We start from the raw sequence: 53507 nt of genomic DNA, 5'->3' as shown, positions 1-53507 counted from the left end.
CCGGGCCATCACCTCGTTCGTACTCATGTTCGAAAGCCTATAACAACCCCATCGACGACACGCCGTAAACACGCAGTTCAGGCGCAAACTTGCCGTTATCACTCCGCCGCAGCGGCCACCTTGCCCAACAGCAGCGCCTCGGCGAGGCAGACCTTGGCGAACTCGCCGAGGTGCAGGCTCTCGTTCGGACCGTGCGCGCGGGCGTGCGGGTCCTCCACGCCGGTCACCAGGATCGCCGCCTGCGGGAACATCTCCTGGAAGGTGGCGATGAACGGGATCGAGCCGCCGACGCCGATGTCCACCGGCTCGGTGCCGTCCCAGGCGGCCTGGAACGCCGAGCGGGCGGCGTCGAACATCGGACCGGACGCGTCGATCACGCACGGGTTGCCGTCGTGCTCGAAGGTGACCGTGACCTGAGCGCCCCACGGCGCGTGCTTCTCCAGGTGGGCGCGCACCGCCGCGTACGCCCGCTTGGGGTCGTCGCCTGGGGCGAGACGGACGCTGAGCTTCGCCTTCGCGGCCGGCACCAGGGCGTTCGGGGCCTCGCCGGTGGCCGGGGCGTCGATGCCGAGCACCGCCAGCGCCGGCTTGGTCCAGAGCCGGTCGGTGAGCCGGCCGGTACCGATGAACTGCACACCCTCGACCAGCCCGGCCTCGGCGCGTACCCGGTCCTCCGGGTAGTCGACGGCGGCGCCCACCCGGCCGACGAGCCCGTCCACCGCCACGTCACCGGCGTCGTCGTGCAGGGTCGCCAGCAGCCGGACCAGCGCGGTCAACGCGTCCGGGATGGCGCCGCCGAACATGCCGCTGTGCACGGCGTGGTCCAGCGTGCGCACCTCGACGAAGCAGTTGACGATGCCGCGCAGCGAGGTGGTCAGCGCCGGTACGCCGATGTCCCAGTTGCCCGAGTCAGCGATCACGATGACGTCCGAGGCGATCTCGTCGCGGTGCTCGACGAGCAGCCGCTCCAACGAGTCGGAGCCGAACTCCTCCTCGCCCTCGATGAACAGCACCACACCGACCGGCAGCGCGTCCCCGTACGCCCGCAGGGCCGCGACGTGCGCCATGATGCCGGCCTTGTCGTCGGCCGCGCCCCGGCCGTACAGGCGGCCGTCGCGCTCCACCGGCTCGAACGGGTCGGACTCCCACAGCGACCGGTCGCCGACCGGCTGCACGTCGTGGTGGGCGTAGAGCAGCACGGTGGGCGCGCCGGGCGGTGCCGCGCGACGGCCGATCACGGCCGGCTGCCCGCCGGAACGCACGATGTCGACGTCCAGGCCGCAGCCGCGCAGCAACTCGGCGACCGCCTCGGCGGAACGCTCGACGTGCGAGTGGTCGAAGCCGTCGAAGGCGATGCCGGGGATACGGACGAGGCGTTCGAGGTCGGCCCGGACGCCGGGCATCTCCCGCTCGACGGCGGCCCGCACCTCGGACTCGGACATGATCGGTGAGGTCATGACCGGCATCGTATGCCGGCCTTACCCAGGCCGGCCGGCCGAGCCCGCACCCGCAGCGGGGACCCGCACGAAGTAGCGCGACGCGTCGAGCGGCAGCGTCGACGCTCCGTCGACCACCAGGTCGGCGTGCGCGGCGGTGTCGTCGGCGCTGAAGTGCGCCCGCTCACCGACATGCCAGCGGCGCAGCTCCGGCAGGATCTCCGCCCCGTCCCGTTCGACCGCGCGGGCCAGCCGCAGCGGCGCGGGCGCGGTCACGAAGACGGCGAGAGTCAGCTCCGGCCGGACGACGGCACGCGCGGCGCTGACCCCCTCCACGATCAGCACCGGCGTCACCGGCACCGGCACCGGGCGGGGCAGGAAGGACCGCCGTACCCAGCTGTACCGCCGGTACGCGCCCGGCTTCCCCTGGCGCAGCCGGGCCAGCACCTCGCCGTCGAGCCGGGGCCAGAAGGTCAACTGGTCGCCCCAGCCGTCGAGCAGGTCGTCGGTGTGCACCACGGGCGGCCGCCCGCCGGGCAGCGCCGCCAGGGCGTCCGCGAGGTGCGCCGCGAACCGGCTCTTGCCCGCGCCGCTCGGCCCGTCGACGGCGACCAGCCGGGTCCGTCCCAACCGCGCCGGGCCCGCGAGCACCCGGCGCGCCACCTCGGCGTACGCCTCGACGACTGCCACCGGTGCCACCTGCGCGGCGGAACCCTCGGTCGGCCCATCGGCGTCGTTTCGGTGTCGAAGGGTGCCGGGCTCACGCAGCGGCGGCCCCGTGCGTCCGAGCGGTCCCCTGGCGAAGAGTCCGTGCACGAGCGCAGTATGCCCCTCCCCTGGTCCGCGCTCGCCAGGCTCGGCGGTCTGGCCGTGATCGACTCGGTTTCACGGATGTCGCTCTCTCCCGCCCGCCACGACACCCCGACCTCACGGAAATCGAGTCGATCATGCCGATCCCGGCCGGGTGACACGTCTGGCTGAGCCTGTTGGGGCGGCCATTCTCACGTCCGGGGGAATTGGGGTGGCGAGGGGTGACGGGCGATCGGTTCGCCGCGCGGGCCGGTAGCCGAGTCGGCATGATTCGGTGGTGCTCCGAGACGTGATGAGCCCCGGCATCGACGCCCTGCTCGAACAGGCCCGCGCCGGGCTGCACCGACTGACTCCACAGCAGACCGTCGAGGCGGTCCGCGGTGGCGCTCTGCTTGTCGACACCCGTACCGACACGCAGCGCCGCGAACAGGGTGACCTCCCGGGGGCGGTCGTCATCGACCGTACGGTGCTGGAGTGGCGGCTCGACCCGGCCAGCGCCTGGCGCATCCCGGAGGCCACCGCGTACGACCGGGAGATCATCGTGGTGTGCCGCCAGGGCTACAGCTCCAGCCTGGCCGCCGCGAGCCTCCAGACCCTCGGGCTGCGCCGGGCCACCGACATGATCGGCGGCGTCGACGCGTGGCTGGCCGCCGGTCTGCCCACCACCGACCGCCCCGCCGACATCCGCCTCTGACCAGCCCGCTATCCCACCTCGCCGATCATGACGTTGTGGTGGCGGACGCAGAGGGCCATCAGCGACATATCAGGCACCACGACTCCATGATCGACGCCGGAGGCGGTGGTCTGTCGCGGGGTGGCGCTGTCGGCGCTGGAGGCGGTGGTCCGTCGTGGGGGTGGTGCTCAGGTGGGCGGGGCGCCGGGCGGGATGAAGGGAAGAGCCTCGGGTGCGCCGGTCTCGATGAGACGCCAGAGGGCGTCGGTGTCGAGGTGCTCCTCGACGAGGTCGCCGAGCAGGTCGAGCGAGCGTTCCCGGGCGGCGGCGAAGCTGGTGGCCGGCGCGACCCGGAAGCCGGTACGCCCGGCCAGCCGCGCCGCCTCGGTGAGGAACCAGCGGCGGAACCCGTCGGACTCGAACGCGCCGTGCCAGTGCGTGCCGTGCACCGCGCCGAGCACCGCTCCCTCGCCCGCGCCGTCGGCCCCGGTCAGCAGCGGGGGCAGGTCCGGGTCGGACTGCGAGACGTACCCGTGGTGGATCTCGTAGCCGCGGACCGTCACGTCGCCGGGGCCGGCGCCCACCGACTGCCGGACGGTCTTGCGGGGATCGAAGGTGATCTCGATGGGCAGCAGACCGAGCCCGGCTACGCTGCCCTGCCGACTCTCGACCGGGTCGTGGATGGCTCGACCGAGCATCTGGAACCCGCCGCAGAGGCCGAGCAGCGGCTTGCCGGCTGCCGCGTGGGCGGCGACCGCGTCGGCGAGGCCGGTCTCGCGTAGCCAGGCCAGGTCCGCGACGGTCGACTTCGAGCCGGGCAGGACGATCACATCGGCGGAGGCCAGTTCGGCCGGCTCGACGGTGAGACGCACGCGGACACCCGGCTCGGTGGCGAGCGCCTCCACGTCGGTGGCGTTGCTGATGCGAGGCAGCCGGACGACGGCCACGTCCAGCCATTCGGTGCCGTGTGGGGCGGCGGGACGGCCGAGTATCCGGCCGTAGGCGAGGGAGTCCTCCGCGTCCAGCCACAGGTCGAGCGACCACGGCAGCACCCCGTACGTGGGACGGCCGGTCACGCGACGCAGCATGTCCAGCCCCGGCTGGAGCAGGCCGAGGTCCCCCCGGAACTTGTTGATCACGAAGCCGGCGACGAGAGCCTGGTCGGCCGGGTCGAGCAGGGCCACCGTGCCGAACATCGACGCGAAGACGCCGCCCCGGTCGATGTCGCCGACCACGATGGCGGGCAGGTTGGCGTGCCGGGCGAGCCCTATGTTGACGTAGTCCCCGGCCCGCAGGTTGATCTCCGCCGGACTGCCCGCGCCCTCGCAGATCACCACGTCGTACGCGGCGCGCAGCTCGGCCAACGCCGCGTACGCGGTCTCGGCGAGGCGGGGTCGCAGCTGCCGGAAGGTGCCGGCGGTGATCGTGTCGACCGCTTCGCCGAGGAGCACCACCTGACTGGCGAGGTCACTGCCCGGCTTGAGCAGCACCGGGTTGAAGCGCAGGTCCGGTGCGAGCCCGCACGCCGCGGCCTGCATGGCCTGGGCGCGGCCGATCTCCCCACCCCGCCCGTCCGGCCCGACCACGACGGCCGAGTTGTTCGACATGTTCTGCGCCTTGAACGGCGCCACTTTCACGCCCCGCCGGTGCAGCCAGCGGCAGATGCCGGCGGTGAGCACGCTCTTGCCGGCGTCCGAGGTGGTGCCGGCGACCAGCAGCCCGCCGCTCATCGCCCGCTCCCCCACCCCGGGACGCCGCCGACCCGACTCGGCTCCGACCGGACGGGCGGCGGGCCGCCTGCCCAGCGGCCCCGCGCTGCCCAGCGGCCCCGCGAAAACGCCTCCCGGCCCAGCACCGGGCCGGTGCCCCGACCCGTCGCGACGCGCAGGCCCCGCCGCGCGACCGCGCCGGCGAGGCGACCGACGGTCAGCGGGTAGGCGGCGGCCAGCCCGAGGGCTGCCAGGCCGACAGCGCCGGAGATGCGCGCGGCCCGCTTGAGGTGCCGCGCCTCGGGACGGGGGCCGTCGCCCAGGAACGGGCGGACCTCGGAGCGTCCGAAGTACCTGTTGCGGCCACCGAGGCGGACGCCGAGCGCGCCGGCCATCGCCGCCTCGCACTGGCCGGCGTTGGGGCTCGGGTGGTCGTTGCGGTCCCGCCGCCACACCCGCCAGGCGCGCTCCCGGTCGCCGTGCGCCACCGGAGCGACGGCGATGGTGAGGAGCCCGGTCAGCCGGGACGGCACGAGGTTGAGCAGGTCGTCCAGCCGGGCGGAGGGGGTGCCGAACCGCGCGTAGCGCTCGGACCGGTGCCCGACCATCGCGTCCAGGGTGTTCGCGGCGCGGTAACCCAGCAAACCGGGCAGGCCGGCGACCGCGCCCCAGAGCAGCGGGGCGACCACCGCGTCGGAGGTGTTCTCCGCGACCGACTCGACGGTGGCGCGGGCCAACTCCGACTCGTCCAGGGTCGACGGGTCCCGCCCGCAGAGGTTGCCGAGGCGTTCCCGCGCGGCGGGCAGGTCGCCGTCGCGCAGCGTCCGACCCATGATCGCGGCCTCGCGCCGCAGGGTACGGCCGCCCAGCACGGTCCAGGTGCCGGCGGCGACGAGGACCGCGCGGCTCACCGGCCGGTGCCGGGTGGCCAGCGCGGCGGCCACCCCGAGCGCCACGGGCCCGCCGACCGCCAATGCCGTGAACACCGCCCCGGCGGTCCGGTCCGGGCGGTGCAGGCGACGCTCCAGAGCGCCGGCCACCTGGCCGAACCCGGCGACCGGGTGCCACCGGCGGGGGTCGCCGAGCAACCGGTCCAGGGCGTAACCGGCCACCAGGCCCACCGCGTTCGCCACCGGTGCTGTCCGTCGCACGCTCACCACCCCCGGCCGGCCAGCCTAGACGAGCACCGCATCAGCCAGCCGCGCCTGCCGTACTCCACCGAAGTCTCCTCCACCCGCTCTGCTCACGCGGGGTGACGACGCGAGCCGCGCCGCCACCCCGCCCCCGTCGTGCCCCCGGCGCGTACGGCGTCGGGACCTCACACGGCCGCGCTGCCGCCCCGGGACCCGACACTCATGCCGGCTGCGGCACCCGGCCTCGGCCCCGCCGGCCCCGACCGGACGACGGGACATCCGGCTGACCCTCGTCGGGTACCGGCCCCAACTCGTCGTCGGGGTCGTCCTCCGGGTCGGCGTCGTCCGCCGCCGCCGCGAGGGTGAGGCCGTCGTCGTCCAGGGCGACGTCGAGCGGGCCGTGGCCCAGGGGGCTGGTACGCGGTGCGGCGTACTCGGGCAGCTCGAAGTCGTCGTCGAGCGGACCGTCGTCGGGCAGCGCCGGGGCCTCCTCGGCGGGTACCGGCTCGGTGGGCTCGCCGTGCACGCGGCTCTCGGTGGCGGCGTCCTCGACGATGCTGGTGGTCATGGTCGGCCGGTTACGCAGGAAGCGGGCGCGTCCCCGGGAGAGGTCGTGGCCGACGGCGACCGCCTCCAGCTCGTAGAGGGTGCGGTGGGTGCCGGCCTCGTCGATCCAGTCGCGGGTGTAGAGCCGACCGCAGACCACCACCGGGTCGCCGACCATCACCGACGCGGCGACGCCCTCGGCGAGCTTGCGCCAGCAGTTGACGCGGACACGCAGCGAATTCCCGTCGACCCAACGGCCGCTGTCGCGGTCGAGGCGGCGTGCGGTGGAGGCGACCTTGAAATTGGCCACCAGCGTGTTGCTCTCCTTGGTCCGGCGCCACTCGGGCGCCGTCAGAATATTGCCGACAATCGTGACGTACGTGTCGAACATCGTCCCTCCAGGGGATCGGGGGTGTGCCAGCGCGAGTCGACTCGGCATCGAGCCTGTGCGATGTCGACGGCCACCGCCAGCGCCGCCACCCGGACCTGTGGACAACGGGCCACCTGTGGACAACGCCCTGATCAAGCCCCTGCTGTGGTACGGCCGACCCACCCGAACGGCCAAGGGCGGTTCCGGAGCCGACCGAACTGGGTATGGATTTGATCAACGCACCACCGACAAGCTCCACGTCGACGAGAGGTCAGCACCATGACGATCACTACCTTCGGCTCCGCGACCGTTTCCGAGGTGCAGCGATGAGCGCCGTGGCGAACCCGGCGACCGTGGGCGAGTGCCTGCGGGTCGGCGCGGGGTTCTCGCAGGGCGACCGCAACTGGATCGCCGAGCAGTTCGCCACCCTCGACGCCCGGCTGGCCGGTTTCCACGCCGACGCCACCGAGCTGGAGGTGTCGGTGAAGGACCGGGAGGCGCGGGGTCAGAAGGTCACGCTGGAGTGCTGGATCGCCGGCCGGCAGAAGATCGTCACCACCTCCACCGAGGAGGACCTGCACGCCGCCCTCAACGACGTCCGCGACGACCTGCGTCGCAAGCTCAACGACGCCAAGACCAAGCAGGAGCCGCGCAACAACAAGCACCTGCGCGACATCCCGCAGCCCCAGGGCGAGATCGACCCGATCGACGAGGACCCGGCCCGCGCCGACGCGGAAACGGTCTGACCCACGACCCGCCCGCCGCGCCCGCCCCCGCCCCGCCCGCGATCTTGCACTTTCGGACGCCGATATGCGGCTTTCCGGTGGTTATGCCGCAACAGAAAGTGCAAGATCGCGGGCCGGCGCGGGCGAGGGCCGGCGCGGGCGAGGGCCGGCGCGGGCGAGGGCCGGCGCGGGCGAGTAGGCCGGGCAGGGCGAGAGCGCGAGGCGGGGCGGGGCGGGGCTACCGCTGGGTAGGCAGGGCGGCGTAGCGTCGCGGTTGTGGAACCGGACGTGTTGGGGCTGCCCTACGAGCGGCGGACGATCGACCTGGGCGCCGACGACGAAGGTCCCGTTGTCGCGACCCTGGTCCGGCGGCGGGCCGAGCGGCCCACCGGGCGGGCGGTGCTCTACGTGCACGGGTTCGTCGACTACTTCTTCCAGACCCACCTGGCCGACTTCTTCGCCGAGCGTGGTTGGGACTTCTACGCGCTCGACCTGCGCAAGTACGGTCGTAGTCTGCTCGCGCACCAGACGCCGAACTTCTGCCGCGACATCAGCGACTACTTTCCCGAGCTGGACGCCGCCGCCGACATCATCCGCGGCGAGGACGAGCACGACACCCTGCTGGTGATGGGCCACTCCACCGGCGGCCTGATCATCTCGCTCTGGGCCGACGCCCGCCGCGACGCCGGCATCGTCGACGGCCTGGTCCTGAACAGCCCTTTCTTCGACCTCAACGCTCCCTGGGTGGTCCGTCGACCCCTCGCGGCCGCCGTCGCCCGGCTGGGCCGCAGGGCGCCGCACCGCGTGCTGCCGCTGGGCCTGGGCACGGTGTACGGCGAGAGCCTGCACGCCGACCACCGCGGCGAGTGGACCTATGACCTGGCCTGGAAGCCGCTGGCCGGGTTCCCGGTGCGGGCCGGCTGGCTGAACGCGATCCGCACCGGCCAGCGTCGGCTGCGCGCCGGCCTGGACATCCCGGTGCCGGTGCTGCTGGCCTGCTCGACCCGCTCCTTCCGGGGCAAGAAGTGGCACGACAACGCCACCCTGGCCGACGCGGTGCTGGACGTCGGGCACATGGTGAAGTACGCGCCCCGCCTCGGCCAGCACGTGACCCTGGCCTGCTTCGACGGCGGGTTGCACGACCTCACGCTCTCCGGCCCGGTCGTACGGGCGAAGGTCTTCGACGAGGTCGGTCGCTGGGCCGAGGCGTTCCTGGCCGCCGGCCCCACCGCCCCGGCCGACGACGATGCCGACACCGACGCGCCCACGCTGCCGCAGAGCCGCCGCCCGTCGACCGACACCGCCGAGGCAACAGCGGTCGGCGACTGATCCGACCCAGCTCGGACGACCGCCCGCGCCCAAGCTGTGGTCAGCGACCTGTCCGCCGGCCCGAACGAGCTGACCGCCCCGGGGCGACGGCGCTCAGCGACCGAGCAGCCTCGGAAACGTCGGCGCGCTCGTGCGACTGACCGGTCCCGCTCGGCGGGCCAGCAGCGTCGAAGGAAGGTGGGCGGTGACTGAGCGGTCGAGCCGGGTTCAGGCGTCGCCGCGCGCGGCCGAGAGGACCGCGCCGATCCGGTCGAAGGTCGCCACCGGGTGCCCGCCGACGCCGGGCAGCACCAGGCCGAGGCAGTACAGCGACACGTCGCCCGTGGCGTCGGCCTGCACGACGAAGACGGGCGCACCCACGTACCCCGGTGGTAGTTCCGTGGTGATCCGCACGTCGTCCCCGTCGCGGACCACGCGCTCGATCGCCACCTCCAGGGGGCGGGAGCCGTCTTCGCGTACCCCATGGGCCAGCACGAAAGCGGAACTGGCGTCGGCGCCGAGGTCGGCGACGGCCTCGGGCCCGGCGGCGATCTCCGCCGGTACCGGCTGCACGCGCCACCGCCAGCCGCCGTCGCCGGCGTAGCGGTGCAGGCCAGCGGTCGGCAGTACCGCGACCCCGTCACCCGGAAAGCTGGACCAACCGGGCACGATCTCGCCCTGGGCGACAGCGTCCGGCGCGACGCCCGCCGGCTCGGTGACGCTCGTCCGCAGGCCCAGCTCACCGCCGGCCGCGCCGACGAGGTCGGCCGCCGTCAGCAGCGCCTCCCCCACCGGGTCGTCGCCGCCCTGAAAGAAGAAGGCGGTGCCGTAGGCGTCGGCCGCCCGGTAGGGCAGGATCGCCCGACCGACGACCTGGCACAGCTCATAGGCGACGCTGCTCTCGGCGTCGGGGTCCAGCAACACCAGCCGAGGGTACGGGGAGACGACCGGCCTCCTCGCGGGAACCCGGATGCCGACCGGAGCCGCCTCGTGAGACTCTGCACGGCAACGTGGAGGCGGCACCCATCGACCCGACACGCGGTGGGTCGGCGGTACCCTTCTGGCGCGACTTCCACGCCGCGCGCCCGTAGCTCAGCGGATAGAGCAGGGGACTTCTAATCCCAAGGCCGCAGGTTCGAATCCTGCCGGGCGCACAGGTAGTTCCGGCCATGCCGGACGCTGGCGCGGTGGTCACGTCATCCGCGTTGGCCCCAACGACCGAGGCGACCGCTCCGTCTTCTGGGTAGCACACCGCGACGCGTGACACCCGAGAAACGCATCTACACATCTCCGCGCGACGGGCAACTAGCAGGGAAAAAGGTGGCGGAGGCCAGGCCATCAGGAGCCATCGTTCTCCGCATCTTCGGAAGTCTTCACCAAGCTCACTGCCTGCCTGTGGAGATACCGAGATGGTTCAGCCCCTGCCCGATGGTTGGGTGCGTCGTCAACCGTTCGACCAATCCGAAGGGTGTTGCTCAGTAGCGCCAGGCCGACTATCGTTACTCGGCAATATTTGCCGGAGCGCCCAACGCATTCCTGAGGATACTGATGGAAGTTTTTATTAGCTGGTCGGGGTCGAGAAGCAATCAGTTGGCCCGGTCTCTTCGTGATTGGCTGCCGGAAGTTATCCAGCAGGTGACCCCGTGGATGTCCACTGAAGACATAGCCAAAGGCCAACGCTGGCTAGCCGAAGTTGGCGCGAGGTTGCAAAAGGGAAGCCAGGGAATAATCTGCGTTACCGCCGAGAACGTCAGCTCTCCATGGCTCAACTTCGAGGCGGGCGCTCTGGCCAAATCTCTCACCGAAGCTCGGGTCCGCCCAGTGCTTCTCAACGTCAAACCAGCCGATGTCACTGGGCCTATCGCCCAGTTTCAGGCCACCATGGCCACCGATAGCGAAGATATGCTAAGGCTTGTCTCGTCCATAAACGAGACATGCTCCGCACCGCTCAGCACCACTCGGCTTCAGAAGGCGTTCGATCGCAGCTGGGCCGATTTCTCGAATGCTGTAGGCGCAATATCCAAGAGCCCGGAGTCGCAGGTCGCCCCGGAGGTGCGCGACACTGGTGACGTGCTGCGAGAAGTTCTTGAAGGAGTGCGGGAACTACTGAGAGTTCGCCCGCAGGACGGCTATTCGGTCGTTCTGATGAGCTACGGAAAGAACGGGATCATTCAGGCAATCAAAGCAGTTCGCCAGACGACCGGAATCGGCCTCAAAGAGGCCAAAGACTTGGTTGAGTCAGCTCCGGCGACTGTTCTACAGAACATCAGCCGCGAAGAGGCAGGACGTGTGGCGGCCATTCTAGAAGCCGAAGGCTGCACAGTTGACATCCGGTGATTCATCCGTCGTCCAGGCGCGCCCGCCCCCACCGGAAGAGGTGTTTCCCGGCCGCCAGGCGGGACGATCGATGTCGGGGTTGCTCCAGGGGCCCGGATCCGCGCCTACGTCGATGCCGTCGCAGAACGCTGCACGATCCCCTTCAACCGGGCCGACGAGGTATCAGCGGCAGCAGCGCAACTAGCGGCCGATCATGGGCTCGTCTGCTACGACCCGCAACGGGAACACCTGCGCCCCACTGCCGCTCACCAAACCTGACCCTGCGCCTGGGTCCGCTGATAGCGTCGCCGCGTGTCGATGTTCCGAACTCCTCAGGTGATTCTCTTCAGCGAGGACGTCCCTCGCGCCGCCGAGTTCTACGGCGGTCTCGGCTTCACCGAGACCTTCCGGGTGCCGACCGAGGGCGAGCCGATCCACATCGACCTGACGCTCGACGGCTACAAGATCGGTATCGCCTCGGTCGCCTCCACGCGCGAGGACCACGGACTCGATCCCGTGCCGCAGGGTCAGCGGGCGGCGGTGATCCTCTGGACCGACGACACCGCCGGCGCGTACGCGGCCCTCACGGCGAACGGCGCCCCCGCCCTGGCCGCACCGCACCGCTGGCTCGACCGCCTGCTGATCGCGTGGACGGCCGACCCGGACGGCAACCCGATCCAGATCGTCCAGCAGCTCTGACGACTCGATTCGTCTGCGGCGCAGGCCGTAGCGGCTACTCGTAGAAGCAGCCGGCGCGCAGGGCGTCCGCGAGGAGTTGCCAGGTCGGTTGCGCCGGGAGAGGTTGACCGGCACGCCTCTGCAGGCGGCTTCGGTCCTGTAGGAACGCCGCGCACGCCTCCAGGTAGCGGTCTGTGGTCATGTTCTCGACCGCGTCTGGATCGCGAGCGACATCATCAGCTAGCCACCGCAGCCAGGTGACCAGGTCGTCCAGGCTGTCGACCCGCTTCAGCGGGCGGTTGTCGTCCTCGGTCATTGCCGCCTCACCAGATGCATCGGACGGCCTTACGTGATCGTGAAGAGCTGCTTGAGCCGGGCCTGGATCAGCGGTAGACCGGCGGTGGAGACGTCGTAGTGGCCCGCCCCTTCCAGGACGGCGAGGTTGACGTCGTTGTCGTTGATCAGCATCTTGTTGACGACGTTCCAGGTGACCGTGGCGGGGCTGGTGATGTCGTCGGTCCCGTACAGCCAAAGGATCGAGCCCGGCAGCGTCGCGTTCTCCAACCTGCCCTGGTTCTCCGCGTAGAACCGCCTGTTCTCGGGCAACGAGTTCGGTGTGTCGCCACGGATGCCGGGATAGGTGGTCAGCCGGTTCGCCGGGGACGCGGCCAGGTAGTTCTGGATGTCCTGCTTGACCAGGCGGTTGAGGTCGTCCAGGCAGGTGCGCCAGTTCTCGCGGTAGAACTTCAGCATGTTCGGGCCGTAGATGACGGTCGGGTCGATGTCGTAGCCGGCGTAGCGTTCGGTCCTGGTGAAGTAGATCGTTTCCGCGTTGGCGAAGACGAGCTGTTCGATCTGGTGTTCCGTCGGCGGGAGACCGGAGCGCGCGGCCCGCTCGATGTCGTTCCACAGGACCCGGTTCATGGCGGGCACGTCCGGTACCGGGGCGAGGGTGATGGTGCCGCGGTACTCCAGGTCGGGATCCGCCATGGCGGCCCGGTCGGAGTAGTACGCCGCGGCCAGGGCGGCGAAGCCGCCTTCCGACCATCCGGCCGGCACCCACTGACCCGACAGCCGGTCGCCGAGGAGTCGCTGCGCGGCCACCGCCGCGTAGACCATCGAATTTCCCTCGCTGGCCAGGTTGTAGTAGCCGTGCCCCTCCGGAACACCGTCGGCCACCGGGCCGAGTCCTTCGTAGTCCGGGGCGACCACGGCGATGTTCATTTTCAGGATGGCCGCCAACAGGGCGGCGTTCGGTCCGTCGGCCCACTTGCCGTGCTCCTGGAGTTGCACGCTGGGTGCGCACTCCGGGGCCCACCCGACGGTGCCGTGCCCCCAGACCACGAGTGGCCACCCGCCGGCCGGGGGTGCCTGCGTGGGCAGGAACAGCATCGCGGTGGCGTTGATCTGGTCTCCCCGAATGCCGGGCATGCGGTAGACGATGAGTTCGCCGTCGGCCACGTCGGCGATCACCGAGGGGACGTTGCGCAGGGGTGTGGGGGCACCGACCACGTCCCCGTCGGAGGCCACCTCGACGGTGCTGGTCGGACCGCCGTCGGCACCCCACGCCGGCGTGGCGGCGTTCAGCAGCCCGGCCAGCAGAAGCACCACCGCGACCCCGGGCCGGAAGCGGCCCCGGCGGGCGCGTTGTGCGATGGGGTAGCTGATCATCGTGCCCCCGTCGTGGTGAGAGAGCGGTGCCGTCGGGCGTGACGGGGACCCGGATCGGAGCGCCAGGTCGGCGTGGCAGACCGCGCGATCTCGCCAGCACGCCTTCGTACCTTTTCAGGTGTCTTTCCCACCCGTGGCAGGAAGCGAGGATCCTCCGGATCCGGTGCCTACCGAATGAGAATAAGCAGGTGCGGGCGGTGGGGCGGGGGTTTTCCTGGGCTGGCCCCGAGCGTCATGACGAATCGACCCCCGGCGTGGCCGCACCGACGAATCTCGCGCGATGTGCTGGTCTGTAGGCGATAGCGGCTTACGGAAGACTGGCACGATGCGGAAACTGACCTTCGGTATGAGCGTGAGCCTGGACGGCTACGTCGCCGCGCCCGGTGACGACCTCGGGTGGGGTGTGCCGAGCGACGAGCTGTTCCAGTTCTGGTCCGACCGGGTGGCGGCGACCGGCACGGCGCTGTACGGGCGCAGACTGTGGGAGGCGATGAGTTCCCACTGGCCGACCGCCGACCAGCAGCCGGGTGCCACACCGGCATCGATCGAGTTCTCCGGCCGCTGGCGGGACATGCCGAAAGTGGTCTTCTCCTCGACGATCGACACGGTCGACTGGAACGCCCGCCTGCACACCGGCGACGCGGTCGCTGAGATCACCCGACTCAAGGACGGGGACGGCGGTCCGCTGGACATCGCCGGCGCCACTCTCGCGGCGACGGCGATGCGAGAGGGGCTGATCGACGAGTACGTGCTGGTCACCCACCCGGTCCTGATCGGCGGCGGCAAACCGTTCTTCACCGCCATCGACAAGTGGGTGAACCTGAGCCTGGTGGAGACCCGGACGTTCCCTGGCGGCGTGCTCCTGACCAGGTACGAGGTCAAACGCTGAACACAGCTCCCGGCCCAGATTGGCGGCCGACGTCCAGGATCTACTCGTCGCGCCCTGTTGAGGACGTGTGATCCTCCTGGAATGGAGGTCTGGGATCACGATGGCAAGCTGTACGAGGTCAACTCCTACTACAGCCTGCCCGACCACGCGTGGCAGTACGAGCTGGTTGGACTGACCGGAGCACCCCGGGACCGGCCCGTACATCACCGTCACGATTCCCGACGCGACGCCGGACGGCAGGCCGTTCACACCACGTCCGGCGAGCGACGTGACGTTCATTGCCGATGGCGGCGACGTCCCCTGGCCCATCCTGCGCCGCTTCGTCGAACTGGTGGAGTCGTCTGGCGACATCGTCCGAGGCCCGGCAGACAGTCCATCGCCGATCACCGAGCCTTCGCAAGATCGCGTTCACCCACCAACCGGTCAGGAAAGTGACGCAGGCCGTGTGTACGTTTTGCCGGTCGCCCAGCAGTGGTGACATGACAGCCGATCGGGAGGTCTCTGTGGGTGTTCTGTACGACTACTTCCGCGCTCGTGACGACGAAGCTGTCGTGAAGCTGATGGCCTCCACCGACGGCGGCCCGGTGGTGCGCGACGAAGGTTCTGCCGTCGAGGATGCCGTGGACGGCAAAGGGATCGATCCGGCCGTCGTCCTCGGCCAGGTCGTCTCGTTCGCCCTCGACGTGCCCTGGAAGGCCGACCTTGTCGGAGAACGACTTGTCTGGCCGGAGGGCGCCGGTGAGGACCGTGAGTACGAAGGGCCGTGGGTCGTCGTACTGAGCGATCGCACCCGCGACGTGCTTGCTGAGATCCCCGACGACCGCCTGCCGGGCCTGGCCGAGCAGTGGTCACACATCGAGGAGTTGTCCCGCTACAGCGACGTGCGGCCGGAGGTCATGCTGTCTCGCTTGCGAGAGTTCGTTGGACTGGCCCGCCGAGCGCGCACGAACGAGGAAAGCATCTACTGCTGGATCTGCCTCTAGTCGCCTGCACCCAGGGCGGCCGGTATCCGGAGATCCGCTTCGTGGTCCGTCGCTACCACACGAGCACGAGTCGGACGATCAGCTGTTAGCCCGCTTTAGCCAGCGGAGACCGCAGCCGACTCACCTCGTCGGACACCACCGCGCCAGGTGCGGGTCAGCCTTGCTCGGCGACGAAGGTGCCTCGCGCGTGCACCGTGACGACCAGGCCGCGCTCACGCAGCTCGCGCATCGCCATCCGGACGGTTCCGCGCGCCACGCCGTACGTCTGCTGCAAGTGAAGTTCGCTCGGCAAGGGCTGTCCAGGTCGGAGCTTGCCCTCCTCGATCTGCTTGGCGAGCAGGTCAGCCAACTGCCGGTAGAGCGGCATGTTGCTGAGCGGGCTCGTCATGGGCGGCAGCCTAGACCCGCCCAGTCGGAAAAGATGGACCCATGCGATTGCTGGTGCTCGGCGGGACCTGGTTCGTGGGGCATGCCGTCGTTACGGCTGCCATCGGTGCCGGCTGGGAGGTGACGACTTTCAATCGCGGCACGTCAGATCCCTTTCTGGAAGCCGTAAGGAACATCCGAGGCGACCGGACCCGGACTGAGGACGTCGCCGCTCTGGCGTCGGCCGGGCCATGGGATGCCGTTGTCGACACCTCGGGCTACGTGCCGAGGAATGTTCTCGACGTCGCTCGCGCGCTCGCGCCTGTCGCCGATCGCTACGTCTTCGTGTCGACACTCAGCGTCTACCGGGACTGGCCGGTCAAGCCGCTGGGCGAGCGAGCCGAGCTGCTCAGCTGCCCGCCGGACGCCGGCCCGGAGTACGGCACCGACACCGAGGACGGACCGAGTCGCTACGGCTACCAGAAGGCCGGCTGTGAGGCAGCGGCACTCGTCGCGTTCGGAGCGGACCGAACCACAATCTTGCGCGCCGGTGTCGTACTCGGCCCGCGCGAGTACATCGGTCGCCTGCCGTGGTGGCTACGCCGTGTGGCCGCTGGTGGCCAGGTATTGGCACCAGGCGCACCCGACCGGGCGATCCAGCCGATCGACGTACGAGACCTGGCGGCCTTCGCACTACGCGCCATCACCGACGACGTGGCCGGCTCGTTCAACGTCTGCGCTCCGGTGGCCAGCGCGACCTTCGGGGACCTACTCGCGCACTGCGCCCACTCGACGCGGGCCGATGTCTCCTTTACCTGGCTGCCCGACGAATTTCTGCTCGCCCAGGGTGTCCGGCAGTGGTCCGAGCTGCCGCTCTGGCGCACCTTCGACGGCGTGTGGAACGTCGACACCGCTGCCGCACAGACCGCCGGCCTCCGCACCCGACCTCTCGAATTGACCGTGCGGGACACCTGGCGGTGGTTGGTCGACAGCGAGGACACCGGCAACCACGAGCGGGCCGCCGAAATCGGGATCAGCCGAGAGAAGGAAGCACAGGTGTTGGCCGCCTGGCACCGCTCACACGACCGGTCGAGCTGACGGCCGAGCGCTCGCACCGCGCGGAAGATGACGACGGGCTACAAGCCTTGATGCCAGTGCTGCGCACGTAGACCTCCCGCTTGTCGGTGGCCGTGCCCTTCGCGTCGAGGACGTAGCCGGTCAACCACACCCACCCGTGGTATGCGTCGACCGCGCCGATCGACACGAGCCGTACGCGGAGCACGCGGTCTCCGCTGAACTGCACCGAACACGCCGCACCGATCAGCACGACATCACCCGCCTTGAACGCGGTCACGGCACCCACCCGAGGAAGCGGAGCCGAAGGGCCTCCGGTGGCGCCCAGCTCATGTCCTGGCGGGCAGAGGCGAAGCACATGCCCAGGTAGAGCTTCAGCGCGCACGAAGCTTCCGCGTACTCGCCCCGCAGTTCCTCTCGTCGCGCGACGCACGGCCAGGGCCGGTCGCACGTCTCGCAGAGCCAGAGCGGCAGGGTCGGCCCGTGCCGCGTCATTGGTCCTCGCCCGGCCAGAGGCCCCGATTGATGGGGATGCGGTGGCGAGAGTGGCAGGGCAGCTCCACACCACAGCGGCACACGTAACGCCAACGTTCCCAACTCCAGGCCGGACGGTGACGGCGGGCGAGCGTCAGTGCCGTCGACAGCAGATAGTCATCGAAATTGACCCTTCGCATCCGGCCTCCTACCGACTGTCAACCTCTCTGCCGTCACCGCAGCGCTGTACGTATGTGTACGTGCATAGACGTACTGGAGGTCTAGACGTCCATGGACGTGCCCTAAGTTGCGTTCATGATCGATCCGCTGTCTCCGACGCCGATGTACGTGCAGCTCGCAGACGTGATCGCCAAACGGATCGAGACCGGCGAGCTGCCACCGAAGCGACCGATCCCCAGCGAGTCCACGCTTCAGCAGGAGTACGGCGTCGCCCGCGGCACGGTCCGGGCGGCAGTGCGCCTGCTGCGCGAGCGCGGACTGGTCATGACCGTGCCGCAGCGCGGGACCTACGTGAGCGACAAGTAGTCGGAACGGGTGTCTACGGGCGACCCGGCCCGCGGCGTTAATAGGGCGTGACGTTCGAGGAATACGCGTTCGCCCGCACCTCGGCGCTGGTGCGGCTCGCGCGGCTGCTGACCGGCGACGAGCATCGGGCCGAGGACCTGGTTCAGGATGTCCTGGCCCGGGCGTACGCCCGCTGGGGGCGTATCTCGCGGACGGATCAGCCGGATGCCTACGTCCGGCGCATGCTCGTCAACGCCCACCACTCGTGGTGGCGTCGTCGTAGCAGCCGGGAGGTCACCGTCGCCGCCGTACTCGATCGGGCGGGTGACGTGGACGAGGCCGCCGGCGTCGCCGAGCGCGACGCGCTGTGGCGGCTCGTGTCCGACCTGCCGGCGCGTCAGCGCACCGTGATCGTCCTGCGCTACTACGAGGATCTCGACGACACGACGATCGCCGGGATCCTCGCCTGCTCGACCGGCACGGTACGCACCCACGCGAAGCGCGCCCTGACGACGCTGCGCAGACGGCAGGAAGCACCAACCCCCGCACGGGCAGGAGACCTCTGATGGTCAGCGACCTCGATCGGCGGCTCGCCGCCACGCTCGCGCATCGCGCCGGTGGCGACATCGATCCGACGCCCATCGTCGAGCACGCCCGCCAGAACGGCCGTCGTCTGCGGCGACGTCGCCGTGGGCTGCTCGCCGCGAGCGCGGCGGCGGCGTGTGTGGCCCTCGCCGCGGTGGGCCTGACCATCCCCAGCGCCGACGACCCGATACCGCCAGCCACAACGCTCCTGCTGCCGGAGGCAACCGTGCAGAACGGGCTGGCCGTCGGCGCCGACCCCACCACCGTGCACTTCTCGGCGGACGCGCTGGTCGGTGGTGCCGAATACGCGACGTGGCGGGCGGGGCGCGGCTCCGAGAGCGTCGAGTTCCGGGGCCCGGACGGCGCGGCGCGTGTCGCGCTGGCGCGCAGCGTCGCGGCGCTGGACGCGTTGCCGCAGACCCTGTCCTCGTCCGGCCGGCCGCAGCCCCGGACCGACGTACGGGTCGGCGACCGGCCAGGGGTCGCCTGGTTCGATCCGTCCGGCGACCAGAAGCTGTGGTTCGTCCGCTGGCAGCCCGCCGACGGGCTCTGGGCGCAGTTGGACACGTACGCGCCCACCAGCGACGAGGCCATCGCCACGGCGGGCCGGGTGCGGTTCGACGGTGCCCGCCGCTGTGTGGTGCCGTTCCGCCTGGAGTCGCTGCCGGCCGGCGCACGGCTGCTCGAATGCTCGGTCACCCTCGGCCGGTCGGAGAAGGCCGCCTTCGTCGAGGGTTCGCTCGTCGTCGGCGACGACGCCGGCCGCTGGCTGACGGTCCGGGCGCAGCCCGCTCCGGGCCAGCAGGTCAGGTCCGCCGACCTCGTCGCGGGCCCGTACCGGGCCCGTCGCCAGGGCAGCGACGTCCTGGAGATGACCGTCGAACCCTGCTTCGTCGAGGCGTTCCGCAAGGGCTGGGGAAACGGTTACACCGAGGCGGACGGCCTGGCGATCCTCGGCGGGTACCGGCCGACTGGCGACCTGGCCCGCCCCGACACCTGGCGGTAAGGCCAACCAGGCCGCACCGGAAGACGGTGCCGGTCCGTCGTGGCGGTGCCATATGCTGCGCGCGTTCGACACGGGGGCACGGGGAGAAACACATGCGACGGTACGGCTGGGCGGCGCTCACGGCTGCGTTCCTCACGTTGGTGCTAACGGGCTGCGGCACGCCGGCCGGCACGGATGGTGACCTGGCCGACGACTGGCGGCCGATGGCGGCGGCGCAGCAGTTCGTCCCGAAGGCCGACGAGTGTCACCCCACCGCCGAAACCACGTCGTACCTGAGCAGCTACTCCCCCGTCGACTGCGCGACGACCCACAAGGTGGAAACCTTCCACGTCGGCACCTTCACCGGCGCTCTGGCCACCCGCACCGCGCCACCCAAGACGGAGTCGGCGACGTTGCGGTCGACCTTCGCCGACTGCGACAAGCGCGCGAAGCAGTTCGTGGGCGGCGACTGGCGCGACGCCCGACTCTCGGTGCAGGTCACGGTGGCGTCGCCGGCCGCCTGGTCGGGTGGCGCGCGCTGGTACCGGTGCGACATCTTCGAGCTGGACGAGGTCAACGGCCCGAACGGCGAGAGCGACGCGGCGATCCAGCGGGGCGGATCGCTGCGCAACGCCCTGGCCAGCCGCTCCCCGCTGCACTACGGGTGCATGAACGAGGACAAGTGGCACATGCTGCGGCCGGTCGCCTGCACCGCCGGACATCAGTTCGAGTACGCCGGCACCTGGATGGCGCCGGATCGCTCCTGGTTTGACTCGACCCGGGACGAGGACTCCATCCACGCCGCCTGCCGCAAGGTCATCGCCCGGTACGCGAAATTGCCGGTGGACGGCGACCTGATCTACCGCACCGGCACCTCGTACCGCTTTCCGAACCGCTCGCTGTGGGAGCGCGGTGATCGCGGCGTGCGCTGCTACTACTGGTCCGGCGGCACCAACGTCAAGCGTTCGATCGCCGGCGGCGGCAAGAAGGCGCTGCCGATCCAGTACCAGTAAGGCGGCTCAGCTCGGCCCCAGCAGCGCCGCCAGCGCGGCGTCGCCCTGCCCGAGCTGCGACCCGCCGGGCGGTGCCACCACCAGGAAGCGCCGGCAGGCGTCGAGTTCGACGTACCACTCCGGCCCGTTGTCGTCGACGGCCCGGAGCACCGCGAAGCGGGACGCCGGGGTCGCGCAGTCGGCCGCCGGTCGCGTGCCGGCCAACGCCCGCAGCACGGCCGCCTGCCGCTCGGGCGGCAGCGGCCGGCCGTACACGAAGTCACCGGCCGGTTTGCCGCCACCGCGCTCGGACGGGGGCACCTGGTAGACGCAGAGCCGCAGCGGCCCGGTCTTCGGCGCGGTGCCGGGCGCGACGCGGGCGGGACCACCGATGGTGGCCTCTACCCACACCATGTCCGCCCACCGCTGCGCGCATCCGGCGGCCTCGGCCGCCGCAGATTCGACAACTCCGAGGGTACGGCTGTCGACGGTGGTCAACCGCAGCCCGTCCAGCGCCGCGCGGACCTCCGGGCGCGGCTTGCCGCAGACATCCATCGGCAGGTACGGGCGCAACCAGCGGCCCCGGTCGTCGAGCAGCGCCAGCCAGGGCGGGACGAGCATGTCGGCGGTGCAGGCGACCTCCCCGCGGCCGCGTGTCTCGTCGGCCAGGCCCAGGGCGGCGACCACTTCACCGATGTCGTCGGCGCGGCGCTCGGTGGCCACCTGCTCCCGTCCACCAGCGGCCCCCGGCACGATTTGTCGCCCGCAGAGCACGGCGGCGACCGGCGTGAACGCCGGGTCGATCCGGCCGACACGCGGCTCGACCCCGGCCGGCGGCGACGTCGCCGATCCTGGGGGTACGGGCAGCACGACGCCCGCCTGCGGGGCGATCTCGGCGCAGGAGGTCCACTTCTCGGCGATCTCGGCCGGGCCGGGGCCCTTCGGCGTGTCGACCGGTCTGGCGCAGCCGGTCAGTACCAGGCCGCACAACCCCAGACCGAGCAGCGTCCCCACCAGTTTCGTTCCGCCCGGGCGCATCCCGCTCACCACCTCTCCACCGCCGGATGAGACGGCCGGGCGGCCGGCGGGGTTCCCGCGTGACGCCGCCAACCACGGGTGACACCGCCCGCCGCCGTCGGAGCTTCCCTCGGCAGAATGGGCGGATGGCACATCTGGGACTGGTCGCGCTGCTCGTGAACGAGTACGACGAGGCGATCGACTTCTACGTCGGCGGGCTCGGCTTCGAGTTGGTGGAGGACACGCCTCGCCCGGACGGCTCACGCTGGGTGGTCGTCCGACCTCCCGGGGCTCGGGAGACGGCCCTGCTGCTGGCTCGGGCGGGCAACGCCGAACAACGGGCACGGGTGGGCGACCAGACCGGCGGCCGGGTCGGCCTGTTCCTGCACACCGAGGACTTCGCCGCAGCTCACGCCCGGATGGTCGGGGCCGGCGTGCGGTTCCTCGAGGAGCCGCGGCACGAGGCGTACGGGTCGGTGGCGGTCTTCGTCGACCTCTACGGCAACCGCTGGGACCTGATCCAACCCCGCAGCGCAGAGTGACGACAAGGCGACACCACGCGCACGGTGGGTGAACGCTCACCGTCCGCCATGCTATTCTCCGATGTCGATCTCCGCCGCGCGGACCCGGGACCGGGTCGTTGTCGGAAGGACACCTCCCGATGCCGGCGACTGCCGCCCCGACCGTGCCACCGCCCACCCTGGACAATCCTGCCGGCGGGGCGTTCAGTTTCATCTTCACCACCCTGCCGGCCCTGCTGCGGCTGACGTGCGGGCTGGTCGGCGCCGCCGTGGCGCTGTCGGTGCGTACCCCGCCGGTGGACGCGGCCCTGCTGCTGCCCGGCGTGGCCGCGCTGACCGGGTGGTCGCTCTGGTACGCGGTCCGCGCGCTGCGCCACGGGATCACGCCAGCGCTGGTCGCCGGTGACGTCGCGATCACCGCAGTGGCCTGCCTGCTCATCCCCCGCCTGGTGGCGCCCGAGGTGTTGCCCGGCGAGGGCAGTTGGATCGCGGTGCTCGCCAGCACCACGGTGATCAACGCGCAGGCCACCGCCAGGGTCCGCTGGTCGATCCCGGCCGGACTGCTGGTGACCGCGGCCTACGTGACGGGCGCGCAGGCGGCCGGCGATGTCACCGAGGCCCGCGCACACGCCGCCACCCTGCTCGTGCAGACGGCCTGCACCGCGATGATGACGGGGGTGATGCGCCGCCGGATCGGCCGGGCCGACGACGCGTTCGCCGAGCACCAGCGGCTGACCCGGGAGGCGCTGGTCGCCCGGACCGCCCGGGAGGCGGAGCGCCAGCAGAACCGGGACCTGCACGACACGGTGCTCGGCACCCTGACCATGGTGGGGCTGGGCGCGGTACCCGGCCCGTCGGCCACGTTCCGTGAGCGGTGCGCCGCCGACCTGCGTACCCTCGTCGCGTTGACCGACCGCGGCCCGACGCCCGGCGACGGCCCGGTGCCGCTCGACGAGCGGCTGCGCACGGTGCCCGACCGGCTGCCCGAGCTGCCGGTGAGCCTGCAGCTGACCGCCTGCGCGGTGCCCGCCGGGGTGGCCGACGCGATCACCGAGAGTGCCTACGCGGCGCTGTCCAACGTGGTCCGGCACGCCCCGGGCGCGCGGACCACACTGCGGCTGAGCCGCGACGCGGTCGCCATCGTGGCCGAGGTGGTCGACGACGGCCCCGGCTTCGACCCGGCCACCGTCCCCGCGCACCGGTACGGTCTGCGCGAGTCGATCCAGGGGCGGATGGCGGCGGTCGGCGGGCGGGCCGAGGTGTGTTCCGCGCCCGGCGCCGGCACCCGGATTCGACTGGAGTGGCCCGGTGGCGGCTGACCTCGGCGCGACGGCGGACCGCGCCGGCATTCGTGCCCTACCGGTGCCTCGACCCGGCCCGGTCGACGGGCCCGAGCAGTCGGTGCTCGCCGCGCCCGCCGCCGTGGCCCAGGCCTCCGACCGGGGTGCCCGGATCGTCGCCGTCGCCATCGCGCTGGCCTGGCACGTCGCGATCGGACTGCCGGCGGTGCTGGCGACCCGCGCGCAGTTCTCCGCACCGACGGTCGTGCTCGGCGGCTGGGTGCTGGTCGCCGTGACCGGGGCGGTGGCCGGCGTCCGGCTGCTGCGCGGCACGCCACTGCCGCCGTGGCCGCTCGCCGGGGTGCTGGTCGCCGTCGACGCGGCGGTCTTCGCGGCGGTCGGCGAACCACACCTGTTCACCGCCGCCAACTGGGTGTGGGGCACGCTCGGCTGGTTCTTCGTGCTCGCCATGTGGGGGCGGCGGGTCGGCGGTCTCGTCGCGCTGCTGACCACACACGCGATGATCGCGCTCGCCGCCGTCCTCGCGTACGCGCCGAGCGCGGCCGACCTGGCCCGCTACACGATGTACGTCTACGGCACGTTCACGCTGCCGGTGGCGGTCTTCGCCGGCAGCGCGGTGATCGTCGGCCTGGCCCGGGACCGGGCCGTCGCAGCCGCGGCGATGCACACGATCGCCGCCGAACGGGCCGCCGCCGAGCAGGGCCGGCAGGAACGTCGTGACCGGCTCGCCCTGGTGGGCGCGGCCGCCGGGCGGGTGCTCGGCGAGCTGGCCGCCGGGGAGGCGGACCCGGCCGACCCGGAGGTGCAGAGCCGGTGCGTACTGGCCGCGGCCCGGCTGCGTCGCCTGATCGCCGAATCCGACGACGTGCCCGACCCGCTCCTGCACGAGCTACGGGCCGCCGTGGACCTGGCCGAACGCAACGGGTTGCCGATCGACCTGGTCGCCATCGGCAACCCGCCGCCGCTGCCGGTGGAGATCCGTCGCCGGCTGGCCGACCCGCTCACCAGCCTGCTCGCCGACGCCCGGGGGTGGGCCCGCCTGACCGTGGTGTCCGGCCCGGACGAGGTGGTGGTCAGCCTCGTCACGCCGGACCGGGAGGGGCCGGACGCGACCGGCCCGCCCACCGAACACCAGGACGGGCCGGTGCAGCACCTTTACGAACGGGACGGGGACATCAGATGGGCGCAGACCCGGTGGTCGGGATGACCGGTGACCGGCCGGTCGGGGTGGCGATCGTCGACGACCATCCGGTGGTCGTCGACGGGGTACGCGCCTGGCTCGCCAGCGAACCGCGACTGACCGTGCTGGCCACCGGGGACGACCCGGACGAGGTACTGCGCGCCGCGCCGGACGCCGACGTCGTCCTGCTCGATCTGCGGCTGCACGGCCGGATGGCGCTGGACAAGCTGGCCGAGTTGAGCGCCACCGGGCGGCGGGTGGTGGTCTACTCGGAGCACACCGACCCGGAGACCATGCTCGCCGCGTTGGACGCCGGGGCGGTGGCGTTCCTGGCCAAGCACGAGGGCCGCGAACACTGCGTGGCGACCGTGCTGGCCGCGGCGAGTGACCGCCCGTACGTGCCTCCGGCGCTGGCCGGCGCGATGGTCGGCGACCCGAGACCGGACCGACCGGCACTGTCCGACAAGGAGCGGGAGGCCCTGCTGCTCTGGTTCCAGTCGATGTCCAAGGCGTCGGTGGCGCGTCGGATGCAGATCAGCGAGCACACCGTGAAGCAGTACGTTGACCGCGCGCGGATCAAGTACACCCGGGCGGGGCGACCGGCAGCCACAAAGGCGGCGCTGCTCGCCCGTGCGATCGAGGACGGCCTCGTCCGCCCGGAGGAGATCGGCATCTACCGGTCACAGGCGACGCACGACCGGCCGACCCCCTAACGGGCGTCATGACAGTGGCCGACGGATCGGCGAAGCTCAACGCACAGCCAGTTCACCGGGAGGTCGTGACGATGCAGGCCGACGCGTCCCCCTTCTTCATCGGCCCGCACCGGTTCGACGCGCCGGACGACGACGCCGGCCCCACCCTCGACCGGCGGTACGACATGCGCCCGCTGCCCGGCGAGAAGGTGCTCGGGCGGCACCGGCTGCTCGTGGCGGGCTACCTGCTCGGGCCGACGGAGACACGATGTGCCTGGCAGCTCCCCGGGCCCGTCTCGGTGACCGTCACCGACCAGCGGATCTGCTGGGTGGGCACCGGCTCGCAGCTCTCGCTGGTCGCCGACGACGCTCCCCGGCCCCGGCCGACCGGCCGCGTGACCGGCCTGATGACCGGCCAGATCCGCTGGCAGTGGCCGTCCCGGCTGGAGCTGCCCGCCGAGCCGCCACAACTGATGATCGTCTGCGACGCGTTGCGGACGATCCAGCAGCCGGCGCTGGCCCTGGGTGGGTCACCGGGTGAGGTCGTCGCGCTGGCCCAGCAGGTCCGCCGGGCGGTGGCCATGTTCCGCCTGACCCGCCCGCAACTGGTGGACCTCTCCGCCCAGGAGCGCGACGTCCTGCTGCTGCGGGCCGGCCCCGCGCTGCTCGCCGGGGACACCCGGATCACCCTGCCCGGCTCGCTGCCGGTGGAGTTCCGCTCCCGCGACGACTACTACCGCTCGGGGCCGGAACCCAGCTCCTGGGACGGCTTCGCCGACGGCACGTCCGGGCGTAACTGACGCGAACGCCGGCCGTCCTCAGAGGCTGGGGGCGCGCTCCTCCCCTTCGGCGTCCAGCGCGGCAGCCTCCTGTGGCGTCGGCGCGCTCCCACCGAGGTGCGCCGGCAGCCACCAGGTGTCCTCCGGGCCGGCCGGCGCGTCCGGGTACTCGCGCTGGGCCCGCTCCACGAGCGCGCTCAGCCGGGTGGTCAACTCGGCGGCCAGCACGTTCGGGTCCGGAAAGTCCGCCGGCAGGATCGGCTCGCCGATGAGGATCGTGATGGGCGTGTGCCGGCGGGTGAGGGTGCGGGGACGGCCCTTGGTCCAGAGTCGCTGGGTGCCCCACAGCGCGACCGGCAGCACCGGCACCTTCGCCGAACGGGCCATCCGGACGGTGCCGCTCTTGAGTTCCTTGACGGTGAACGACCGGCTGATCGTGGCCTCGGGGAAGACGCCCACCACCTCCCCGCGCTTGAGCGCGTCGACGGCCGTACGGAACGAGGCCGCGCCCGCCTGCCGGTCCACCGGGATGTGGCGCATGCCGCGCATCAGCGGACCGGAGATCCGGTGCGCGAACACCGACTGCTTGGCCATGAACCGGACGAGCCGACCGGAGGCGTTCGCGCCCAACCCGGCGAAGATGAAGTCGAGGTAGCTGACGTGGTTGCTGGCCAGCACCGCCCCGCCCGTGCGGGGTACGTGGTGGGCGCCCTCGATGGTGATCTTCAGGTCGAGGACCCGGAACAACGTCTTGGCAGCGGCGATAACGGGCGGGTACACGAGCTCCGGCATCCGCAGAATCTACCGTGCCCGGCTGGGGATCGCCTGGGTGGCGGCCCGGCGGCGACGCGGGTGGCGCGCCTGGGTGGCGGCCCGGCGGCGACGCGGGTGGCGCGCCGCCGCCGGTGTGCCGGGCGCGGCTCAGTCGGAGAGACTGTGCAGATCGAGCCGACCTCGGGCGAAGGCGTCCACCCGCCCCCAACGGCCCGGAATGTCCAGGACTTCGATCCGGCCCATCCCGACCGGGAGACGCGGCTCGACCGCCAGGTGCCCGTCGTGCGGTTCGAGACCGAGCATGGTGCGCAACAGCAGCAGCGGCGTACCCGTCGACCAGGCCTGCGGACTGCATGCCGTGGGGTACTCGACCGGGAACTTGGTCAGCTCCCGCGGGTAGCCGCCGAACGCCTCCGGTAGCCGCCCGTCGAAGTAGGTGGCCGCGTCGAGGATGCCGTTGGCGATGGTGGCGGCCTCCTCGGCGAACCCGTAGCGACGCAGGCCCCAGGCGATGAACGAGTTGTCGAACGGCCAGATCGTGCCGTTGTGGTAGCCGATCGGGTTGTACCGGGCCTCCCCCTCGGCGAGCGTGCGCACCCCCCAGCCGGAGAACAGTCGCGGCCCGACCAGGTGCGCCGCCAGCTTTTCGGCCCGCGCCGGATCGACGATCCCGCTCCACAGCAGGTGACCGATGTTGGAGCTGAGGATGTCGCACTGGCGACCGTCCGGGTCCAGGGCCAGCGCGTAGTACTCGCCGTCGGCCACCCACCAGTCCCGGTTGAACCGCTCCTTCAGCTCCGCCGCCTCCCGCTCCAACTGGTCGGCGAACTCCGGGTCGTCCCAGAACTGACGGGCCATCCGCGCCGCGCGGACCTTCGCGTCGTACGCGTACCCCTGCACCTCGCAGGTGGCCCGGGGAAACGGCGGCAGGGTGCCGTCGGAGTAGGAGATCGAATCCCAGGAATCCTTCCAGCACTGGTTCTCCAGGCCGGTCTCGGTGTTGCGGCGCTCGTACCAGATGTAGCCGTTGCCGACCAGGTCGGCGTAACTGTCGATCCACTTGAGCGCGGCCCGGGACTCCTGCTCCAACTCCTTGACCAGCGCCACGTCCCCGCTCCACCGCTCGTACTCGTCGAGCAGCACGAGGAACAGCGGAGTCGCGTCCACCGAGCCGTAGTACGGCGAGTGTGGCTGCTCCTCGAAGGCGGCGGTCTCGCCGTACCGCATCTCGTGCAGGATCCGTCCCGGGTCCTCGTCCCGGAAGTCGTCGAACCGGCTGCCCTGGAGGGACGCGAGGATGCGCAGCGTCGTCTTCGACAACTGCGGCGTGAACGGCAGCGTCTGGAGGCAGGTGAGGATGCTGTCCCGGCCGAACATGGTCATGAACCAGGGCAGACCGGCCGCGGGCAGGGTCGCGCCCCCGAGCGACAGCGGCGAGAAGCGCAGCGCGGCGAGGTCGATCAGGCTGCGCCGGTACGTGCTGGCAACCCGTCCGTACTGACTGTTGACCTTCGGCGCGTCCGCGATCCACTGCTCCAGGTCGTGTTGCAGGGCCAGCCGCTCGCCGCCGTGCACGCGCAGACCCATCCGCAGGTCCCGGTCCCCTGGGCCGACCGCGCGCGTCTGCACGTCGATCTGCGCCTCCCACTGCTCATTCGGTTCCAGGCGGACGGTGTACGCGAAACCCCGGTTGTCGTAGCGCGGCGACATCGACGAGGAGATGATCGTTTCGCGCCGGAAGTTGCCCCGGCGGTAGCCCAGGCGCAGCTTGTCGGCCTCGACCTCGGTATAGATCTCGCCCTTCTTGTTCAGGATCTCGTCCTTGACCTGGAACAGGTCGGCGAAGTCGGCCGCGGCGTCCATCCGGATCTCCAGATCGACCGCCTTCTCGTCGTGGTTGAGGATGGTGAGCCGCTCGCAGAAGCTGCCGCCGACCGCGCGCTCGCGGATGATCGACAACTTCGCGTCCACGTAGTGGGTGGCCATCCCCGGCACGAGGAAGAACCGGGACTCGAAGTACTGCAGGTCGTCGTACGAGAGCGAGTTGAGGCGTTCACCGTTGACGCTCAGCACCCACGTCGACAGGAACCGGGTGTCGAGGGAGAAGAGCCCGGTCGGTTCGCTCGGCGTCGCCTCGATGTCACCGGTGTCCTCACAGACGACGAATGTGCTGCCGTCCAGGATCCGGATCGTGTTGCTCTGCCCCATCACCGCACCTCCCCCGCGAATCGGCGACGCGGCCCACGGGCGTCCGGCGACCCGGGGAAGATCCGCTCCACCTGCACCACCAGCCGGGCGTCCCCCGACACCGTCATGTCCCCACGCAACAGCGCCGCCAGGCCGTGCTCACGGCCGGCCGCTATCTCGTCGAACAGCATCGGGCTGGCGCCGATCACCGTGTCGGCCTCGCTGTCCTCCTGGCTCACGTTGAGCCGCCCACGGTCGATTTTCAGCAGCCAGTGCCGGGTCTGTGCCCCCTCGTGCAGGTCGATCCGCAGTGTCCCGGAGGTCTTCGCCAGCAGAGGCTCGTACCCCCGCCGGTCCAGCTCCTCGAAGAACCTCGTGGTCGCGTCCACCATCGGGTCCACTCCTCCCAGTCGGCCGGGCCCCGGCGATCACACCCCGCGCGCCACGCGTCGCGCGATGCACGTCCCCGCACGGGTCCCCCGACCCCAGCAACCCAACCTCGCCCAAATAGGGTGACCGCCCCCACTCCCCCTCCCCTCCTCCCCTCCCCACCCCTCTGCCCTTCCGCCCCGGTGATCAAGAGGTTCGCGTCACCGTTCTCGGCGTGTCGTGACGCGAACCTCTTGATCACCGGGGCGAGGCGGACCGAGGGCGGGCTGGGAGCCGGCCGGGGGCGGGCTGAGGGCGGGGAGGGGGCGGGTGGGGGTGGGGGTGGGGGGGTAGGGGGGCGCCGGCCCTTCCGGGATGGGAGGGCCGGCGCTCTTGTGCTGCGTGCGTCAGTTGTTCGGCTCGTCGGCGCTGATGTCGGCCAGCACCGACTGCGGCTCACGCTCGACCGCGAGGTCGCCCATCGAGACCAGGCCGATCAGGCGGCCCTCGTCGACCACCGGCAGCCGGCGTACGGCGTAGGTACGCATCAGGTCGGCGGCGGACACCGCGTCGTCGTACTGGCTCACCGTGATCACATCGCGGCTGGTGATCTGGTTCAGCCGGGTCGAGCCCGGGTCCATGTTCTCCGCGACACCCCGGACCGTGATGTCCCGGTCCGTGACGATACCGACGACACTGTCGCCATCGGTCACCACCACGTCACCAATGGCGCTGTCGCGCATCTCCTGCGCGGCGGCGATCAGCGTGTCGTTGCCGTCCATCGTCACCAACCGGGTCGTCATGAACTCTCCGACCGTTGTCATGGTGCTCCCCTCTCGGTGTCGGCACGGCCCGTCTACCCGCCGCTCCGCAGGGGGTAACACCATCGGTCGACCGGCTATCCGGGTGGCCGACCCAGGCGGCACGGACAGCAGAGACCACTGCTGGTCAGGGTGTAGAACATCGGCAGCAGCGGGAAGGTGCCGCGGGGCAGCGAGCCTCGGCGACGCCGCCTACCGTGGACGAGGTGCTGACGGGTGAGCGTGAGCTGCGGGAGCTGATCGGCGGCAACGCCTGGCTGACCCGGGCACTGACCGTGGTCCGCGACTCCGGCCTACCCGACGCCTGGATCGGCGCGGGCGCCCTGCGCGACCTGGTCTGGGGCGAGCGGTACGGCGACGGGTTCGACCCGACGACCGTCCGTGACGTGGACGTGGTCTTCTTCGACCCGGCGAGGTTGTCCCGCGAGGACGACCAGCGGGCCACCGACCGTCTGGTCGCCGCCTGGTCGGCTGCACCGTGGCAGGCGCGCAACCAGGCGGCGGTACACACCTGGTACGCCTCGAAGTTTGGCGGTGACCCGATCGCGCCGTACCGGAGCGTCGCCGAGGCGGTGGCCACCTGGCCGGAGTACGCCACGGCCGTGGCCGTGCGCCTGGCGGCGGGTGGTGAGCTGGAGGTCTGCGCCCCGTACGGCCTCGCGGACCTGCTCGGCGGGGTGTGGCGGCACAACCCGGCCCGGGTGGACGTCGCGCGGTCCCGACAGCGGCTGGCCCGTCACCGGCCCGCGCATCGCTGGCCCGGGGTGACCGTGGTCGAGCCGGGCTGAGCCGGCAGCCGCCGGCGATCCCTCAGGAGCGGGGCGGTATCCCGTACATCCGCTCCACGTGCAGGCGCAGCACCAGCCGCTGCTCGGCAACCATGGCGCTGCGGTATTCGGCCCAGTCCGGGTGCTCGCCGCGCAACGACCGGTAGAGCCCGACCAGTTCCTCGACCGTGGCGTCCTCGACGTCGGCCGCCGTGGCGGTCAGCTCGGCACGCCCCTCGACGACCGTGTACGCCCAGCCGTCCTCGCTGCTGACGTGGAAGCTGGCGCGCGGGTCCCGACGGAGGTTGGCGGTCTTGGCCCGGCCGTCGGTGACGGATACCCGGATCAGGCCGGCAGCGGGATCGAACGAGTAGACCACCGTGGACAGCTGCGGTCGCCCGTCACGTTTGATGGTGGCGAGAACGCCCATCGAACGACCGGCGACCAGGTCGGTCAACGCCTGCTGGTTGGGGTTCTCCGGCACAACTTCCTCCAGGTGGCGCGGTCGGCTTCGTCCATCCAAACACGACCGGCACGGTCCCGCTCCCGATGTGCCGGCGCTCATCACCGACTGCGGGCCCGGACCGTGACCGGCCGGGCCCGCAGGGGACGGTGATCCTCAGCGCCGTTCGGCGGCGACCAACTCGGCGAGCTGTACGGCGTTGAGCGCCGCGCCCTTGCGCAGGTTGTCGTTGGAGCAGAACAGCGCCAGCCCGTACTCGACGGTCTCGTCGGCGCGGATGCGACCCACGTAGGTCGGGTCCTGCCCGGCGGCCTGCAACGGCGTCGGCACGGCGGTGAGCGCGACGCCGGGCGCGTCGGCCAGCAGCTCGTGGGCCCGCTGCGGCGTGATCGGCCGCGCGAAGCGGGCGTTGATCTGCAGCGAGTGGCCGGTGAAGACCGGCACCCGGACGCAGGTGCCGGACACCTTGAGGTCGGGGATCTCCAGGATCTTGCGACTCTCGTTGCGGAGCTTCTGCTCCTCGTCGGTCTCGAACGAGCCGTCGTCGACGATCGAGCCGGCCAGCGGCAGCACGTTGAAGGCGATCGGCTCGGCGAACGAGCGCGGCGCGGGGAACTCCACGGCCGACCCGTCGAAGGCCAGAGCCGAGGCGTGCTCGGCGACCTTGCGGACCTGCTCGTCCAGTTCGGCGACGCCGGCCAGCCCGGCGCCGGAGACCGCCTGGTACGTCGAGATGACCAGGCCGATCAGACCGGCCTCGGCGTGCAGCGGGCGCAGCACCGGCATCGCGGCCATCGTCGTGCAGTTGGGGTTCGCGATGATGCCCTTCGGGCGGTCGGCCGCGGCGTGTGGGTTGACCTCGGCTACCACCAGTGGCACCAGCGGGTCCATCCGGAACGCCGACGAGTTGTCGATCACCACGGCGCCGGCCTCGGCGACCCGGGGAGCCAACTCCCTGGCCGTGCCCTTACCGGCCGAGAAGAGCACGATGTCCAGCCCGGAGTAGTCCGCCGTCGCGGCGTCCTCGACGGTCACCTCCTCGTCGCGCCACGGCAACGTACGCCCCGCGGAACGCGCCGAGGCGAACAATCGCACCTGCTCCGCGGGGAACTCCCGCTCCGCCAGCACCTGCCGCATCACGCCACCGACCTGGCCGGTGGCCCCCACAATGCCGATCCTCATGCCCCGGAGGCTACCCACCCCACCCCCGAAACCGGGACCCCTTTCCCACCTCCCGGGTCCCACCTCACACCGGACCGCGCCCGGCATGTTGATCAAGAGGTTTGCGTCAGGAAGCGCGTGCAATCCGACGCAAACCTCTTGATCAACGCGTCTACAGCAGGTGTAGGTCTCCTAGGGCTGCGGACTCCAGGTCTTCTCGGATCACTGCCGCGTCGCCCTCGACCACCAGGGTCAGCGCGTCGGTGTGCAGGTGAGTGGCCGCTGCCGCCGACACCTGGTCCACGTCGGCGTTGAGCAGTTCCTCGCGCAGCCGGGCGTGGTAGTCGTCCGGCAGGTCGTGCACCACGAGCGTGGTCAGCGCCGACGCGATCGCCCGAGGGCTCTGCAACTCGACCGAGAGCTGCCCGGCCCGCCAGGAACGGGCCACCGCCAGCTCGTCCTCGGTCACGCCGTCCGCCTGCGTACGGGCGATCTCGCCCACCGCCTCGACCAGGGCCGGCGTGGTGACCGCGGTCTGCACACCCGAGCTGACCGCGAACCGGCCGAACCGGCGGGACGAGGCGAACTCGCCCCGGATGCCGTACGTGTATCCGCGCACCTCGCGGATGAGGTGGTTGAGCCGGGAGGTGAACGCCCCGCCGAGGACCGTGCCGGCGAGGGTCATCGGTACGTGGTCGGGGTGCGCCCGGTGCGGCGACGGGTGACCGAGCCGCAGCGTGGACTGCACCGAGCCCGGCCGGTCCACCAGGATGATCCGCCGGCCGGCGCGCAGCGGCACCTCGACCGGACCGCCGCGCTCGGCCGGACCGCCTCCGGTGCCGGCGAACGCCGCGGCCGCCAGCGCGTCCAGGTCGATCCGGTCCAGGTCACCGGCGACGACCAGGGTGCCGGGCCGCAGGAACCACTCGGAGTGGAAGACGGTGATGTCCTCCACGTCCAGGGCGGCCACCGAGTCCGGGTCGCCGTACATCGGTCGTCCCCACCGCGTGTCGGCGCCGAACAGGTCGGCGCGCAGCGCGGCGTCGGCGCGCGGACCGGGGTTGGCCCAGTCCATGCGCAGCGCGTTCGCCTCGTCGTCGCGGACCCGCCGCACGTCGGTCGGGTCGAGCCGGGGCGTCCGGACGGCCTCGGCGAGCAGTTCCACGGCGGCGGTCAACCGGTCCACCGGGACCTGCACGCTGACCTGGAACGAGTCCCAGTCCAGCCCGGTCACCAGTTCGGTGCCCAACGCCTCGATGGCCAGCGCGTACGCGGTGGCGTCCCGCTGCGCGGTGCCCTCCTCCATGGCCTTGGCGAGGACGCCGCCCAAGCCCTCCTTACCGGCCAGCTCGCGGCCGGCGCCCGCGTCGAGCAGCAGCAGCGCGACGGCGAGGTTCTGCCCGGGCAGGTGCGCGGCGACCACCTGCCCGCCGCCTACCGCGCGGCGGACCACCGGCGGGAACCGGTACGGGCGAGCGGCACCCGGGCCGGGACGGTCGGTGATCAGCGTCATGCGGTCTCCTCGGGCACGTAGGTCAGGGTCACCCGGTCGGCGGCGCCGAGCACCTCGGCGGCCGTCTCGGCGATCTGCTCGGCGGTCACGGCGAGCCAGGCGGGCAGCCGGTCGGCGGCCCGGGCCGGGTCGCCGAACTGGGTGGCGTACCGGCCGAGCGTGTCCGCGCGGCCGTCCACCGTCGACATCTGCCGCCACCACGCGGTGCTCAGCAGCGCCTTGGCCCGGTCCAGTTCGGCGGCGGTGACCGGCACGGTGGCCAGCTCGTCGACGACCTCGGCGAGCCCTTCGGTCAGCCGTTCGGCGCTCACCCCGGGCCGGGCCGTGGCGGTGGCGATCAGCGGCGCGGGCGCGTGCGCGAGGTCCACCCCGTACGCGCCGACCAGGTCGGGTTGGGCGATCCGCTCGCCGTCGGCGAGCCGCTGGTAGAGCCGACTGCCCCGACCACTGCCGAGGACCGTGGCGAGGACGGTGAGCACGTCGTACCCGGGGGTGCCGAACGGGTGGCCGCGATGCGCGACGTAGACGCGCGGCGCGGGCACGTCGGCGCTCACCGTCTCCACGGCGGGCTGCCCGGTCGCCGGGACGCTGCGGCCGTCCGGGGCGGCGGGGATGTCGTCGCGGGCGGGCAACGCGCCGAAGTACTTGTCGGCCAGCGCGAACACCTCGGCGGCCGTGGCGTCGCCGACGACGGTGAGCACCGCGTTGTTCGGCGCGTAGTACATCTCGTGGAACGCCTGGAAGGTCGCGAGGTCGGCGGCGTTCAGGTCGGCCATGGAACCGATCGTCGAGTGGTGGTACGGGTGCCCGGGCGGGTAGAGCAGCGGCAGCAGCCGCAGCCAGGCGTCCCCGTACGGGACGTTCTCGTAGCGCTGCCGGCGCTCGTTCTTGACCACCTCGCGCTGGTTGTCCAGCGTCTCCTGGGTGAGCGCCGGGACGAGCCCGCCCATCCGGTCGGCCTCCAGCCAGAGCGCCAACTCCAGGTGTTCGGCCGGGACCGTCTCGAAGTAGTTCGTCCGGTCCGGGTTGGTGGTGGCGTTCAGCGAGCCGCCGGAGCCCTGGATCAGCTTCATGTGTTCGGTCTTCGCCACGTTCACCGAGCCCTCGAACATGAGGTGTTCGAAGAGATGGGCGAAGCCGGTCTGCCCGGCCGGCTCGTGCCGGGATCCGACGTCGTACCAGAGGTTGACGGCCACCGCGGGCGCGGTGCGATCCTCGCTCACCACCACACGCAGGCCGTTGTCCAGTCGGGACGTCTCGATGGGCCAGGGGTAACCACTGTCGGGCATGGCACGACGCTATCCGATCTCGCGGACGGAAAGGTGACGTGCGGTGCGTCGGCGAGCCGACCCACCCGCCCGCATCGAGTCCGCCGCTCGGGGTACCGCAGGGGGTATGACCCGACCGACCCCACGCCGCGCCGCCCGCGCCGTCGAACGCGCGAGCGCCGCGCTCGGCCGCCTGCGCCGCGGCCGGTTGCTGCATCCGGCGGGCGCGTCGTTCTCCGCCCTGGTGACGATCTGGGGTACGCCCGGACCGCCCGTCGGGGTCGGCCTCCTGGACGACCCCGGTGAGTACGCGGGCACGGTCCGCCTGTCCCGGGGGACGCCGACGCCGGGCGGGTGGCCGGACGTGCTGGGTTTGGCCCTGCGCGTGCACTCCGGCCAGGGGCGTCCGTTCGACCTGCTGGTCAGCTCCAGCGGGGCGGCTCCGGTGCTGCGGAACCTGCCACTGCCCCGCCGGGGGTTCTCCGGGACGTACAGCACGATCATGGGCTATCGCGCGGGTCGTCGCCGACTCTGGTTGGCCGCGTTGGCCGACCCGGAGGCGGTCGACCTCGGTCGTACCCTGTCCGCCGTCACGGCCGCGGCCCGGACGGACGCGCCGCGCCTGGTGCTCGCGGTCGCGTCCGCCGTGGGGCCGTGGCGGCCGGTCGGCCAGGTCGGCATCGGCGTCCCGCTGGACGCCCGCCAGGACGCCGCGCTCGCGTTCGACCCGGTGCGCAACCTGCCGGCCGGCCTGCGGGCGGCCGGTCCGCTCGGCTGGCTGCGCGAGCAGACCTACCGGGGGTCACGCCGGGCCCGCGGCGCGACGGTTCGGTCCGGCGGCTCGACGGCCACCACGGTCTGATCCGAGGTACGCCGTTCCAGCACCGTGTCGGGGGCCGCGTTCTGGTCCGCCTCGCGCAGGTCCGATTCGGCGAGGATGGCCTCCGCCTGCGCCTGCGGATCGTCACTGCCCGCGGCGACCTCCTCGGGAAGGAGGTGGTGGGCGCGGGACTCCGCCCGCTCCTGATCGCTCTGCTCGTCAGTCATGGCACCCCTGTTACCCCGGGCCCGACCTTCGCACGCGGTGTTCACGCCGCATCCTGGGACGAGGGACGGGCGAGCCCGGCCCGGTCGGGTAGGCTGGCCCGGTGATGAGGACGTATCCATGGTTTAGGCAGCCGGCTGGCACGCCGGTGACTTCACCATGATCTGACGTCACCACGGACCGAGCCGGCCGGGCAGGAGCTGTCGTTCCCGCCCCTCTGCGTACGAGCAGCCGGCTCGTCCCGGGCACCGGCCCCGGGCACGGTCGGCGAAAGGATGCCCACCGTGACGACCCCGGAGACCGATCGGGTCAGCGACCAGCGGATCGACCGCGTCGTGCCGCTGACCACACCCGCCCTGCTGCACCACGAGTTGCCCCTGGACGCCCCGCTCGCCGCGGCCGTGTTGAACGACCGCCGCGCGGTGAGCCGCGTTCTCGACCGCGAGGACGACCGCCTGCTGGTGGTGGTCGGCCCGTGCTCGGTGCACGACCCGGCCGCCGCGCTGGAGTACGCCGAGCGCCTGCGCGCCGCCGCCGACCGGCTCGCCGACGACCTGCTCATCGTCATGCGGGTCTACTTCGAGAAACCCCGCTCGACGGTCGGCTGGAAGGGTCTGATCAACGACCCCGGGCTGGACGGCAGCGGCGACGTCAACACCGGCCTGCGTCGAGCCCGTGCGCTGCTGCTCGACGTCCTGCGCCTCGGCCTGCCGGTGGGCTGCGAGTTCCTCGACCCGATCACCCCGCAGTACATCGCCGACACGGTGGGCTGGGGCGCGATCGGCGCCCGCACCGTGGAGAGCCAGGTGCACCGGCAGCTCGCCTCCGGCCTGTCCATGCCGATCGGCATGAAGAACCGCCCCGACGGCAGCATCGGCACGGCCGTGGACGCGATCCGCGCCGCGGGAGTGCCGCACGTGTTCCCGGGCATCGACTTCTCGGGCACCCCCGCGATCATGCACACGCGGGGGAACACCGACGGTCACCTGGTGCTCCGTGGCGGCGGCGGTCGACCCAACTACGACGCGGCGTCGGTGGCGGGGGCGCTCGACCTGCTCCGGGCCGCCGGGCTGCCCGAGCGTCTGGTGATCGACGCCAGCCACGCCAACAGCGGCAAGGACCACCGCAACCAACCACTGGTCGCCGCCGACGTGGCCGCCCAACTGGCCGCCGGCCAGCGCGGAATCACCGGCGTGATGCTGGAGTCGTTCCTCCTGCCCGGCCGGCAGGACCTCGATCCCACCCGCGAGCTGGTGTACGGCCGTTCGGTGACGGACGCCTGCCTCGGCTGGGACGACACCGCCGAGGTGCTCGCCGCACTGGCCACCGCCGTGCGCGCGCGCCGGGCCACCCTGCCCACCGCCGCCTGAGGGTGTGACGGCCGGCACTGCGGTGCGCGGAACACGAGTGGGTGCGGCCTGGTTAACTGAGGTGTCGGTGTGCTCAGTGTCCCCGGGCCTCACCTAAATAGCCCTCGCGGAATACCGTTCGGCTGGAGCCGCGTCGCGCCACTCGCCGAGAGGCGACCTACACACCGACACCAGCGCCGCCCCCGGCTCACGAGGCCGGGGGCGGCGCTGTCGGTAGGCACGGGGCAGGCGCAGGGCGTGACGTTTGACCGATTCCGGCCCGGGTAGCTGACCAACGTGACCGACGACGCATCCGTGGCCGACGAGCCGGACACCCGGGCCCTCGACGACCTGCTGGACGACATCTTCCGGGGCCAGGAGCGCATCCAGCAGGCGGAGATCTACCGCCAGGCGGTCGCCGCCGAACTCCCGCCGGACCTGCTCGCCCGCATCGACGCGTTGCCCGAGGGCGAGTACGCGGTGGACGAGGCCAGCGACCTGCTGGGTGGCAGCGTCGCCTGAGCGGAACGAGCGCAGCCAGCGAGCCCAGCGACGCGAAGGGACGACACCATGACGCACCACGAGAACCACGAGGAGAAGGTCCCGGCGCTGGGCCAGCCGCCGGAGGGCACGGACACCACGCCCGAGCCGGACTTCGCCAACGAGCACGACCGCACGGCGGTGGACCGCGACATCATCACGGGCGCGGACGAGGACGAGCGCGAGCCGGAGTCGCCGCACGGCTGGTCCGGCATGCAGCGGTGACGCGTACGACAGGAGGGGGCCGCCAGATGCCGGCCCCCTCCTCGCGTCTGCTCGTCAGTCGTCGTGTCCGCCCTCGGCGGCCTGCTGGGCCGAGGCGTACGCCATCTGGAGGAAGTCGGAGGCTGCCACGGCGGTGAGCGCGGTCGCCACCAGACGCGTCAGCCGGGGGGCGAGCACCAGTCCCCCGGTGAGCCCCGTCGCCACCCAGACCGCCAGGCAGAACGGGCAGCTCAGCAACTCGCCGATGGCGTGCCGGGTGGAGCTGCCCGAGTCGCGGACCTGCTCCATCACCTCGCCGCTGCCGATCGGCCGGTCGTATCGGGTGAACGGGGCCCGCAGCGGGCTGGTCACCGCGTCCTTGGACAGCAGCCGGCTGAGCTTGTGCGTGGCGATGGAGAGGAGCACCACATCGGCGACGGCGGGACGCTCGGGTACCGGCCGCCCGGTCACCTTGACCAGGCCGGCGAGCGCTCCGGTGACGCCCGCGTAGGTGCCCATCGCCGCCAGGTAGCCGCCGAGCGGTCGATGCTCGTGCGGCGCGTACGCCCGGCGCAGCCGCGCCACCCTCTGTCGCAGGCCAGTGTCGGTCACCGGTCTCCTTCCATGTCGTCGTGGTACGAAAGTTCCGAACGATCGGCGTGTCTCAACCGGCCTGCAGGTTGTCGGCGACCTCGCGGGCGAGGTTGGTCAGCGCCTCGTCGGCCAACTGGTCCGGGTCGGCACCGGAGCCGTCGGTCAGGTCGAGCTGGATCCGCGCGCCGCCGGAGTCGGCCGGATCCACCCGGATCTCGGCTGCCCAGTCGGCGTCACCCCAGCGGGCCCGCAGCTCCTCCCCGCTGACCTCGGCCGGAGGGCTCCCGTCGGATCGCAGTGGCGCGGGCAACCAGGCCGAGGCTCGGGCCGGGTCGGTGGCCGTGTTGAAGACCACCTCGGGCGGCGCGGACATGCCACGCACGGCTCGGGCCGCCATCAGGCGTCCCGCAGACGGCTCGGGTCGACCTCCCGGCCCGGGTGGCGCGCCAGGTACTCGGTCTCCAGATCCGCCGTGCGCCGCAGATGGTTCGCGAGCGCGGAATCCGCCGCGTGCCGCAGCGTGTCCAGCCGGGTGCGGTGCAGGCTGTGCATCTCGCGGATCAGATCGTCGTCGGTCAGCTCCGTCGGGTCGACGCCGACCGCGTCGCCGTCGAGTTCGGCGCCCCCGGGGTCGGCGAAGTGGTCGCCGTCCCACTCGGGCACCCGCTGCTCCGGGCTCATCTCCGTACCGCCGCTGGACGCAAACCCGTCCTCGCGTACCGATCCGGTCATCATCGCCCCCCTGGTCTCGTTTGGGCTGGCGCCTAGACGGATGCCCACCCCGGGTGACACCAAACCATCCCGTCCGCGCGCCAGCTACGACACCGTGTCGGAGAGCGCCGCCGTCCCCGGTACCCTCGACGCCATGAGGTGGCTCTGGACCCCGGCGTGGATCGCACGTCACGTGGCCATGGTCGTGCTGGTCGGGAGCTTCCTCGGGCTGGGCTGGTGGCAGATCAGCCGGGCCACCGCCGGCAACAACCTCAGCTGGGGGTACGCCGTCGAGTGGCCGATCTTCGCCGGCTTCGTGGTGTACGTCTGGTGGCGCGAGGTGCGGCTGGCCCGGCGCGGCGCGCAGGGCGGCACGGTGTCTCCCGGCGCTCCGGCCGACGAGCCGGCCCCGGCCGCGAGCGCCGACTCCCGACCGGCGGTACGCCGACCGGTGCGGGTGACCAGGGCACCGGTCGACGCGACGCTCGGTGACGACGCGGCGCTGGCCGCGTACAACGACTACCTGTCATGGTTGAACGCCAATCCGGGCGCCCGGCCCGGTGACTATCCCGGCTGAGCCGGGCCTGAAGAAGGACGGACGAAGTGGGCGCAGCCCTTACTCGGTACCGCGTGATCGCCTGGATCGTGGGCGTGGTGCTGATCCTGCTGGTCGTGATCGGGATGCCGCTGAAGTACGCGTTCGACAACCCGACGGTGGTGGAGACCGTCGGCCCGGCGCACGGCTTCCTCTACATGATCTATCTGGTGGCCGCGTTCGACCTGAGTCGCCGGGCCGACTGGCCGCTGAAGCGGATGCTCCTGGTGATGCTGGCCGGCACCGTGCCGTTCGTCTCGTTCTACGCCGAGCGTCGCGTCACCGCCTGGCTCGACCGGCCGGCCACCCGTACGCCGGAGCCGGTCGCCGGCTGACCGGGGGCCCTGAGGGCTGTCCGGTCAGCGGTTCGGCCGCCAGGGGTCGGCCGAGGCGACCGGGTCGACCCAACCGCCGTACCGGTTGACCTCCCGGGCGCGCAGCAGCGCCCGGGTGACCTGACCGAACTGCCGCTCGTCGTCGGCGCTGAAGAGCAGCACCTCCGCGCCCCGGTGCCATCCCCACAGCTCGTACGGCGGTGGCCGCCAGCGGTCACCGACGAGGGCGAGGGTGGCCGGCAGCAGAAGGACCGCTCCGAGGATGAGGTACGCCCCGGCGGTCAACCGCTGTAGGCCGCCACTGAAGCCGAGGAGCAGGCCGACCACGCCGATCATGGAGGCGGTGGTCACGACGGCCCGGACGGCGATCCGGTCGTGCGGCCCTCGGGTGGTACGCAGGTTGGTCAGGTCGGGGATGCGGTAGCTGGTGCGTCCGACGGTGAACCGGTCGACGGTGACGATGATGCCGGGTCGCGCGTAGAGCAGCGTGGACCTGGCACTGGGCACCGTTCGTTGCGGTCGCGTCGTTGCGCCTTCACGATTCACGGATCCTCCCGCGGGTGCGGTCTGTCGGGTCGGATCCCGTGACCACCGGCGTGAGCCGCCGATGACGGGATTCCCGGCCCCGGGCTCCATTGTGTTGGGGCACCGCCACTGCACCTGGGCATTTACGGCAGCGGACGGCTCACCCGTCCGGGCGACATCGTCGCGAAACAGCATCCATTTCACCTTTTATCGGGTATGGCGCGCTGTTAACCGGCGGCATGCGCCGGGAACGACGAAAGTCGCATATCGGTCAAAATCGCAAGCAAAAGCGCCGCAGAAGCCTTCACCCCCGTGTCGGCGGCCCCATTGACGCTGTGGTTCCGCAGTGGCACTTCCTGCCACTTGGTCAACATTCGCCCCTGCTTCAACTGCGCAGCACAACCGTCCCGGGTTAGGTTGGGCGAGCCGGTCCGGCCCAGTGTCGTCCACCCGGACGACCCCGGCCGGTGTCGCCGAGGGCGTCAGCAGCCCCGTCGGCGGCCGTGGGAGAGGAGCCTCTCGCTCTTGTCATCCCTGAGAACCCTGCTGCGTACCGTGGCGCTGGTCGGCCTGTCGGCCGCCCTGATCGCCCCGACGGCGGCGGCGCACGCCGAGCCGTCCCCCGCCGACCTGACCCGCCGGATCGAGACGTCCTCGGCCGAGCTGGAGCGGGTCGTGGAGTCGTACAACAAGCTCACCGAGGACATCAAGGTCAACAAAGCAGCGGTGGCCCGATTACAGGCCCGCATCGGCCCGCTCGAGCAGCAGGCCGAGCAGAGCCGGGCGGACGTCGCCGCACTCGCCAACACCGCGTACCGAAGCGGCGGTCTGCGTACCGCCGACGCGCTGCTCCGGCCCGGCGGCGCCGCCGCCATGCTGGACCGGCTCGGCACCCTCGACCAGCTGACCCGACAGCGTCAGGAGCGCATCTCCGGCTTCACCGACAACCAGCGGCGACTGCTCGACGAGAAGAATCGGCTGGACGCCACCCTGGCCCGGCAGGCCGCCCAGGCCCACGAGTTGGCGGCGGGCAAGACGCGCATCGAGAAGGACCTGGCCGAGTTGTACGAGCTGCGCCGACAGGCGTACGGGGCGGCCACCGAGCGGCCCGCGCCCAAGGCGACCGAGGCCGAGGCCCGAAACGTACCGGCGGTCGCCGGAGATGCCGGCGCGGCGGTGCGCTACGCCTTCGGCGCGATCGGCAAGCCGTACGTCTGGGCAGGTGAGGGGCCGGGCGGCTACGACTGCTCCGGGCTCACCCTGGCCGCCTGGCGGGCGGCCGGACGATCGCTGCCACACAGCGCGCGGATGCAGTGGGGGGCGGTCGCACACATCGGCCGAGGCGATCTGCGACCCGGAGACCTCATCTTCTACAGCGGTCTGGGGCACGTCGCGCTCTACGTGGGCGACGGGCAGGTGATCGACGCGCCGAGCGCCGGTCGCAACGTGCTCAAGCGCGGCATGAACATGATGTCGATCCACGGGTACGGCAGGGTCCGCTAGACGGTGAACGGCCGGCGTCCCCCTATCGGACGCCGGCCGTTCGCCGTCATTACTACCAGGTCAGGCTGCCTGCAGCCCCTCGGCCCGAGCCAGCTCGCGGAGCCGGCCGAGGGCCTGGATCTCGAGCTGCCGGATCCGCTCGCGGGACAGCGAGAAGCGGGACGCGACCTCGGTCAGCGAGTGCTCGCGGCCGTCCTCCAGGCCGTAGCGGGCCCGCATGATGCCGGCGGACCGGTCGTCGAGGTGGTTGAGCAGCCCCTCGATGCGCTGCCGCTCGAGGCCGCTCAGGACGATGTCCTCCGGGGACGGCGCGTCGCTGTCGGCGACCAGGTCACCGAGGTTGGTGTCGCCGTCGTCGCCGACCGGGGTGTCCAGCGAGACCGTGTCCTGCGACCAGCGGCGCAGCTCGTTGACCCGCTCGACGGTGACCCCGAGCGATGCCGCGATCTGCTCCGGCTCCGGGTCGCTGCCCAGCTCACGGGTGAGTTGCCGGGTCACGTTGCGCATCCGGTTGACGTCCTCCACCAGGTGCACCGGCAGCCGGACGGTGCGCTCCTGCTGGGCGATCGCCCGGCTGATGGCCTGGCGGATCCACCACGTGGCGTAGGTGGAGAACTTGTAGCCACGCTCGTAGTCGAACTTCTCGACCGCTCGGACGAGGCCGGTGTTGCCCTCCTGGATCAGGTCCAGCATGGGCATCCCCGAGCGTACGTAACGACGCGCGATCGACACGACCAGTCGCAGGTTGGCGCGGATGAAGAGGTCCTTCGCGCGCTCACCCTCGGCGACCAGCCGATCCAGGTCGGCCCGGTCGACACCGTCGGGAACGGCATCCTCGCCGAGCAGGTGCTCGGCGTAGAGGCCCGCCTCGATCGCCTTGGAGAGATCGACCTCCTTGGCGGCGTCCAGCAGTGGCGTCCGGGAGATCTCGTGCAGGTAGACGCCGACCAGGTCACGCTCCTCGGCGACCTCGTCGGTTCGCATGCCAATGTTCTTGTCCACGTTGCCCACGGTCCCCTCGCTCGCGCCGGTTGCCCGGTTCCTTGCCATTCCCCACGTCCGGTCAGCCCTGGTAACTTCTGCTGTGCCCACCGGTGCTGACACCTACACAACAGATGAGACGTGTCGGGTGTTCCATTTCGTGAGTCGAAAGTGTCACGAATGCCTGAGTAGTTGCTGAGAGCACGGTCCATGTTTGCTGTCAGCACCCGCCGGGTGGCGCGCCGCTGGGCACCTCGGACGGGTTGGCGGATCGACGAATCGCCGATTGCCCGCACCATAGGCAACACCGCCCGCCGCGCTGACACAGCGACCCGGGTCACCACCGCGCTGCGATCCTGGTCACTGCCAGATACGCAGCGGTGGACCGGTCGGTTCATCCACGAGGTGTTATTACCCTCCGCCCCGATGAACAATCCGGAGCCCCGTTCGCTTCCCGGGTGGGGCGCGCTCAGGAGGCGAGCAGCGCGAGGGCCCCGCGTACCTGGTCGGCGGAGCGGGCGAGGGCGGCCCGCGCGGCGGTCACCTCGGCCCCGGAGACCAGGGTGACGAGCGCCGTCTTCAGGTCGCCGTCGGCCTCGCCGAGGGCCCGCCGGGAGACCTCCTCGGAACACCCGGTCGCCTCGACCAGGATCGAGATCATTCGGCCCCGGAGCTTGGCGTTGGTGGCAACCATATCGATCATGAGGTTCGAGTAGACCCGCCCCAGGCGCACCATGACGGCGGTCGAGAACGCGTTCAGCACCAACTTCTGCGCCGTGCCCGCCTTCATCCGGGTCGACCCGGTGACCACCTCGGGTCCGGTGTCCACCCCGATGAACACGTCGACCGACCGGGCGGCCTCCGCCTCCGGATTGGCGCAGAGCAGCACCGTCGAGGCGCCCGTGGAGCGGGATGCGGCGAGCGCCCCCAGGACGTACGGGGTGCGTCCGCTGGCCGCCAGACCGACCACGAGGTCACCGGCTCGCACACAGCCGGCCGCCTCGATCGCGCCGCCCCGGTCGTCGTCCTCGGCGTCCTCGACGGCGCGCAGCATGGCGTCCGGGCCGCCGGCGAGGTGGGCGCAGAACCAGTCCCGGGGCGAGTTGAAGGTGGGCGCAAGTTCGGCCGCGTCGAGCACGCCCAGCCGGCCGGAGGTGCCGGCCCCGAAGTAGTGCACCCGGTGGCCGCCGCGCAGCGCCGCGACGGCCAGGTCGACCGTGGCGGCGATCTCGTCGAGCACCGCGGCGACCGCCGCCGGCACCCGTCGGTCGGCGTCGTTGATCACGGTGAGGACGTCCCGGGTCGACATCAGGTCGAGGTCGACGCTGAGCGGGTTACGCCGCTCGGTGGGCGCGGCCACCCGGACCGTGGGGCGGGTGGGTGGTGCTGCCTTGTCCTTGTCCGGCTCGACCGAGCCGGGCGTCATCCCCGCCTCCGGCTCGCGCCCACCCGGTGCGACTGGACCGCCTCGGCGGTCGCCTCGAGGGCCTTGCGGGCCCGGGACCGGTTGCGGGCGGCCACCCCGACGAAGAGGCAGTCGACGACGGTGAGCTGCGCCAGACGGCTGGCCGTGGCACCCGAGCGGTAGGTCGTCTCGCGGGCCGCGGTGGTCAGGACGAAGTCGGCGACCTCGGTGATCGGCGAGCGCGGGAAGTTGGTCAGCGCCACGGTGCTCGCGCCACGCGTCCGGGCCTGTTCCAGCACCTCGATCACGTCCGAGGTGGTGCCGGTGTGCGAGATGCCGATTGCCACGTCGCCGCGACCGAGCAGGGCGGCCGAGGTCAGCGCGGTGTGCACGTCCGGGAAGTAGAAGGCGATCCGGCCGATGCGGTGCAGCTTCTGCTGGAAGTCCGAGGCGACGAACCCACTGGCCCCGGCGCCGTAGATGTCGATCCGGCCAGCGCCGGCGATCGCCTCGACGACCTGCTCGCAGACGGCCGGGTCGAGCTGTTCGGCGGTCTCCTCGACAGCTCGTGCGTCGTTGAACGCGATGGTGGCGATGATCTGGGCGAGATCCGCGCCGGGCGGGATGTCACCACCGACGACCCGGGCGTCCGGAGGTTCGACGCGACGGGCGGCCTCGGCGGCGAGCCGGATGCGCAGTTGCGGGTAGCCGTCCATCCCGACCGACCGGCAGAACCGGATGACGGTCGCCTCCGATGTCTCCGCTGCGGTGGCGAGGTCGGTGATGGTCCTCCGCGCGGCGGCGGCCGGGTCGGACACGACAAGTCGGGCGACCCGCTGCTCGGCGGGCGACAACGACGGCAGAAGCCCGCTGATGTGGACGATCAGTCCACCAGGCTCGTGACTCGCAGAAATCTTCGGACTCTTCGCCACGGGTGAAACTTACTTTCACCAAGCGTGAGCGTCAACCATCACCGTACGTGGTGGGAAAGTGTCGACGATCCGGATCACGCCATTCGCACAGCGTGCCACGCACCCAGGACCGCCGCCTCATCCGCCGGGTCGAGTCCACCCTGCGGTACGTCACCCGGGTCGGCCCTCATCCAGGCGGCCGTCACCCGAACGGTGTCGGCGAGCGGACGGACGACCAACCCGGCGGCCAGCGCCGCGGAGACGTCCCGGTCCATCAGGCCGGCGAACTCCGGCAGCCGTACCCACAGGGGCAGTGCCCGCTCCCCCCACCACTCGCGTACGTCGTGCTCGCGCAGGAAGTCCTGATCCACCCAGGTGAGACGGGGATCCTCCACGCCCAGCCCGGCGGCCACCCCGGCCAGCAGTTCCGCCCGGGACATCGTCGGCCCGTTCCCGTCGTACGTGCCGCTGAGCCGGGTGTCGCCGGCGTGCAGCAGCCAGCCGGCGAGGTCCTCGACGTCCACGAACTGCACCCGGTCGGTCGGCTCCCCCGGCGCGAGAATTTCGCCGCCACGGGCCAGCCGTCGCACCCAGTACGGGAAGCGGTTACTCGAATCCTCGGCTCCGACGATCAGCCCGGCCCGGCAGATGAACGACCTGTCCACGCCCATCCGCTCGCGGACGAGCTGCTCGATGGCGACCTTGCACTCGCCGTACCAGCGGAAGTCCGGGCCCGGTCCGTCCACGTCCGACGGCGGAGGCGGCAACACCGGCGCGTTCGCCGCGGAGAGACCCGGGGTCGTGTTGTCCGCGTACACCGACATCGTCGACACGAACGACCAGTGGCCGACGTGGTCGGCCAGCGCGGCGAGCGCGTACCGGGCGTGGCTGATCTGGCGCGTCACGTCCACCACGGCGTCGAAACCCTGACCGGCGAGCGGCGTCAGCGCCGCCGGGTCGTCGCGGTCCACCGACACGAACCGCGCCCCCTCCGGTACGGCGCCGGACACGCCCCGCGCCGCGCAGGTCACCTCATGCCCCCGCGCGACGGCGAGCCGAGCCACCGCCCGACCTAGAAACCGGGTACCCCCAAGAACCAGAATTCGCGCCATGCCCCGATCCTGCGCCGCCCCACCCCGAAAAACCCACCCCCTCTGCTCTCAGCAGACACCCCACCCGGGGTGGGGTGGGGGTTAGCGTTTGGGGATGGTGGGGCGGAGTGTGGTGGTGACCGGTGGGGGCGGCGGGTTGGGCGGCGCGGTCGTTGCCTCCTTTGTCGAGGCGGGCTGGCGGGTGGTCGTACCACGAAGGGGTGGGCCCGCCGGGTCGGAGCCGGCGGCGGACGGGCTGGTCTCGCTCGGCGCGGACCTGACCGAGCCGGCGGACGTGGCGCGGGCGGTCGAGGCCGCCGCGGCCGATCCGGCGGCGCCGCTGCGGGCGGTGGTGAACCTGGTCGGCGGGTACGCGAGCGGCGGCCTGGTGCACGAGACACCGGTCGAGGAGTTCGAGCGGATGCTCACCGTCAACCTGCGCCCCACGTACCTGGTCACGCAGGCCGCGCTGCCGCACCTGGTGGCGGCCGGAGGCGGCGCGGTGGTGTGCGTCTCCGCCCGCGCGGCGGTCAGCCCGTTCGCCGGGGCGGCCGGTTACGTCACGGCCAAGGCCGCGGTGCTGGCCTTCGCCAACGCCGTCGCGGTGGAGTACCGCTCGCGCGGGGTCCGCTGCAACACCGTGCTGCCCAGCGTCATCGACACCCCGACGAACCGGGCCGCGCAGCCCGACGCCGACCACGCGCGGTGGGTCAGCCCGGCCGAGATCGCGCCGGTGATCCGTTTCCTCGCCTCGGCGGACTCGGCGCCGACCAGCGGGGCCACCGTTCCGGTCTACGGACGCGCCTGAACCAGCAGCGGCACGTCGCCGGGCCCGGCCTGATCCGGTGTCGGTGGCGTCCCGGTCGACGGCCGCGCCGGGTCGGGTCGGATGTCCGACGGCAGCCAGGACGACAGGTGGGCCTGGATCTGCTCGGTCACCTCCTCGGCGGGCCGGCCCGCGTCGACGAGTACGAAGCTCGGGTACTCGGGCAGGGTCCGGTAGGCGGTGTCCGCCGCGGTCAACCAGCCCATCGACTCGTGGTCGGTGCCGCGCTCCTCGATGCGCCGGTAGGCCTCCGCCGGGTCGACGGCGAGCAGGAAGGTCACCTGCGGCGTCGGGAACAGCCGGTAGCCGGCCCGCGCCAGTCGTTCCCAGCGGTGCCCGCCGTGGGCGCGGATGCTGGCGTACTGGCAGGCCGAGTAGCGGTCCATGACGGCCGTCCGACCAGTGAACAGGCAACCGAGCAGGGCCGCGGCGATGGCCAGCCAGCGCAGTACGGACTCCACCGCGAGGACGCCGTCGCGCCCGACGAGGCGTTGCGCGTCCGGTAGGCCGAGACGGTGGGCGAGCCGCCCGAGCCAGCGACGCCCGCTGGCGTTGCGGCGGTACGTCGCGGGGCGGCCGGCCGCGTTGAGCGCGTCCGCCAGTCGGTGTGCCTGAGTGGTCTTGCCCGAGCCGTCGATGCCGATCAGAGCGACGGTGCGCAACCGGGCCTTGCGGCGTCGCGTCCCCGATGGTCTGGCCACCCTCGACAGGTTATCCGACCGATGCCCGCTTCCTGCGATCTTTGTTCCCGTTTGCTCCGGTTGGCACCCGCCCGCGACCAGAGCAGGTGTGGGCGACCGGAATGCCGGGTACGGGAGTTCGAATCCAACCGCCTGTCCACCACGACACGACCGACGGGAGATCCAGATGGCTGAGCGCGGGGACGAGAGTCTGGTGCACACCCTGAAGAAGGTCGCCGCCGTGCTCAAGCAGTCCGAGATCCCGTTCGCCCTGGGCGGCAGCTTCGCCGTCTACGCCCACGGCGGCCACTCCAGCGACCACGACGTCGACTTCCTCATTCGCGAGGCCGACGTCGAACGGTCGCTGGAGGCGCTGGTCGCCGCCGGCTTCCGCGCCGAGCGACCGCCGGAGGACTGGCTCGTCAAGGTCTTCGACGAGGAGCGGATGGTGGACCTGATCCACCGGCCTATCGAGACGCCGGTGACCGAGGAGACGTTCGCCGACACCGTCGTACGGCCGGTGGACGCCATCCACATGCCGGTCCTGTCCGCCACCCAGCTCATGGTGCACAAGCTGCTCAGCTTCTCGCAGCACTACTGCGACTTCGCCCGCGGCCTGCCGCTGGCCCGGTCGCTACGGGAGCAGATCGACTGGGAACGGGTACGCAAGGAGACGCAGCACTCGCCGTACGCAGAGGCGTTCCTGGTGTTGCTGGACCGGCTGGAGGTGGTGCCGGAGCCCGGCACCCCGGCAGGAGAGGAGACACCGTGACGAACGATCAGGCCGGTGGCGCGGCGCCACCCGACGAGTACGTCGAAGCGGAGATCCAACGGTCGCTCACCGAGGATCCGGCCGTCGCCGAACAGGGGATCACCGTCATCCGACGCGATGACGTCCTGGTGCTTTACGGCGAGGTGGAGAGCCCGCACCGGCGGGAGGAGATCCTGCGTCTCGTGGCGGAGCGTTTCCCGGACGTGCCGATCACCAGCGACATCGGGGTGATCCGCGTCCAGGCGCCCACGGAGATCGAGCAACTGCCCTGAGGGAGGTTTCATGGTGATCCGGATCGCCGCCGTGGGCGACGTGCATCTGGACGAGGACGTGGTCGGCCGGTTCCGCCCGGCGCTGGAGGAGCTGCCGGAGTGCGCCGACGTGCTGCTGCTGGCCGGCGACCTGACCCGGCACGGCACCGAGGCCGAGGCGCGCTGCGTCGCGCAGGAGTTCGGTGGGCTCGCCGTACCGGTGGTCACCGTGCTGGGCAACCACGACCACCAGTGTGATCAGGTGCCGCAGGTGGTGAAGGTGCTCGAGGACGCGGGCATCACCGTACTGGAGGGCAACGGCGTCGTCCTGGACTGTGCGGGCGGCCGGCTCGGCATCGCGGGGGTCAAGGGCTTCGGCGGGGGTTTCGCCGGCCGGTGCGCGAGCGACTTCGGCGAGCCGGAGATGAAGGCGTTCGTCCGGACCACCAACGAGAGCGCGGACCGCCTGGGAGAGGCCCTGCGCTCGCTGGAATGCGACATGCTGGTCGCGCTCACGCACTACGCCCCGGTCCCGGACACGCTGGTCGGCGAGCCGCTGGAGATCTACCCGTTCCTGGGGTCGTACCAGTTGGGGCAGGCGATCGACTCGGCGCCGACCGCCCTGGCCCTGCACGGGCACGCGCACGCCGGAACCGAGCGCGGCATGACCCCGGGCGGGGTACGCGTCCGCAACGTGGCGCACCCGGTGATCAAGCAGGCGTACAGCGTCTTTCATGTTGGGGATCAACTCGACACGGAGCAGGTTTCCCCGATCGGAGGGTCGGGTATTCAGAGGTCATGGAGCTGATTCTCTGGATTCTCGCAGTCGTACTCGTGGTCGCCGGCATCCTCGCGCTGTTCCGCCGGCAGATCCTGTGGGGCATCGTCCTCATCGTCGTCGGGCTGCTCGTCGGCCCGGGTGGTGTCAGCATCTTCAATTGACGCTCGTACCCCATAACCACATCCTCACGAACACCGGGACCCGTCGGGGTCGCCGCGACCGGAGCTTCGTCCTCCCGACAGAAGCACCGGCCGCAGCGGCCCCGGCGCTTTTTTGGGGTTTGACCGGACGCCGGGCGGAAACATCTCGACGATGGAGATATCTCGCGAGGCAGGGCCGGCCTCCGGTCGGCGGTCGCGCTGGGCGCTCGCCGCCTTCGCGGCGGCGGTCTTCGTCGCGGCCGCGATCGGCGGGCTCGGTGTGCGGGGCACCACCGACGAGTACGCGAGCCTGCGCCAGCCGGACTGGGCGCCGCCGTCGTGGCTCTTCGGCCCGGTCTGGACGGTCCTCTACGCGCTGATCGCGGTCGCCGGTTGGCTGGTCTGGCGTCGGGTCGGCTTCTCCCCCGCCCTGTGGGCCTGGTCCGCCCAACTCGTGCTCAACGCCATCTGGACGCCGCTGTTCTTCGGCGCGGGTCGGTACGGGCTGGCGTTCGCCGAGATCGTGGTGATGTGGCTGGCGATCGGCCTCACCGTGGTGCTCTTCGCCCGGGTGTCCCGGGTCGCGGCCGCGCTGCTGCTGCCGTACTGGGCGTGGGTCACCTTCGCCGCCGCGCTGAATCTGTCGATCTGGCGGCTCAACGCCTGACCGCCCGACCGGTCTCCGGCGGGTCACCCCGCCGGAGACCACCAGAGGTCAGCAGCGGGGCACGTTCGGGATGTATCCGTCGTAACCGGTGTAGACGTACGCGTCGGCGATGTAGCGGCCGCTACCGATGCGGTCCCAGATCGAGCTGGTGCCGTAGGTACCGGTGACGGTGGTGCCGCTGGTCTGGCAGGAGATGGTCACCCGGGTGCCGTCGGCGACGGTGCCCACCGAGGCGTACCCGGTGCCGGGGCCGGAGCGGACGGTCAGCGGCGTGCCACTGGTGTCGACCGTGCCGTTACCGCTGCCCGACGAGCAACCGTTGTCGCTGGTGTAGGTCTTGGTCCCCCAGTACAGGCCGAGGGCGCCGTTGAACCGGATCTGCACGTCGTTGCCGTTGAGGCGCTGCTCGTAGTGCAGGTGCGGGCCGGTGGACCCGCCGGTGCTGCCGACCCAGCCGATCACCTTGCCGTACCCGACAGTCTGCCCGACCGAGACGTTGAAGCCGTTGAGGTGGGCGTAGTAGGTCGTGTAACCGCCACCGTGGTCGATCCGGACGTACTTGCCGTAACTGGTGCCGCCGAGGTCGGTGACCCGGTCGACCGTGCCGGGCGCGCTCGCCACCACCGGGTCGCCCAGGTCGTCGGTGCGATTGAAGTCCACGGCGTACGCCGGGCTGTGGTCCGACCGGGTCTGTCCCGACCAGGCTTGACCGCACGGGAACGGCACCTTGAAGCTCGGCGCGGCCAGGGCCGGGCTCGCCGGCGCGACGGCCCCTCCGACGAGCAGGCCGGTCACCAGCAGGCTGATCCACCGCTTACGCATCCAGCTCCTCCTATGTGCAAAACCTTCGATGAGGTGCCTCCAGCCTGACAGAAATCGCCAGTCTCCGGAAGAGGCCGGATCTGCGCCCGGGAACGCGCCCAGCCGGCGGACACGAGGTTTCGGGATTGTTACTCGCTCGTGTCTGACTGGGGGTGGACCAGACCTGATGCAAGCGCTTACATGTGTGCACGCCCAATCGGACCGGCGCGGGTCACCAGCGGAGACCACGCCGGCTAGGAAGGAGGACGGCATGGCGGTCTTTACCAGACCACGCCAGGCCTTCGTGATCGCCGGTGTACTCGGGCTGGCGTTCAGCGCCACCGCTTGCGGTACCGGCAATGACAAGAAGAGCGACAAGGCGGGTTCCGCCGAATGTGCCCCGTACGAGAAGTATCAGGGCAACGACGGCAAGAAGGTCTCGATCTACGCGTCCATCCGTGACGCCGAGGCCGACCTGCTCGAGCGTTCCTGGTCGCAGTTCACCGACTGCACCGGCATCGAGATCGCCTACGAGGGCAGCGGCGAGTTCGAGGCGCAGCTCCCCGTCCGGGTCGACGGCGGTAACGCCCCCGACATCGCGTTCGTGCCCCAGCCGGGCCTCGTGAAGCGGTTCGCGGACGCCGGCAAGCTGAAGTCCCTCGGCGCCGACACCAAGACCATGGCCGAGCAGAACATGCCGGCCGACTGGCTGAAGTACGGCACCGTCAACGGAACGCTCTACGGCGTGCCGCTCGGCGCGAACGTCAAGTCCTTCGTCTGGTACTCCCCCAAGACCTTCAAGGAGAAGGGCTGGGAGGTTCCGACCACCTGGGACCAGCTCATCGCGCTGAGCGACAAGATCGCCGCCAGCGGCATGAAGCCGTGGTGCGTGGGCGTCGAGTCCGGTGACGCCACCGGCTGGCCGGCCACCGACTGGATCGAGGACGTGATCCTGCGGACGCAGGGCCCCGAGGTCTACGACCAGTGGACCACCCACGCCATCCCGTTCAACGACCCGAGGATCGTCGACGCGGTCGACCGCGCCGGCAGCATCCTCAAGAACGAGAAGTACGTCAACGGCGGCTTCGGCGGCGTCAAGAGCATCACCACCACCGCCTTCCAGGAGGCGGGTCTGCCGGTGACCACCGGCAAGTGCGCGATGCACCGGCAGGCGTCGTTCTACGCCAACCAGTTCCCCGAGGGCACCAAGGTGGACGAGAACGGGGACGCGTTCGCGTTCTACTTCCCGACCATCGACCCGGCCAAGGGCAAGCCGGTCCTGGGCGCTGGCGAGTTCGTCGTCGCGTACGCCGACCGTCCCGAGGTGCAGGCGGTGCAGACCTACCTCGCCTCCGGCGAGTACGTGAACAGCCGCGCGAAGCTCGGCAACTGGGTCACGGCGAACAACAAGCTGGACATCGCCAACGTGGCCAGCCCGATCGACAAGCTGTCCGTCCAGATCCTGCAGGACAAGACGGGCACCTTCCGCTTCGACGGATCCGACCTGATGCCGGCCGCCGTCGGCGCGGGGACGTTCTGGAAGGGCATGATCGACTGGCTGAACGGCAAGCCGACCGCCCCGGTGCTCCAGGGCATCGAGAGCAGCTGGCCGAAGTGATCACGGCGGTGGCCCGGCTCGCGTACGCCTGCCCTGGCCCACCCGCCAACACCCACCACGTGGGCGGGGGGTAGGTGGTGGGGAGCGACGAACAACAACCCACAAGACCACAGAAAAAGAA

64 protein-coding genes, 1 tRNA gene and 1 pseudogene (1 of these 66 cut by a window edge) are annotated in these 53507 nt (G+C 71.4%); 34 read left to right on the top strand and 32 right to left on the bottom strand.

Annotated features, from left to right (window positions below):
* The 3 genes and pseudogenes from AB0B55_RS27485 to AB0B55_RS27475 form a co-directional block, all read right to left on the bottom strand.
* Positions 1–27, bottom strand: the start of a protein-coding gene (locus AB0B55_RS27485) for a hypothetical protein (protein ID WP_030333429.1). The gene continues 180 nt to the left of window position 1, outside the view; only the first 27 of its 207 coding nucleotides appear in the window; it begins with the start codon at positions 25–27; its stop codon lies beyond the left edge, outside the window.
* A gap of 71 nt (positions 28–98) precedes the next feature.
* Entirely contained in the window at positions 99–1442 is a 1344-nt protein-coding gene (locus AB0B55_RS27480) for a dipeptidase (protein ID WP_357174811.1), read from the bottom strand.
* Positions 1435–2126 (bottom strand): annotated as a pseudogene (locus AB0B55_RS27475) (hypothetical protein); the annotation flags it as partial. The gene AB0B55_RS27480 and the pseudogene AB0B55_RS27475, both read right to left, overlap by 8 nt.
* A 412-nt stretch (positions 2127–2538) precedes the next feature.
* Here AB0B55_RS27475 and AB0B55_RS27470 point away from each other — a divergent pair.
* The gene (locus tag AB0B55_RS27470; RefSeq protein ID WP_355052319.1) at positions 2539–2940 is read left to right on the top strand and encodes a rhodanese-like domain-containing protein; all 402 of its coding nucleotides are present in this window, start codon (positions 2539–2541) and stop codon (positions 2938–2940) included.
* 167 nt (positions 2941–3107) lie between these two features.
* Here the strand turns inward: AB0B55_RS27470 and AB0B55_RS27465 are convergent, their stop codons facing one another.
* The 3 genes from AB0B55_RS27465 to AB0B55_RS27455 all read right to left on the bottom strand — a co-directional run bounded on the left by AB0B55_RS27465 (position 3108) and on the right by AB0B55_RS27455 (position 6698).
* Entirely contained in the window at positions 3108–4649 is a 1542-nt protein-coding gene (locus tag AB0B55_RS27465) for a cobyric acid synthase (RefSeq protein ID WP_357174737.1), read from the bottom strand.
* The gene (locus AB0B55_RS27460; protein WP_357174734.1) at positions 4646–5779 is read right to left on the bottom strand and encodes a cobalamin biosynthesis protein; all 1134 of its coding nucleotides are present in this window, start codon (positions 5777–5779) and stop codon (positions 4646–4648) included. Before AB0B55_RS27460 ends, AB0B55_RS27465 begins: the two co-directional genes overlap by 4 nt.
* Positions 5780–5981: 202 nt before the next feature.
* Positions 5982–6698 (bottom strand): single-stranded DNA-binding protein, encoded by a 717-nt coding sequence (locus AB0B55_RS27455; RefSeq protein ID WP_357174731.1) that lies wholly within the window; start codon positions 6696–6698, stop codon positions 5982–5984.
* A gap of 305 nt (positions 6699–7003) precedes the next feature.
* Here AB0B55_RS27455 and AB0B55_RS27450 point away from each other — a divergent pair, with 305 nt between their 5' ends.
* Together AB0B55_RS27450 and AB0B55_RS27445 are read left to right on the top strand one after the other, a co-directional pair.
* Positions 7004–7423, top strand: a complete 420-nt coding sequence (locus AB0B55_RS27450) for an HPF/RaiA family ribosome-associated protein (protein ID WP_357174729.1) — start codon at positions 7004–7006, stop codon at positions 7421–7423.
* 255 nt (positions 7424–7678) lie between these two features.
* The gene (locus AB0B55_RS27445; RefSeq protein WP_357174727.1) at positions 7679–8731 is read left to right on the top strand and encodes an alpha/beta hydrolase; all 1053 of its coding nucleotides are present in this window, start codon (positions 7679–7681) and stop codon (positions 8729–8731) included.
* Between the two features lie 207 nt (positions 8732–8938).
* On the opposite strand, the gene AB0B55_RS27440 is transcribed toward AB0B55_RS27445, so the two are convergent.
* The gene (locus AB0B55_RS27440; RefSeq protein WP_357133638.1) at positions 8939–9634 is read right to left on the bottom strand and encodes a hypothetical protein; all 696 of its coding nucleotides are present in this window, start codon (positions 9632–9634) and stop codon (positions 8939–8941) included.
* A 157-nt stretch (positions 9635–9791) separates the two neighbouring features.
* Here AB0B55_RS27440 and AB0B55_RS27435 point away from each other — a divergent pair.
* The 3 genes from AB0B55_RS27435 (at position 9792) to AB0B55_RS27425 (ending at position 11725) form a co-directional block, all read left to right on the top strand.
* Positions 9792–9864: transfer RNA gene (locus tag AB0B55_RS27435), tRNA-Arg, on the top strand.
* 394 nt (positions 9865–10258) lie between these two features.
* Positions 10259–11047, top strand: coding sequence for a ribosomal protein L7/L12 (locus tag AB0B55_RS27430; protein WP_357133640.1), 789 nt, complete (start codon positions 10259–10261; stop codon positions 11045–11047).
* 297 nt (positions 11048–11344) lie between these two features.
* Positions 11345–11725 carry a VOC family protein gene (locus AB0B55_RS27425; protein WP_357133695.1) on the top strand — a complete coding sequence of 127 codons (381 nt, stop codon included), beginning with the start codon at positions 11345–11347 and terminating at the stop codon, positions 11723–11725.
* Positions 11726–11759: 34 nt separating this feature from the next.
* On the opposite strand, the gene AB0B55_RS27420 is transcribed toward AB0B55_RS27425, so the two are convergent.
* Both AB0B55_RS27420 and AB0B55_RS27415 read right to left on the bottom strand, forming a co-directional pair.
* Complete coding sequence (locus AB0B55_RS27420; RefSeq protein ID WP_357133642.1) at positions 11760–12020, bottom strand: hypothetical protein; 261 nt, start codon at positions 12018–12020, stop codon at positions 11760–11762.
* A 29-nt stretch (positions 12021–12049) separates the two neighbouring features.
* Positions 12050–13375: a hypothetical protein gene (locus AB0B55_RS27415; protein WP_357174724.1), complete on the bottom strand. Its 1326-nt coding sequence runs from the start codon at positions 13373–13375 to the stop codon at positions 12050–12052.
* Between the two features lie 325 nt (positions 13376–13700).
* On the opposite strand from AB0B55_RS27415, the gene AB0B55_RS27410 reads away from it, so the two are divergent.
* The 3 genes from AB0B55_RS27410 to AB0B55_RS27400 all read left to right on the top strand — a co-directional run bounded on the left by AB0B55_RS27410 (position 13701) and on the right by AB0B55_RS27400 (position 15247).
* Positions 13701–14264, top strand: coding sequence for a dihydrofolate reductase family protein (locus tag AB0B55_RS27410; protein WP_357174721.1), 564 nt, complete (start codon positions 13701–13703; stop codon positions 14262–14264).
* A 268-nt stretch (positions 14265–14532) separates the two neighbouring features.
* Complete coding sequence (locus AB0B55_RS27405; protein WP_357174719.1) at positions 14533–14742, top strand: hypothetical protein; 210 nt, start codon at positions 14533–14535, stop codon at positions 14740–14742.
* A 25-nt stretch (positions 14743–14767) separates the two neighbouring features.
* Positions 14768–15247: a hypothetical protein gene (locus tag AB0B55_RS27400; protein WP_357174716.1), complete on the top strand. Its 480-nt coding sequence runs from the start codon at positions 14768–14770 to the stop codon at positions 15245–15247.
* Positions 15248–15401: 154 nt separating this feature from the next.
* Here the strand turns inward: AB0B55_RS27400 and AB0B55_RS27395 are convergent, their stop codons facing one another.
* Positions 15402–15635, bottom strand: a complete 234-nt coding sequence (locus AB0B55_RS27395) for a GntR family transcriptional regulator (protein ID WP_357174712.1) — start codon at positions 15633–15635, stop codon at positions 15402–15404.
* A gap of 41 nt (positions 15636–15676) precedes the next feature.
* Between AB0B55_RS27395 and AB0B55_RS27390 the strand changes: the two genes are divergently transcribed.
* Complete coding sequence (locus AB0B55_RS27390; RefSeq protein WP_357174709.1) at positions 15677–16711, top strand: NAD-dependent epimerase/dehydratase family protein; 1035 nt, start codon at positions 15677–15679, stop codon at positions 16709–16711.
* On the opposite strand, the gene AB0B55_RS27385 is transcribed toward AB0B55_RS27390, so the two are convergent.
* Positions 16647–16967, bottom strand: coding sequence for a hypothetical protein (locus AB0B55_RS27385; protein ID WP_357133656.1), 321 nt, complete (start codon positions 16965–16967; stop codon positions 16647–16649). The two genes, AB0B55_RS27390 and AB0B55_RS27385, sit on opposite strands and share 65 nt — an antisense overlap.
* On the bottom strand, positions 16964–17182 hold the full coding sequence (locus AB0B55_RS27380; protein WP_357133658.1) for a hypothetical protein: 219 nt from the start codon (positions 17180–17182) through the stop codon (positions 16964–16966). Before AB0B55_RS27380 ends, AB0B55_RS27385 begins: the two co-directional genes overlap by 4 nt.
* 294 nt (positions 17183–17476) lie before the next feature.
* On the opposite strand from AB0B55_RS27380, the gene AB0B55_RS27375 reads away from it, so the two are divergent.
* The 4 genes from AB0B55_RS27375 (at position 17477) to AB0B55_RS27360 (ending at position 20269) form a co-directional block, all read left to right on the top strand.
* On the top strand, positions 17477–17707 hold the full coding sequence (locus AB0B55_RS27375) for a GntR family transcriptional regulator (RefSeq protein WP_357133660.1): 231 nt from the start codon (positions 17477–17479) through the stop codon (positions 17705–17707).
* Between the two features lie 47 nt (positions 17708–17754).
* Positions 17755–18252, top strand: a complete 498-nt coding sequence (locus tag AB0B55_RS27370; protein ID WP_357174706.1) for a SigE family RNA polymerase sigma factor — start codon at positions 17755–17757, stop codon at positions 18250–18252.
* Positions 18252–19277, top strand: a complete 1026-nt coding sequence (locus AB0B55_RS27365; RefSeq protein ID WP_357174703.1) for a hypothetical protein — start codon at positions 18252–18254, stop codon at positions 19275–19277. Before AB0B55_RS27370 ends, AB0B55_RS27365 begins: the two co-directional genes overlap by 1 nt.
* A 92-nt stretch (positions 19278–19369) precedes the next feature.
* Positions 19370–20269 (top strand): septum formation family protein, encoded by a 900-nt coding sequence (locus tag AB0B55_RS27360; protein ID WP_357133666.1) that lies wholly within the window; start codon positions 19370–19372, stop codon positions 20267–20269.
* Between the two features lie 6 nt (positions 20270–20275).
* On the opposite strand, the gene AB0B55_RS27355 is transcribed toward AB0B55_RS27360, so the two are convergent.
* Complete coding sequence (locus AB0B55_RS27355) at positions 20276–21295, bottom strand: hypothetical protein (protein ID WP_357133668.1); 1020 nt, start codon at positions 21293–21295, stop codon at positions 20276–20278.
* A gap of 116 nt (positions 21296–21411) precedes the next feature.
* Between AB0B55_RS27355 and AB0B55_RS27350 the strand changes: the two genes are divergently transcribed.
* From AB0B55_RS27350 to AB0B55_RS27330, 5 genes are all read left to right on the top strand, one after another.
* Positions 21412–21807 (top strand): VOC family protein, encoded by a 396-nt coding sequence (locus AB0B55_RS27350; protein ID WP_355052246.1) that lies wholly within the window; start codon positions 21412–21414, stop codon positions 21805–21807.
* A 119-nt stretch (positions 21808–21926) separates the two neighbouring features.
* Positions 21927–23105, top strand: coding sequence for an ATP-binding protein (locus AB0B55_RS27345; RefSeq protein WP_357174700.1), 1179 nt, complete (start codon positions 21927–21929; stop codon positions 23103–23105).
* Positions 23106–23148: 43 nt separating this feature from the next.
* Positions 23149–24294 carry a hypothetical protein gene (locus tag AB0B55_RS27340; RefSeq protein ID WP_357133699.1) on the top strand — a complete coding sequence of 382 codons (1146 nt, stop codon included), beginning with the start codon at positions 23149–23151 and terminating at the stop codon, positions 24292–24294.
* Positions 24267–24980, top strand: coding sequence for a response regulator transcription factor (locus AB0B55_RS27335; RefSeq protein WP_357133672.1), 714 nt, complete (start codon positions 24267–24269; stop codon positions 24978–24980). Before AB0B55_RS27340 ends, AB0B55_RS27335 begins: the two co-directional genes overlap by 28 nt.
* A gap of 71 nt (positions 24981–25051) precedes the next feature.
* Entirely contained in the window at positions 25052–25759 is a 708-nt protein-coding gene (locus AB0B55_RS27330) for a hypothetical protein (protein ID WP_357133674.1), read from the top strand.
* 18 nt (positions 25760–25777) lie between these two features.
* On the opposite strand, the gene AB0B55_RS27325 is transcribed toward AB0B55_RS27330, so the two are convergent.
* The 4 genes from AB0B55_RS27325 to AB0B55_RS27310 all read right to left on the bottom strand — a co-directional run bounded on the left by AB0B55_RS27325 (position 25778) and on the right by AB0B55_RS27310 (position 29892).
* The gene (locus AB0B55_RS27325; RefSeq protein WP_357133676.1) at positions 25778–26530 is read right to left on the bottom strand and encodes a lysophospholipid acyltransferase family protein; all 753 of its coding nucleotides are present in this window, start codon (positions 26528–26530) and stop codon (positions 25778–25780) included.
* A gap of 129 nt (positions 26531–26659) precedes the next feature.
* Positions 26660–28720, bottom strand: a complete 2061-nt coding sequence (locus tag AB0B55_RS27320) for a glycogen debranching N-terminal domain-containing protein (RefSeq protein ID WP_357133678.1) — start codon at positions 28718–28720, stop codon at positions 26660–26662.
* Positions 28720–29091: an SCP2 sterol-binding domain-containing protein gene (locus AB0B55_RS27315; protein WP_355052240.1), complete on the bottom strand. Its 372-nt coding sequence runs from the start codon at positions 29089–29091 to the stop codon at positions 28720–28722. The genes AB0B55_RS27320 and AB0B55_RS27315 overlap by 1 nt, the downstream gene beginning before the upstream one ends.
* A gap of 384 nt (positions 29092–29475) precedes the next feature.
* Positions 29476–29892, bottom strand: a complete 417-nt coding sequence (locus AB0B55_RS27310; RefSeq protein ID WP_355052239.1) for a CBS domain-containing protein — start codon at positions 29890–29892, stop codon at positions 29476–29478.
* Positions 29893–30095: 203 nt separating this feature from the next.
* Here AB0B55_RS27310 and AB0B55_RS27305 point away from each other — a divergent pair, with 203 nt between their 5' ends.
* Positions 30096–30677, top strand: a complete 582-nt coding sequence (locus AB0B55_RS27305) for a nucleotidyltransferase family protein (RefSeq protein ID WP_357134802.1) — start codon at positions 30096–30098, stop codon at positions 30675–30677.
* 22 nt (positions 30678–30699) lie between these two features.
* Here AB0B55_RS27305 and AB0B55_RS27300 read toward each other — a convergent pair whose 3' ends face one another.
* The 4 genes from AB0B55_RS27300 to AB0B55_RS27285 all read right to left on the bottom strand — a co-directional run bounded on the left by AB0B55_RS27300 (position 30700) and on the right by AB0B55_RS27285 (position 35082).
* Positions 30700–31140 (bottom strand): PPOX class F420-dependent oxidoreductase, encoded by a 441-nt coding sequence (locus AB0B55_RS27300; protein WP_357134800.1) that lies wholly within the window; start codon positions 31138–31140, stop codon positions 30700–30702.
* Positions 31141–31275: 135 nt separating this feature from the next.
* Positions 31276–32301, bottom strand: coding sequence for an aspartate-semialdehyde dehydrogenase (locus tag AB0B55_RS27295; RefSeq protein WP_357174697.1), 1026 nt, complete (start codon positions 32299–32301; stop codon positions 31276–31278).
* A 151-nt stretch (positions 32302–32452) separates the two neighbouring features.
* A complete protein-coding gene (locus AB0B55_RS27290) occupies positions 32453–33793 on the bottom strand; it encodes a pitrilysin family protein (RefSeq protein WP_357134797.1) in 1341 nt (446 codons plus the stop codon).
* Complete coding sequence (locus tag AB0B55_RS27285) at positions 33790–35082, bottom strand: pitrilysin family protein (RefSeq protein WP_357134795.1); 1293 nt, start codon at positions 35080–35082, stop codon at positions 33790–33792. Before AB0B55_RS27285 ends, AB0B55_RS27290 begins: the two co-directional genes overlap by 4 nt.
* A gap of 106 nt (positions 35083–35188) precedes the next feature.
* Between AB0B55_RS27285 and AB0B55_RS27280 the strand changes: the two genes are divergently transcribed.
* Entirely contained in the window at positions 35189–35923 is a 735-nt protein-coding gene (locus AB0B55_RS27280) for a phosphodiesterase (RefSeq protein WP_357174694.1), read from the top strand.
* Here the strand turns inward: AB0B55_RS27280 and AB0B55_RS27275 are convergent.
* Positions 35854–36108, bottom strand: a complete 255-nt coding sequence (locus AB0B55_RS27275) for a hypothetical protein (RefSeq protein WP_357174691.1) — start codon at positions 36106–36108, stop codon at positions 35854–35856. The genes AB0B55_RS27280 and AB0B55_RS27275 overlap by 70 nt on opposite strands.
* 273 nt (positions 36109–36381) lie before the next feature.
* On the opposite strand from AB0B55_RS27275, the gene AB0B55_RS27270 reads away from it, so the two are divergent.
* From AB0B55_RS27270 to AB0B55_RS27260, 3 genes are all read left to right on the top strand, one after another.
* Positions 36382–37476, top strand: coding sequence for a 3-deoxy-7-phosphoheptulonate synthase (locus AB0B55_RS27270; protein WP_357174688.1), 1095 nt, complete (start codon positions 36382–36384; stop codon positions 37474–37476).
* A gap of 276 nt (positions 37477–37752) precedes the next feature.
* Positions 37753–37977, top strand: a complete 225-nt coding sequence (locus tag AB0B55_RS27265; protein WP_357134790.1) for a hypothetical protein — start codon at positions 37753–37755, stop codon at positions 37975–37977.
* Between the two features lie 48 nt (positions 37978–38025).
* The gene (locus AB0B55_RS27260) at positions 38026–38220 is read left to right on the top strand and encodes a hypothetical protein (protein WP_357174685.1); all 195 of its coding nucleotides are present in this window, start codon (positions 38026–38028) and stop codon (positions 38218–38220) included.
* A gap of 54 nt (positions 38221–38274) precedes the next feature.
* On the opposite strand, the gene AB0B55_RS27255 is transcribed toward AB0B55_RS27260, so the two are convergent.
* Genes AB0B55_RS27255 through AB0B55_RS27245 form a run of 3 tightly spaced genes read right to left on the bottom strand, consistent with a single transcriptional unit; the run spans position 38275 to position 39528 of the window.
* Positions 38275–38811, bottom strand: a complete 537-nt coding sequence (locus AB0B55_RS27255; protein WP_357134787.1) for a DUF1360 domain-containing protein — start codon at positions 38809–38811, stop codon at positions 38275–38277.
* 52 nt (positions 38812–38863) lie between these two features.
* Complete coding sequence (locus AB0B55_RS27250; RefSeq protein ID WP_355052227.1) at positions 38864–39190, bottom strand: hypothetical protein; 327 nt, start codon at positions 39188–39190, stop codon at positions 38864–38866.
* Positions 39190–39528: a DUF6158 family protein gene (locus tag AB0B55_RS27245; RefSeq protein ID WP_357134784.1), complete on the bottom strand. Its 339-nt coding sequence runs from the start codon at positions 39526–39528 to the stop codon at positions 39190–39192. Before AB0B55_RS27245 ends, AB0B55_RS27250 begins: the two co-directional genes overlap by 1 nt.
* Positions 39529–39658: 130 nt before the next feature.
* Between AB0B55_RS27245 and AB0B55_RS27240 the strand changes: the two genes are divergently transcribed.
* Together AB0B55_RS27240 and AB0B55_RS27235 are read left to right on the top strand one after the other, a co-directional pair.
* Positions 39659–40081: a hypothetical protein gene (locus AB0B55_RS27240; protein WP_357174682.1), complete on the top strand. Its 423-nt coding sequence runs from the start codon at positions 39659–39661 to the stop codon at positions 40079–40081.
* 26 nt (positions 40082–40107) lie between these two features.
* A complete protein-coding gene (locus AB0B55_RS27235; RefSeq protein ID WP_355052224.1) occupies positions 40108–40434 on the top strand; it encodes a DUF3817 domain-containing protein in 327 nt (108 codons plus the stop codon).
* 24 nt (positions 40435–40458) lie between these two features.
* On the opposite strand, the gene AB0B55_RS27230 is transcribed toward AB0B55_RS27235, so the two are convergent.
* Positions 40459–40941 (bottom strand): DUF6232 family protein, encoded by a 483-nt coding sequence (locus AB0B55_RS27230; protein ID WP_357134781.1) that lies wholly within the window; start codon positions 40939–40941, stop codon positions 40459–40461.
* Between the two features lie 543 nt (positions 40942–41484).
* Between AB0B55_RS27230 and AB0B55_RS27225 the strand changes: the two genes are divergently transcribed.
* Complete coding sequence (locus tag AB0B55_RS27225) at positions 41485–42462, top strand: NlpC/P60 family protein (RefSeq protein ID WP_357174679.1); 978 nt, start codon at positions 41485–41487, stop codon at positions 42460–42462.
* Between the two features lie 60 nt (positions 42463–42522).
* On the opposite strand, the gene AB0B55_RS27220 is transcribed toward AB0B55_RS27225, so the two are convergent.
* The 4 genes from AB0B55_RS27220 to AB0B55_RS27205 form a co-directional block, all read right to left on the bottom strand.
* A complete protein-coding gene (locus AB0B55_RS27220; protein WP_355052221.1) occupies positions 42523–43512 on the bottom strand; it encodes a sigma-70 family RNA polymerase sigma factor in 990 nt (329 codons plus the stop codon).
* Between the two features lie 400 nt (positions 43513–43912).
* The gene (murQ, locus tag AB0B55_RS27215) at positions 43913–44869 is read right to left on the bottom strand and encodes an N-acetylmuramic acid 6-phosphate etherase (protein WP_357134777.1); all 957 of its coding nucleotides are present in this window, start codon (positions 44867–44869) and stop codon (positions 43913–43915) included.
* Positions 44866–45780, bottom strand: coding sequence for a MurR/RpiR family transcriptional regulator (locus AB0B55_RS27210; RefSeq protein ID WP_357134775.1), 915 nt, complete (start codon positions 45778–45780; stop codon positions 44866–44868). Before AB0B55_RS27210 ends, murQ begins: the two co-directional genes overlap by 4 nt.
* 74 nt (positions 45781–45854) lie before the next feature.
* A complete protein-coding gene (locus AB0B55_RS27205) occupies positions 45855–46871 on the bottom strand; it encodes an NAD-dependent epimerase/dehydratase family protein (protein ID WP_357134773.1) in 1017 nt (338 codons plus the stop codon).
* Between the two features lie 94 nt (positions 46872–46965).
* Between AB0B55_RS27205 and AB0B55_RS27200 the strand changes: the two genes are divergently transcribed.
* On the top strand, positions 46966–47658 hold the full coding sequence (locus AB0B55_RS27200; RefSeq protein WP_357174676.1) for an SDR family NAD(P)-dependent oxidoreductase: 693 nt from the start codon (positions 46966–46968) through the stop codon (positions 47656–47658).
* Here AB0B55_RS27200 and AB0B55_RS27195 read toward each other — a convergent pair.
* Positions 47643–48377, bottom strand: a complete 735-nt coding sequence (locus AB0B55_RS27195; protein ID WP_357134771.1) for a thymidylate kinase — start codon at positions 48375–48377, stop codon at positions 47643–47645. The genes AB0B55_RS27200 and AB0B55_RS27195 overlap by 16 nt on opposite strands.
* On the opposite strand from AB0B55_RS27195, the gene AB0B55_RS27190 reads away from it, so the two are divergent.
* The 5 genes from AB0B55_RS27190 (at position 48313) to AB0B55_RS27170 (ending at position 50967) form a co-directional block, all read left to right on the top strand.
* Positions 48313–49128, top strand: a complete 816-nt coding sequence (locus AB0B55_RS27190) for a nucleotidyltransferase (protein ID WP_357174673.1) — start codon at positions 48313–48315, stop codon at positions 49126–49128. The genes AB0B55_RS27195 and AB0B55_RS27190 overlap by 65 nt on opposite strands.
* Complete coding sequence (locus tag AB0B55_RS27185) at positions 49125–49400, top strand: hypothetical protein (protein WP_357134767.1); 276 nt, start codon at positions 49125–49127, stop codon at positions 49398–49400. The genes AB0B55_RS27190 and AB0B55_RS27185 overlap by 4 nt, the downstream gene beginning before the upstream one ends.
* Before the next feature lie 10 nt (positions 49401–49410).
* Positions 49411–50187 (top strand): metallophosphoesterase, encoded by a 777-nt coding sequence (locus tag AB0B55_RS27180; RefSeq protein WP_357174670.1) that lies wholly within the window; start codon positions 49411–49413, stop codon positions 50185–50187.
* A complete protein-coding gene (locus AB0B55_RS27175) occupies positions 50178–50321 on the top strand; it encodes a GPGG-motif small membrane protein (RefSeq protein WP_007464364.1) in 144 nt (47 codons plus the stop codon). The genes AB0B55_RS27180 and AB0B55_RS27175 overlap by 10 nt, the downstream gene beginning before the upstream one ends.
* A 151-nt stretch (positions 50322–50472) precedes the next feature.
* A complete protein-coding gene (locus AB0B55_RS27170) occupies positions 50473–50967 on the top strand; it encodes a TspO/MBR family protein (protein ID WP_357174668.1) in 495 nt (164 codons plus the stop codon).
* Between the two features lie 48 nt (positions 50968–51015).
* Here the strand turns inward: AB0B55_RS27170 and AB0B55_RS27165 are convergent, their stop codons facing one another.
* Entirely contained in the window at positions 51016–51789 is a 774-nt protein-coding gene (locus AB0B55_RS27165; RefSeq protein ID WP_357174665.1) for a peptidoglycan DD-metalloendopeptidase family protein, read from the bottom strand.
* 250 nt (positions 51790–52039) lie between these two features.
* Here AB0B55_RS27165 and AB0B55_RS27160 point away from each other — a divergent pair, with 250 nt between their 5' ends.
* The gene (locus tag AB0B55_RS27160) at positions 52040–53386 is read left to right on the top strand and encodes an ABC transporter substrate-binding protein (RefSeq protein WP_357134762.1); all 1347 of its coding nucleotides are present in this window, start codon (positions 52040–52042) and stop codon (positions 53384–53386) included.
* Positions 53387–53507 lie beyond the last annotated feature (121 nt).

Origin of the sequence: Micromonospora sp. NPDC049107 (assembly GCF_040648595.1) — a bacterium.
GTDB lineage: Bacteria > Actinomycetota > Actinomycetes > Mycobacteriales > Micromonosporaceae > Micromonospora.
This window is presented reverse-complemented; position numbering and strand designations above follow the sequence as displayed.

Coding starts and splice junctions, on each gene's coding strand:
- AB0B55_RS27480 (WP_357174811.1), bottom strand. CDS start 1,442: ATGTCCGAGTCCGAGGTGCGGGCCGCCGTCGAGCGGGAGATGCCCGGC.
- AB0B55_RS27470 (WP_355052319.1), top strand. CDS start 2,539: ATGAGCCCCGGCATCGACGCCCTGCTCGAACAGGCCCGCGCCGGGCTG.
- AB0B55_RS27465 (WP_357174737.1), bottom strand. CDS start 4,649: ATGAGCGGCGGGCTGCTGGTCGCCGGCACCACCTCGGACGCCGGCAAG.
- AB0B55_RS27455 (WP_357174731.1), bottom strand. CDS start 6,698: ATGTTCGACACGTACGTCACGATTGTCGGCAATATTCTGACGGCGCCC.
- AB0B55_RS27450 (WP_357174729.1), top strand. CDS start 7,004: ATGAGCGCCGTGGCGAACCCGGCGACCGTGGGCGAGTGCCTGCGGGTC.
- AB0B55_RS27430 (WP_357133640.1), top strand. CDS start 10,259: ATGGAAGTTTTTATTAGCTGGTCGGGGTCGAGAAGCAATCAGTTGGCC.
- AB0B55_RS27425 (WP_357133695.1), top strand. CDS start 11,345: ATGTTCCGAACTCCTCAGGTGATTCTCTTCAGCGAGGACGTCCCTCGC.
- AB0B55_RS27420 (WP_357133642.1), bottom strand. CDS start 12,020: ATGACCGAGGACGACAACCGCCCGCTGAAGCGGGTCGACAGCCTGGAC.
- AB0B55_RS27415 (WP_357174724.1), bottom strand. CDS start 13,375: ATGATCAGCTACCCCATCGCACAACGCGCCCGCCGGGGCCGCTTCCGG.
- AB0B55_RS27410 (WP_357174721.1), top strand. CDS start 13,701: ATGCGGAAACTGACCTTCGGTATGAGCGTGAGCCTGGACGGCTACGTC.
- AB0B55_RS27395 (WP_357174712.1), bottom strand. CDS start 15,635: ATGACGAGCCCGCTCAGCAACATGCCGCTCTACCGGCAGTTGGCTGAC.
- AB0B55_RS27390 (WP_357174709.1), top strand. CDS start 15,677: ATGCGATTGCTGGTGCTCGGCGGGACCTGGTTCGTGGGGCATGCCGTC.
- AB0B55_RS27380 (WP_357133658.1), bottom strand. CDS start 17,182: ATGACGCGGCACGGGCCGACCCTGCCGCTCTGGCTCTGCGAGACGTGC.
- AB0B55_RS27375 (WP_357133660.1), top strand. CDS start 17,477: ATGATCGATCCGCTGTCTCCGACGCCGATGTACGTGCAGCTCGCAGAC.
- AB0B55_RS27365 (WP_357174703.1), top strand. CDS start 18,252: ATGGTCAGCGACCTCGATCGGCGGCTCGCCGCCACGCTCGCGCATCGC.
- AB0B55_RS27360 (WP_357133666.1), top strand. CDS start 19,370: ATGCGACGGTACGGCTGGGCGGCGCTCACGGCTGCGTTCCTCACGTTG.
- AB0B55_RS27350 (WP_355052246.1), top strand. CDS start 21,412: ATGGCACATCTGGGACTGGTCGCGCTGCTCGTGAACGAGTACGACGAG.
- AB0B55_RS27345 (WP_357174700.1), top strand. CDS start 21,927: ATGCCGGCGACTGCCGCCCCGACCGTGCCACCGCCCACCCTGGACAAT.
- AB0B55_RS27335 (WP_357133672.1), top strand. CDS start 24,267: ATGGGCGCAGACCCGGTGGTCGGGATGACCGGTGACCGGCCGGTCGGG.
- AB0B55_RS27330 (WP_357133674.1), top strand. CDS start 25,052: ATGCAGGCCGACGCGTCCCCCTTCTTCATCGGCCCGCACCGGTTCGAC.
- AB0B55_RS27325 (WP_357133676.1), bottom strand. CDS start 26,530: ATGCCGGAGCTCGTGTACCCGCCCGTTATCGCCGCTGCCAAGACGTTG.
- AB0B55_RS27320 (WP_357133678.1), bottom strand. CDS start 28,720: ATGGGGCAGAGCAACACGATCCGGATCCTGGACGGCAGCACATTCGTC.
- AB0B55_RS27315 (WP_355052240.1), bottom strand. CDS start 29,091: ATGGTGGACGCGACCACGAGGTTCTTCGAGGAGCTGGACCGGCGGGGG.
- AB0B55_RS27310 (WP_355052239.1), bottom strand. CDS start 29,892: ATGACAACGGTCGGAGAGTTCATGACGACCCGGTTGGTGACGATGGAC.
- AB0B55_RS27295 (WP_357174697.1), bottom strand. CDS start 32,301: ATGAGGATCGGCATTGTGGGGGCCACCGGCCAGGTCGGTGGCGTGATG.
- AB0B55_RS27290 (WP_357134797.1), bottom strand. CDS start 33,793: ATGACGCTGATCACCGACCGTCCCGGCCCGGGTGCCGCTCGCCCGTAC.
- AB0B55_RS27285 (WP_357134795.1), bottom strand. CDS start 35,082: ATGCCCGACAGTGGTTACCCCTGGCCCATCGAGACGTCCCGACTGGAC.
- AB0B55_RS27280 (WP_357174694.1), top strand. CDS start 35,189: ATGACCCGACCGACCCCACGCCGCGCCGCCCGCGCCGTCGAACGCGCG.
- AB0B55_RS27275 (WP_357174691.1), bottom strand. CDS start 36,108: ATGACTGACGAGCAGAGCGATCAGGAGCGGGCGGAGTCCCGCGCCCAC.
- AB0B55_RS27270 (WP_357174688.1), top strand. CDS start 36,382: ATGCCCACCGTGACGACCCCGGAGACCGATCGGGTCAGCGACCAGCGG.
- AB0B55_RS27260 (WP_357174685.1), top strand. CDS start 38,026: ATGACGCACCACGAGAACCACGAGGAGAAGGTCCCGGCGCTGGGCCAG.
- AB0B55_RS27250 (WP_355052227.1), bottom strand. CDS start 39,190: ATGGCGGCCCGAGCCGTGCGTGGCATGTCCGCGCCGCCCGAGGTGGTC.
- AB0B55_RS27245 (WP_357134784.1), bottom strand. CDS start 39,528: ATGATGACCGGATCGGTACGCGAGGACGGGTTTGCGTCCAGCGGCGGT.
- AB0B55_RS27240 (WP_357174682.1), top strand. CDS start 39,659: ATGAGGTGGCTCTGGACCCCGGCGTGGATCGCACGTCACGTGGCCATG.
- AB0B55_RS27220 (WP_355052221.1), bottom strand. CDS start 43,512: ATGGCAAGGAACCGGGCAACCGGCGCGAGCGAGGGGACCGTGGGCAAC.
- murQ (WP_357134777.1), bottom strand. CDS start 44,869: ATGACGCCCGGCTCGGTCGAGCCGGACAAGGACAAGGCAGCACCACCC.
- AB0B55_RS27205 (WP_357134773.1), bottom strand. CDS start 46,871: ATGGCGCGAATTCTGGTTCTTGGGGGTACCCGGTTTCTAGGTCGGGCG.
- AB0B55_RS27200 (WP_357174676.1), top strand. CDS start 46,966: ATGGTGGGGCGGAGTGTGGTGGTGACCGGTGGGGGCGGCGGGTTGGGC.
- AB0B55_RS27190 (WP_357174673.1), top strand. CDS start 48,313: ATGCCGATCAGAGCGACGGTGCGCAACCGGGCCTTGCGGCGTCGCGTC.
- AB0B55_RS27180 (WP_357174670.1), top strand. CDS start 49,411: ATGGTGATCCGGATCGCCGCCGTGGGCGACGTGCATCTGGACGAGGAC.
- AB0B55_RS27175 (WP_007464364.1), top strand. CDS start 50,178: ATGGAGCTGATTCTCTGGATTCTCGCAGTCGTACTCGTGGTCGCCGGC.
- AB0B55_RS27170 (WP_357174668.1), top strand. CDS start 50,473: ATGGAGATATCTCGCGAGGCAGGGCCGGCCTCCGGTCGGCGGTCGCGC.
- AB0B55_RS27165 (WP_357174665.1), bottom strand. CDS start 51,789: ATGCGTAAGCGGTGGATCAGCCTGCTGGTGACCGGCCTGCTCGTCGGA.
- AB0B55_RS27160 (WP_357134762.1), top strand. CDS start 52,040: ATGGCGGTCTTTACCAGACCACGCCAGGCCTTCGTGATCGCCGGTGTA.